Origin of the sequence: Algoriphagus resistens, assembly GCF_001442615.1 — a bacterium.
In the GTDB taxonomy this organism is placed as follows: domain Bacteria; phylum Bacteroidota; class Bacteroidia; order Cytophagales; family Cyclobacteriaceae; genus Algoriphagus; species Algoriphagus resistens.
This window is the reverse complement of the sequence record NZ_LMXN01000019.1, coordinates 1-57,671: the sequence shown is the minus strand read 5'-3', so window position 1 is coordinate 57,671 and position 57,671 is coordinate 1. Positions and strand designations below refer to the sequence as shown.

The 57,671-nt window shown below is 41.7% G+C and carries 52 protein-coding genes and 1 pseudogene (1 of these 53 running past the window's edge); 31 read left to right on the top strand and 22 right to left on the bottom strand.

Annotated features, from left to right (window positions below):
• The 6 genes in view from traJ to AS141_RS23660 are tightly spaced (at most 21 nt apart) and all read left to right on the top strand, a layout consistent with a single transcriptional unit that may run on beyond the window.
• Positions 1-532, top strand: partial view of a conjugative transposon protein TraJ gene (gene traJ / locus AS141_RS23685; RefSeq protein ID WP_082632412.1) — the 3' portion only. Its footprint begins 452 nt before the window's first position; 532 of the gene's 984 nt are visible here — the last part of the coding sequence; the start codon falls outside the window, past its left edge; the stop codon is at positions 530-532.
• Between the two features lie 6 nt (positions 533-538).
• Entirely contained in the window at positions 539-1,156 is a 618-nt protein-coding gene (traK, locus tag AS141_RS23680; RefSeq protein WP_057940194.1) for a conjugative transposon protein TraK, read from the top strand.
• A complete protein-coding gene (locus AS141_RS23675; protein WP_057940193.1) occupies positions 1,153-1,428 on the top strand; it encodes a hypothetical protein in 276 nt (91 codons plus the stop codon). The genes traK and AS141_RS23675 overlap by 4 nt, the downstream gene beginning before the upstream one ends.
• Before the next feature lies 1 nt (position 1,429).
• Entirely contained in the window at positions 1,430-2,668 is a 1,239-nt protein-coding gene (gene traM / locus AS141_RS23670; protein ID WP_082632411.1) for a conjugative transposon protein TraM, read from the top strand.
• Positions 2,669-2,689: 21 nt separating this feature from the next.
• Entirely contained in the window at positions 2,690-3,529 is an 840-nt protein-coding gene (locus tag AS141_RS23665; protein ID WP_057940191.1) for a DUF4138 domain-containing protein, read from the top strand.
• 7 nt (positions 3,530-3,536) lie between these two features.
• Positions 3,537-4,265: a hypothetical protein gene (locus tag AS141_RS23660; RefSeq protein ID WP_057940190.1), complete on the top strand. Its 729-nt coding sequence runs from the start codon at positions 3,537-3,539 to the stop codon at positions 4,263-4,265.
• Between the two features lie 370 nt (positions 4,266-4,635).
• On the opposite strand, the gene AS141_RS23655 is transcribed toward AS141_RS23660, so the two are convergent.
• The 4 genes from AS141_RS23655 to AS141_RS23640 form a co-directional block, all read right to left on the bottom strand.
• Positions 4,636-5,307, bottom strand: coding sequence for a DNA alkylation repair protein (locus tag AS141_RS23655; RefSeq protein WP_057940189.1), 672 nt, complete (start codon positions 5,305-5,307; stop codon positions 4,636-4,638).
• Between the two features lie 66 nt (positions 5,308-5,373).
• Positions 5,374-5,799: a VOC family protein gene (locus AS141_RS23650; protein WP_057940188.1), complete on the bottom strand. Its 426-nt coding sequence runs from the start codon at positions 5,797-5,799 to the stop codon at positions 5,374-5,376.
• A 95-nt stretch (positions 5,800-5,894) separates the two neighbouring features.
• Entirely contained in the window at positions 5,895-6,665 is a 771-nt protein-coding gene (locus tag AS141_RS23645; protein WP_057940187.1) for a helix-turn-helix domain-containing protein, read from the bottom strand.
• Positions 6,666-7,226: 561 nt separating this feature from the next.
• Positions 7,227-7,967, bottom strand: coding sequence for a hypothetical protein (locus AS141_RS23640; protein ID WP_157243565.1), 741 nt, complete (start codon positions 7,965-7,967; stop codon positions 7,227-7,229).
• A gap of 410 nt (positions 7,968-8,377) precedes the next feature.
• On the opposite strand from AS141_RS23640, the pseudogene AS141_RS23635 reads away from it, so the two are divergent.
• From AS141_RS23635 to AS141_RS23620, 4 genes and pseudogenes are all read left to right on the top strand, one after another.
• Positions 8,378-8,629 (top strand): annotated as a pseudogene (locus AS141_RS23635) (RteC domain-containing protein); the annotation flags it as partial.
• Positions 8,630-8,844: 215 nt separating this feature from the next.
• Positions 8,845-9,057 (top strand): type II toxin-antitoxin system Y4mF family antitoxin, encoded by a 213-nt coding sequence (locus tag AS141_RS23630; protein ID WP_057940184.1) that lies wholly within the window; start codon positions 8,845-8,847, stop codon positions 9,055-9,057.
• Complete coding sequence (locus AS141_RS23625) at positions 9,054-9,389, top strand: HipA N-terminal domain-containing protein (RefSeq protein ID WP_057940183.1); 336 nt, start codon at positions 9,054-9,056, stop codon at positions 9,387-9,389. The genes AS141_RS23630 and AS141_RS23625 overlap by 4 nt, the downstream gene beginning before the upstream one ends.
• Positions 9,379-10,317, top strand: a complete 939-nt coding sequence (locus AS141_RS23620; protein WP_057940182.1) for a HipA domain-containing protein — start codon at positions 9,379-9,381, stop codon at positions 10,315-10,317. The genes AS141_RS23625 and AS141_RS23620 overlap by 11 nt, the downstream gene beginning before the upstream one ends.
• Before the next feature lie 1,192 nt (positions 10,318-11,509).
• Here AS141_RS23620 and fabF read toward each other — a convergent pair.
• From fabF to AS141_RS23595, 5 genes are all read right to left on the bottom strand, one after another.
• Positions 11,510-12,754 (bottom strand): beta-ketoacyl-ACP synthase II, encoded by a 1,245-nt coding sequence (gene fabF, locus AS141_RS23615; protein WP_057940181.1) that lies wholly within the window; start codon positions 12,752-12,754, stop codon positions 11,510-11,512.
• 5 nt (positions 12,755-12,759) lie between these two features.
• Positions 12,760-13,311 (bottom strand): TetR/AcrR family transcriptional regulator, encoded by a 552-nt coding sequence (locus AS141_RS23610; protein ID WP_057940180.1) that lies wholly within the window; start codon positions 13,309-13,311, stop codon positions 12,760-12,762.
• An 826-nt stretch (positions 13,312-14,137) separates the two neighbouring features.
• On the bottom strand, positions 14,138-14,710 hold the full coding sequence (locus tag AS141_RS23605) for a hypothetical protein (RefSeq protein ID WP_057940179.1): 573 nt from the start codon (positions 14,708-14,710) through the stop codon (positions 14,138-14,140).
• A gap of 26 nt (positions 14,711-14,736) precedes the next feature.
• Positions 14,737-15,726 carry a ligand-binding sensor domain-containing protein gene (locus AS141_RS23600; RefSeq protein ID WP_082632410.1) on the bottom strand — a complete coding sequence of 330 codons (990 nt, stop codon included), beginning with the start codon at positions 15,724-15,726 and terminating at the stop codon, positions 14,737-14,739.
• Positions 15,727-15,834: 108 nt separating this feature from the next.
• Positions 15,835-16,974, bottom strand: a complete 1,140-nt coding sequence (locus tag AS141_RS23595; protein WP_087149462.1) for a WD40/YVTN/BNR-like repeat-containing protein — start codon at positions 16,972-16,974, stop codon at positions 15,835-15,837.
• Between the two features lie 189 nt (positions 16,975-17,163).
• On the opposite strand from AS141_RS23595, the gene AS141_RS23590 reads away from it, so the two are divergent.
• The 6 genes from AS141_RS23590 (at position 17,164) to AS141_RS23565 (ending at position 21,940) form a co-directional block, all read left to right on the top strand.
• A complete protein-coding gene (locus tag AS141_RS23590; protein WP_057940177.1) occupies positions 17,164-18,054 on the top strand; it encodes a winged helix-turn-helix domain-containing protein in 891 nt (296 codons plus the stop codon).
• A gap of 544 nt (positions 18,055-18,598) precedes the next feature.
• Positions 18,599-19,297 (top strand): hypothetical protein, encoded by a 699-nt coding sequence (locus AS141_RS23585; protein WP_057940176.1) that lies wholly within the window; start codon positions 18,599-18,601, stop codon positions 19,295-19,297.
• Positions 19,298-19,536: 239 nt separating this feature from the next.
• The gene (locus AS141_RS26710) at positions 19,537-19,809 is read left to right on the top strand and encodes a hypothetical protein (protein ID WP_057940175.1); all 273 of its coding nucleotides are present in this window, start codon (positions 19,537-19,539) and stop codon (positions 19,807-19,809) included.
• Complete coding sequence (locus tag AS141_RS23575; protein ID WP_082632409.1) at positions 19,767-20,321, top strand: PepSY domain-containing protein; 555 nt, start codon at positions 19,767-19,769, stop codon at positions 20,319-20,321. Before AS141_RS26710 ends, AS141_RS23575 begins: the two co-directional genes overlap by 43 nt.
• Before the next feature lie 610 nt (positions 20,322-20,931).
• On the top strand, positions 20,932-21,387 hold the full coding sequence (locus AS141_RS23570) for an excisionase family DNA-binding protein (RefSeq protein WP_057940173.1): 456 nt from the start codon (positions 20,932-20,934) through the stop codon (positions 21,385-21,387).
• The gene (locus AS141_RS23565) at positions 21,377-21,940 is read left to right on the top strand and encodes a PIN domain-containing protein (RefSeq protein ID WP_057940172.1); all 564 of its coding nucleotides are present in this window, start codon (positions 21,377-21,379) and stop codon (positions 21,938-21,940) included. The genes AS141_RS23570 and AS141_RS23565 overlap by 11 nt, the downstream gene beginning before the upstream one ends.
• Positions 21,941-22,174: 234 nt before the next feature.
• On the opposite strand, the gene AS141_RS26170 is transcribed toward AS141_RS23565, so the two are convergent.
• Together AS141_RS26170 and AS141_RS23560 are read right to left on the bottom strand one after the other, a co-directional pair.
• Positions 22,175-22,324: a helix-turn-helix domain-containing protein gene (locus AS141_RS26170; RefSeq protein WP_262481013.1), complete on the bottom strand. Its 150-nt coding sequence runs from the start codon at positions 22,322-22,324 to the stop codon at positions 22,175-22,177.
• Positions 22,325-22,471: 147 nt separating this feature from the next.
• Positions 22,472-22,780 carry an SDR family oxidoreductase gene (locus AS141_RS23560; protein ID WP_198293600.1) on the bottom strand — a complete coding sequence of 103 codons (309 nt, stop codon included), beginning with the start codon at positions 22,778-22,780 and terminating at the stop codon, positions 22,472-22,474.
• 300 nt (positions 22,781-23,080) lie between these two features.
• On the opposite strand from AS141_RS23560, the gene AS141_RS23555 reads away from it, so the two are divergent.
• From AS141_RS23555 to AS141_RS26165, 8 genes are all read left to right on the top strand, one after another.
• Positions 23,081-24,658, top strand: coding sequence for a DUF6377 domain-containing protein (locus AS141_RS23555; RefSeq protein WP_057940170.1), 1,578 nt, complete (start codon positions 23,081-23,083; stop codon positions 24,656-24,658).
• A 572-nt stretch (positions 24,659-25,230) separates the two neighbouring features.
• Positions 25,231-28,209, top strand: a complete 2,979-nt coding sequence (locus tag AS141_RS23550; RefSeq protein ID WP_057940169.1) for a SusC/RagA family TonB-linked outer membrane protein — start codon at positions 25,231-25,233, stop codon at positions 28,207-28,209.
• Between the two features lie 21 nt (positions 28,210-28,230).
• The gene (locus tag AS141_RS23545; RefSeq protein ID WP_198293599.1) at positions 28,231-29,736 is read left to right on the top strand and encodes a RagB/SusD family nutrient uptake outer membrane protein; all 1,506 of its coding nucleotides are present in this window, start codon (positions 28,231-28,233) and stop codon (positions 29,734-29,736) included.
• Between the two features lie 16 nt (positions 29,737-29,752).
• Positions 29,753-30,835, top strand: coding sequence for a SusE domain-containing protein (locus AS141_RS23540; RefSeq protein ID WP_082632407.1), 1,083 nt, complete (start codon positions 29,753-29,755; stop codon positions 30,833-30,835).
• Positions 30,836-30,946: 111 nt separating this feature from the next.
• Positions 30,947-32,335, top strand: a complete 1,389-nt coding sequence (locus AS141_RS23535; protein ID WP_198293598.1) for an alpha-amylase family glycosyl hydrolase — start codon at positions 30,947-30,949, stop codon at positions 32,333-32,335.
• A gap of 99 nt (positions 32,336-32,434) precedes the next feature.
• Entirely contained in the window at positions 32,435-34,591 is a 2,157-nt protein-coding gene (locus tag AS141_RS23530) for a TIM-barrel domain-containing protein (RefSeq protein ID WP_057940165.1), read from the top strand.
• A 189-nt stretch (positions 34,592-34,780) separates the two neighbouring features.
• Positions 34,781-36,346 (top strand): alpha-amylase family glycosyl hydrolase, encoded by a 1,566-nt coding sequence (locus AS141_RS23525; RefSeq protein ID WP_057940164.1) that lies wholly within the window; start codon positions 34,781-34,783, stop codon positions 36,344-36,346.
• 21 nt (positions 36,347-36,367) lie between these two features.
• The gene (locus tag AS141_RS26165) at positions 36,368-36,652 is read left to right on the top strand and encodes a hypothetical protein (RefSeq protein WP_082632406.1); all 285 of its coding nucleotides are present in this window, start codon (positions 36,368-36,370) and stop codon (positions 36,650-36,652) included.
• Positions 36,653-36,689: 37 nt separating this feature from the next.
• On the opposite strand, the gene AS141_RS23515 is transcribed toward AS141_RS26165, so the two are convergent.
• Together AS141_RS23515 and AS141_RS23510 are read right to left on the bottom strand one after the other, a co-directional pair.
• Positions 36,690-37,397 (bottom strand): LytR/AlgR family response regulator transcription factor, encoded by a 708-nt coding sequence (locus tag AS141_RS23515; protein WP_057940162.1) that lies wholly within the window; start codon positions 37,395-37,397, stop codon positions 36,690-36,692.
• A 2-nt stretch (positions 37,398-37,399) separates the two neighbouring features.
• A complete protein-coding gene (locus AS141_RS23510; protein WP_232424996.1) occupies positions 37,400-38,515 on the bottom strand; it encodes a sensor histidine kinase in 1,116 nt (371 codons plus the stop codon).
• 75 nt (positions 38,516-38,590) lie between these two features.
• Between AS141_RS23510 and AS141_RS23505 the strand changes: the two genes are divergently transcribed.
• The 7 genes from AS141_RS23505 to AS141_RS23475 all read left to right on the top strand — a co-directional run bounded on the left by AS141_RS23505 (position 38,591) and on the right by AS141_RS23475 (position 47,791).
• Entirely contained in the window at positions 38,591-40,993 is a 2,403-nt protein-coding gene (locus AS141_RS23505) for a TonB-dependent receptor (RefSeq protein WP_057940161.1), read from the top strand.
• Between the two features lie 16 nt (positions 40,994-41,009).
• Positions 41,010-42,230 (top strand): hypothetical protein, encoded by a 1,221-nt coding sequence (locus AS141_RS23500; protein WP_157243562.1) that lies wholly within the window; start codon positions 41,010-41,012, stop codon positions 42,228-42,230.
• A 32-nt stretch (positions 42,231-42,262) separates the two neighbouring features.
• Complete coding sequence (locus AS141_RS23495) at positions 42,263-42,598, top strand: hypothetical protein (protein ID WP_057940159.1); 336 nt, start codon at positions 42,263-42,265, stop codon at positions 42,596-42,598.
• Between the two features lie 8 nt (positions 42,599-42,606).
• On the top strand, positions 42,607-42,888 hold the full coding sequence (locus tag AS141_RS23490; protein ID WP_057940158.1) for a hypothetical protein: 282 nt from the start codon (positions 42,607-42,609) through the stop codon (positions 42,886-42,888).
• Between the two features lie 10 nt (positions 42,889-42,898).
• The gene (locus tag AS141_RS23485) at positions 42,899-44,554 is read left to right on the top strand and encodes a PepSY-associated TM helix domain-containing protein (protein WP_057940157.1); all 1,656 of its coding nucleotides are present in this window, start codon (positions 42,899-42,901) and stop codon (positions 44,552-44,554) included.
• 23 nt (positions 44,555-44,577) lie between these two features.
• Entirely contained in the window at positions 44,578-46,974 is a 2,397-nt protein-coding gene (locus AS141_RS23480) for a TonB-dependent receptor domain-containing protein (protein ID WP_057940156.1), read from the top strand.
• Between the two features lie 130 nt (positions 46,975-47,104).
• On the top strand, positions 47,105-47,791 hold the full coding sequence (locus tag AS141_RS23475) for a class I SAM-dependent methyltransferase (protein WP_057940155.1): 687 nt from the start codon (positions 47,105-47,107) through the stop codon (positions 47,789-47,791).
• A gap of 253 nt (positions 47,792-48,044) precedes the next feature.
• On the opposite strand, the gene AS141_RS23470 is transcribed toward AS141_RS23475, so the two are convergent.
• The 9 genes from AS141_RS23470 to AS141_RS23430 form a co-directional block, all read right to left on the bottom strand.
• Positions 48,045-49,607: a TonB-dependent siderophore receptor gene (locus AS141_RS23470; protein ID WP_157243561.1), complete on the bottom strand. Its 1,563-nt coding sequence runs from the start codon at positions 49,605-49,607 to the stop codon at positions 48,045-48,047.
• Positions 49,608-49,951: 344 nt separating this feature from the next.
• Positions 49,952-51,607, bottom strand: a complete 1,656-nt coding sequence (locus tag AS141_RS23465; RefSeq protein ID WP_057940153.1) for a S41 family peptidase — start codon at positions 51,605-51,607, stop codon at positions 49,952-49,954.
• Between the two features lie 340 nt (positions 51,608-51,947).
• Positions 51,948-52,799 (bottom strand): helix-turn-helix domain-containing protein, encoded by an 852-nt coding sequence (locus tag AS141_RS23460; protein ID WP_057940152.1) that lies wholly within the window; start codon positions 52,797-52,799, stop codon positions 51,948-51,950.
• A 43-nt stretch (positions 52,800-52,842) separates the two neighbouring features.
• Positions 52,843-53,265: a RidA family protein gene (locus tag AS141_RS23455; RefSeq protein WP_057940213.1), complete on the bottom strand. Its 423-nt coding sequence runs from the start codon at positions 53,263-53,265 to the stop codon at positions 52,843-52,845.
• A gap of 42 nt (positions 53,266-53,307) precedes the next feature.
• Positions 53,308-53,763, bottom strand: a complete 456-nt coding sequence (locus tag AS141_RS23450) for a carboxymuconolactone decarboxylase family protein (RefSeq protein WP_057940151.1) — start codon at positions 53,761-53,763, stop codon at positions 53,308-53,310.
• Between the two features lie 67 nt (positions 53,764-53,830).
• Positions 53,831-54,745 (bottom strand): EamA family transporter, encoded by a 915-nt coding sequence (locus tag AS141_RS23445; RefSeq protein ID WP_057940150.1) that lies wholly within the window; start codon positions 54,743-54,745, stop codon positions 53,831-53,833.
• Positions 54,738-55,571 (bottom strand): sigma-70 family RNA polymerase sigma factor, encoded by an 834-nt coding sequence (locus AS141_RS23440; protein ID WP_198293597.1) that lies wholly within the window; start codon positions 55,569-55,571, stop codon positions 54,738-54,740. The genes AS141_RS23445 and AS141_RS23440 overlap by 8 nt, the downstream gene beginning before the upstream one ends.
• Before the next feature lie 175 nt (positions 55,572-55,746).
• Positions 55,747-56,397, bottom strand: coding sequence for a hypothetical protein (locus AS141_RS23435; RefSeq protein WP_057940149.1), 651 nt, complete (start codon positions 56,395-56,397; stop codon positions 55,747-55,749).
• Positions 56,387-56,809, bottom strand: coding sequence for a DoxX family protein (locus AS141_RS23430; protein ID WP_057940148.1), 423 nt, complete (start codon positions 56,807-56,809; stop codon positions 56,387-56,389). Before AS141_RS23430 ends, AS141_RS23435 begins: the two co-directional genes overlap by 11 nt.
• Positions 56,810-57,671: the final 862 nt, after the last annotated feature.

Here is a 57,671-nt window from a genome sequence, read left to right as displayed (position 1 = left end):
ACACCATCCGGAAAATATAAAGGAGGTGGGTTTGTGGGAGCGGATGACCAATGAGCTTTTTGTGTTTAGTCTGAAAGCTATTATCAGCAAGCTGATTTCAGAGTTTTTGCAGATGCTGTTTTTTGCCGCTGCCCTCTGTATTAACACCGTCCGCACCTTTCAGCTGATTGTGCTTTCCATTCTTGGTCCGCTCGTCTTTGGTCTGTCTGTCTTTGACGGTTTCCAGCATACAATGACGGCCTGGTTTGCGCGCTACATCCATGTCTCTATGTGGCTTCCGGTTGCCAATATCTTTGGTGCCATCATCGCAAAAATCCAACTCAATATGATGGTACTGGATGGGGATTTTACTTCTTCGGTAGGCTACCTGGTCTTCATGGTCATTGCTATTATCGGTTATATGACGGTGCCCAATGTGGCGGGATTTATTGTACAGCCCGGAGGTCGGGATGGGCTTCTCAATAATGCCACAGGGGCAGCCAAGTCCGGTGCGTTGGGTGGAACCCGGGTTATTCAACAAGTCATCAAATAAGATCCTATGTTTCAAAATCTCAAAAATCTGGATACTGCTTTCCGCCATGTCAAATACCTATCCTTTGCAGTTACCCTGGGTTCACTGTGCCTGTCAGGATACCTGGGAATGAAGGCAATACAGGCAACCCAGGCAGCACAGGAGCGGATCTATATCCTGGCTGAAGGGAAAGCGCTGGAAGCTTTTTCGGCTACTAAAAAAGAAAATATACCGGTAGAGGCAAGGGATCATGTGAGCATGTTCCATCATTATTTCTTCTCCCTGAGTCCGGACGAAAACTTCATCCGGGAGCAAGTGTCCAAGAGCCTGTATCTGGCGGATGGTTCTGCCAAGAAAGTCTATGACAACCTGCGGGAAAGGGGCTATTACACAGAAATCGTATCAGCCAATATGAATCAGACCGTGGAGACGGACAGTGTGAGCATCTCGATGGATTCTTATCCTTTTGATTTCAGGTTTTACGGAAAGCAAAAGATCATCCGGCCTACTTCGGTGGTGACCAGAAGTCTGATTACCAAAGGAAGGCTGCGGCACATTGACCGCACGGATCAGAATCCCCACGGATTTCTGATTGAAAACTGGGAAACCCTTTCCAACGAAACGATAACGGTGCAGAAACGATGAGAATACTGGGGATTACTGTTTCGGCTGCAATTCAGGAAAGTGCCTTTCCCAAAAAATATACTTCTCTGCTTTCCAATAAGGTCAACCGGCTCCCGGAGCAGGCAAAAAAGCAATTGATACTTGCTTTTATACTGCTTTCTATTGTGGTGCTAGGAGGTAGTTTGATGCTGGGAATATCCACAGAAACTACCGATTCCCTGCGTATCCCTGCTTGGGAACCTCCGCTGATTTATTACGACTCACTGCTCCACAAACCAATAACCAATCCATAACATGCAACAGCTAACTGAAAAACAGAAAAAAGAACGCAAATTTTTACTTGCTCTTCCCATCCTTACCCTCCCATTCCTTTGCCTTGCTTTCTGGGCCATGGGCGGAGGTACGGGTGAACCAGGTATAGGCGAACAGCAGAAAGGACTGAACATGACGCTACCCGAAGCCCAGGTTGAATCGCTCGCTCTGAACAAACTGGAATCCTATGAACAGGCGGAAAAAAGGGCTTCGCAGGTACGGGAGCAAAGGAGGATGGATCCATTTGCCGGTAGTTCAACAGAGAAAGAGGATACTTCACATCGTTCTACTGCACACACAGGACAGGAAAGTACACTTCAGGAAACGGAAAACGAGGTGCAGGAAAAATTGTTTACCCTGGAAAATCTACTCAACCAACCGGATATACAGCATGAACCTGTCGGGCAAGAAATTGTCACGCTTGAATCCGAAGCACCAGGGCAGGGGAGTGCTTCTGGCGATCCTGATCTGCAAAGGCTGGAAGCTATGATGGCATCTGTTATCGCCCCTGAAATGGAAGACCCTGAGATGGAGCGGATTGATTCCATGCTGGATAAATTACTTGATGTGCAGCATCCACAACGGGTTCATGAACGCATGTCACAGACAAATGAATGGGAAGGGGAAGCTGTTTTTTCTGTCAGTCTGGATCGGGATAATCCTCAAACGGAGTATTTTAAGGAATTTGCCTATCCGCAAAGGGAACGAAATGGGTTCTATTCACTGGATAGCGATAAGCAGCAATCCTTTGCTGCCATTCGGCCTGCTATTGCTGCACAGGTGACCAAAGATCAGGAAGTGGTAACGGGTGCTTCCATCGAAATGGAATTGACCCAGTCCATATTCATTGATGGGGTGGAATTTTTAGCAGGCACACCTGTAACCGGAGTCTGTACCCTTAACGGTGAACGACTGAATATTGAAGTCCGGCGTATCCGTTCGGGTAACCTGATCATTCCTGTTGATCTAAACGTGGTGGATCTGGATGCACTCCCCGGAATAAAGATTCCAAATGCCATCACCCGTGATGCAGTCAAGCAGGGAGCAGGTGATGGGATCCAGTCTATGAATATGATGGGGATGTCATCCTCCTGGGAGGCGCAGGCTTCCATGGCCGGGATGGAAACAGTAAAAGGTATCCTGTCCAAAAAAGCAAAATTGGTTAAAGTAACCGTCAAAGCAGGCCACCCGCTACTCTTGACGGATCTTTCTGGCAATTGATTATCCACTAAAAAACCATACATGATGAAAATTTCAATGCTATTGATAGCGTTTGCGCTATCCCGGATTTGCTGTGCCCAACTGGTTCATGAGGCACAGATGGAAACGTATCCGATTCAGATCGGATGGGACAAAACCACTGTGCTGGTTTTTCCTTATGAAGTGGTCAGTGCGGATTTTGGAAGTCCGGCGGTGCTGTCTGAAAAGGACAAAGCTGCTCCCAACGTGCTGAAGCTGAAAGCTGGAGTAAGACATTTTGATTCCACGAGTATGTATGTCATTACAACAGAAGGCAAACTTTATCCTTTTACGGTGGGCTTCACAGAATATCCGGATGCCAGACCTATTGATATGGGAAAGCAACAGGAAGTCGAATATGCCAAAGCCCTGTTGGAAGGATCGGGTATGAATGCGGCTGATATTTCTGCTGTGATCAATGAGCTGTCCCAGCGGACTCCCGATAAATTATTCTGGGGTAAAAAGAGGGGTATGATCAGGTTGGGACTGGGGGAACTAGTTGAGAAGGACGGGGTGCTCTTCCTTCAACTTGCAGTTGAAAATGAAAGCCGGGTGGACTATCTGCCAAAAAAATGGCTATTCACTGTCCAGGACAAAAAGAAGGCGAGGCGAACTGCAATCAGGGAATTGACCTTGGAGCCAATTTCTTTCAGTCCATTTCAAGGCGTTGGCGGTAAGTCCGCAGGGTTGGCTGTCTTTGCATTTCCCCGGTTTACCATCTCTGATGCAAAGGAACTTTCCATTCAGGTTTTTGAAAGCAATGGTGACCGCAATCCGGTCGTGACGCTTTCAGGGAAGAAACTGCTTCAGGTTCAACCCATTTTAATTTCTAACCAAAAATAACCCAATCATGACGATAAAGGAAAATATACAGGAACTGCAGGACCGGCTGAAATATTCAGGATTCGGGGAGACACTGAACAAAGAACTGGAAAAACAGATCAAGGCCAAGAAAAGCGATTTTGAACTGAACTTGACCAAGGATCTTGGGGTCAAAAAACTCGGGTACGGCTTACATTTTAGAAAGTCGGATGAGGGCAGGTATTATTATAATGGCTTTGATGCCAGATTAAGTACGCCTGAGGGAAAAGAAGTATTTCAGCGCTTTTATCAAAACCAGGGCATTACGGCCAAGGAGGCATTGAATCTGTTGGAAGGTAGGTCAGTCTTCAAGAGCCTTTTTACTAAGGAGGGAGAGCGGTATAATGCCTGGCTGCAACTGGATCTTGGGATTAGGGATGAAAAGGGGAACTACCCGGTAATCCAATATCACCAGAATTATGGGTATAAACTGGAGGATGCGGTGAAGGGATTTCCATTGAAAGACCTGAAATACCCTGAGAGGCTTGACCTGTTACTTTACAGCCTTAAGAAAGGAAACCGCCACGAAGTAGAAATTGAAGGGAATGATTCCAAGTTTCTGCTTGAGGCCAATCCAAGGTATAAAACATTGAATATTTATGATGGAGAGGGAAAACGCATGAAATACAATGTCATGAAAGCAGCCCAGGACCTGGTAGAAGCTGAAGCCAAAAAAAATCCCCAGGCGAAGAGCAGATCAAAGGGAGTGAAGGTGTAAGTTTAATCGTTTTATACTGTGTGATTTTTAATCCAGAGCCCGGCCAAACAGCCGGGTTTTTTGTGGGCTGGCTTTTTTTAAGACTTCAGGCATCACCTGCTGGAAAATGAAGTAAGGAGTGGTTCTTATTATTTCGGTACAAAGTTAGGCGTCCCGGTCGGGGCGGTCAGCAGACTTCGGCATAAAGCCGCTTGCTTCACTGCGCTATTTATTCCGATTCCTACTTCCTTGCTCCCGGCACACCTGTGTATGGCATCCTAAAAAAATTCAAACTTAAACGTAGTTATCATGGAAGCTGTAAATCAATCAATTAATCAACCACAAAAGCGTCAAACGAAGCACGAAATCCCGCTTGACGCAAACCTAGTTGTTAGCGGCTTGCATTTTTCTTGTCCGAATTTAAATATTTTTGTTTTGATGCTTTGTCCAATTTTTCTATTGCGTAACGAAGACATTTTCTATTCATTATGGATGCATATTTGTCAAGAAACTTTATTAAGTATGTCGTGTCTTTTTTACCTGCTTCCCTTATCCAACTGCCAACAGCCATTTGCACATATTCGTCTTCGTCTTGGACAAGTAGCTCTGCTATTTTAAATGTATCATGAGTTTCGTTCTGTCTGATGAAATAATAGGTGCTTACAATTGCAGTCCTACGTTCCATTGAAAACTTAGACTTTGCCAAAATGTAAAGTGGTTTTCTGTCTTTGTCATATAAATAGCCACCAACTACATAAGGTGCTGATCTGTCAACAAGTCCCCAATCATCAATCCATTTATGGTTTTCAATATAGGCATTGAATATTTCTGCTTTTTCTTGTTCTGTTATTTTTGTATTTCTTGCTTTCCAATCTAAAATAGAAACTGCACCCAACCTTTGATCGTAATCACTATTTCTCAATAGTTTAATTACTTCTTTTGTTGGCATATTTATATACTGCTTTGCTAAATCAAAAATTTGCTTTTTAGCAATAAGGGAGTTTCTGCTTTTTAAAACTTTTAGTTCGCCTATGAATTTTACACTGGTCATAATTACATTCATCTATCTTGCTTTCCATAGCAATATAAATAGTGTTGGCGAAAAAATTTTCGCCAACACTCTTGGGGATCAAGCATTTTCAAGTGCCTTTATGTCAAATTTTTTCATTCCCATATACACTTCCATTACTTTTTGTGATCTTGACGGGTCACTCAAAAGTTTTGGAAGAACTGTTGGAACAATTTGCCAAGAAACACCAAACTTGTCTTTCAACCAACCGCAATTACTTTCTTGTCCACCATCTTCGGTTAAACCGTTCCAAAGACGGTCAATTTCTTCTTGTGTTTCACAATCAACCACAAACGAAACGGCTTCGTTGAATTTGAAGTTTGGACCGCCATTCAGTCCCATAAACTTTTTACCATCCAATTCAAAGGTTACAACCATTTGATTGTCCGCTGTAATTTTTGAATTCTTAAAGATTGTGCAGTAGAACTTTGCGGCTGCTTGGGCTTGTCCGTCAAACCACAAGCAAGGATAAATTTTATTTGTCATTGCTTTGTTTTTTTATGTTAACCCTGAATTGAATTAACGATACAAAACTATTGTCGTTGGGTGCCCTAAAATAGAACGAAACCGACAAAATCAGTTTACTCATTTTTGCCCAATTTCAGATATTCCCTTGGTGTCATATTGGTAAACTCTTTAAATGCTCTAATGAAATGGCTTTGGTCTGCATAGTCATTTTTAAAGGCTATGTCTGAAAAAAGCTTGAACTGCTGCTGGTTGAGTTGTTGAAAGGCAGAATTAAATTGTGCAATGCGTCTGTATTGATTAGGTGAAATCCCAACTTTATCTTCAAACATTCTTTGGAATGTTCGTTCTGTTACAAAGAGTGCGTCTTGGGCTTTTTTCAGAATTTCTTTTGATGGATTTTCAGCAATTAGTTTGGTCGCATACTTTATCAGTTTGTTGTCTGTCTGAATTTTTGTTATCAAATTGAATATGAAGGTATCCAAAATACCAACCATTTCGTCAACAGTATTGGCGTTAAGAAGTTCTTCTTGTAGAAAGGTGGCGTTTTGTGAATGAATAAGATTTAGGTTTATTGGATTGTCGGTAAGCTCCTGTGCAGAAAAACCGAATAGCGATGTCAAAGCAAAGGGCTTAAAGAAAAATGCAATGAGAGTGAAGTTTTCTGCAAAGGTTATTTGCTCTGGAAGAATTGTCTGCCCGAAAACTGTCAGATAATTGGAATTACTTTTAATTGTTCCTTTGGTCGTTTGAAAAAGCAAGGTGGGTTTACCGTTTGCAAAAAGTGGAAGGGAAAATGACGTCTTTACATCGTTGTTCTTCACAACAAGAATACTGTCCACGAAGTCAGCAATCTTTTCTGTTGGTATGTAATGGTTTCCTGTCATTACGCTGTGTCTGTCTATGCTTGCCGCTAACACCTGTGGTTACAACACTCCGGCTACCCTATTGCATCTATTTCGCCATTGTCCATAGGTCTTCGGGGTTCTGCTGTGACTAAATTAAGAATTTCGTCGATCCCTCCAAGCGGGCTTTGAATATTTTTATTTAAAATAAAAAGACCACCTGCAGTGACAGAGAATAAAATGACAGGAAACCAGCGCTCAGGCTGGCTCTTTAGCTAAAAATGTCCACAGGACATTTTCTTAACAGTCGATCCTAGGGAATTGCAGAGCTTGAGGGAGATTGGTAGTCGGACTGCTGTGGATAGTTATTTGGGATTATGGTTTTTCTCAAACTCGGTTCTGGTCTATGATTCACTTCAGAGCAAAGAATGCTAGGGGAATTTTAGTGTTCAAGTGAATCAGAACATATAAGAAACCTAATCAACTTTGCTTTACACGTAGTACGCTAGCCTAATAGTTACTCTTCAAGCAGTTAGAGCCTTTAAATCAAGGATACCCACCAGATTACGTTTCTAGTGGGCATTCTTGATGTAGCTCCTTAATTCAACGGCCTAACTTATGCTGATATGCTAAAGATATTATAGTTGTTGTCAAGGAGGTTGTGTGAAGGGCATTATAGTTTTCACCTTCAAATATTACTTCAGTAATATTCCGTCGGACTATGTCCTTTTTCATTGAAATGCGGGCTTCAAAATTTATTGAAAGGCTTGATACTTCATTTAAGCTATACTGAATATCACACCTAGGATTAAGTTGAAGGAAAATATGGCTTTCAATAGTCTGTGCTCCGCTGAAAGTCAGGTCATATAGAGGGACTGAAATAATGTTACCATCCGGATCTTTTATATCCTTTCGTCTTATCTGGAATGTTTTATCATTATCATAAACCTTATCCTTTAAAGGAGTATAAGCTATATTAATGCCTAGGTTTGGAATTATAGCTATCCGTGTATTCGGTATACTCAGATTGTAGCCAACCGAAGGAGAAATATCGAAATAATAAATAGGTGCAATATCATATCTCATATTCCCAAATTGAAACCCATTCCCAAATCTACTCACTCCAGCTTCCACTCCATAGATCAGGTTATTTGCAGATTTCCACGAAATGCCGACACCCAAGTTCCACCCATTTCTGTAGATTGTACGGAGGCCATCAAAATCCCCTTCATAGTCCCAGTAAATCTTAGGCAGACCAAACTTGACACTTAAATAATCTTGTCCTTCTGAGCGTAACGTGGTAGCTAAGAGAGAGAGGCCAAGTAAAAGAAGCTTTAATTTCATTTTGTTCAGGATTTCGCTATTCGGTGTCATTTTACAACCACTGGTAACACTTGTATTTATCGAACTCCCACTACTCAAATGCATCTATATCGCCAATATCCACAGGTCTTCTGGGGTCTCCTGTGACCAAATTAAGGATTTCGTCGATCCCATCAAGCGGGCTTTGAATATTTTTATTCGAAATCAAAAGCCTCACTACAGGAAAAAAGCATATTTGACTATGCTCCCGAATCAAACAGAGTTAAAGACTATGAAATGCTAGTCGAGGAAATTATCCCCAAACTAAACTGAGCACAAAATAGCAAAGAAGCTAAACGACCCAAGCAATGGAAATAACCTGTGTATATTACAAAGTGGTGCACTCCTGTTGCCATTTTTGATGCAAAAAGAAGAAGTTTCCAGTAAACCATGAATGGACAGATTCAAAATCCGGGTTGATCGAGTTGGCTTATGCACTGCATTCCAGAGGAGCGATAAACCACGGCAAGAGTGATGTGAAGGCAATCATCACGCTGATGGAGACATTGTTCAACATACAGGTCGGGAATTTCTACCGCACCTTTCAGAGCATGCGTGGCAGAAAGAAAAACAGGACCATTTTTCTGGACCGTCTCAAGGAAAGCCTGGTGAAGCGGATGGATGATACGGATATGGGATATTGATGAGCTTGAAACTCTGATAGTATGACGTTAGAGGATTTAGCAGTTTCTGAAACTTCAGTCATAAGGGGTGGAAGTGAGCGTTTTTGTGAATACTTGTAGCCTATTTAATGTTATTTCTATATGTTTTTAAATATAATATTCGATTTATTATTACTTTTATATGTAAATACATATATTCAATTATTGAATTGAGCGTTTATATCTAAAAACATATAATGAAACGATTGTCCCTTTTTGTCAAAGAGAGAAGAAAACAATTGGGTATGACCCAGGAAGAGTTTGCCGAGCGGAGCGGGGTGGCATTGACCGTAGTCAGGAAGATAGAGCAGGGCAAGACAAATATGAATCTGGATAAGGTGAATACTGTTTTGGGGATGTTTGGCCATGAGTTGGCTCCTGTAAACAACAAAGAATTGAATGGACTATGAGAAAGGCGACCATCTTTTATAAAAATAGAGTTGCCGGTTTTCTGACAGAGACTGAGGAAGGAGTGTATCACTTCCAATACACGGAAGAATACCGGGAAAATCACCCGCATGATTTTATCACCTTTACCATGCCTGTAAGAGAAGCTCCCTTTACCGACAAACGGTTGTTCCCTTTTTTTGAGGGCCTGATTCCTGAAGGATGGCTGTTGGATATAGCAAGTAAAAGCTGGAAGCTAAATCCAAATGACCGGATGGGCTTGCTTTTGGCATGTTGTCAGAACTGCATCGGTGCAGTACATGTAGAACCGGTTGTTGGAACAAATGAAACATAGGTGTCTATATTGCTATGAGCCCTTGGATGAAGGGAGAGACTTTCATGAAAAGTGCAGTCTTAAATTCTTTGGTGTAAAAGTAGCCCCAATCATTCCTTACTCATTAGACCAGATGGGTGAACTTGCCATGCAGGTAATAGAGTGTAGTGTTTCTGTTCCTGGCGTTCAGCCAAAATTACCCATGTCATTTTTGAAAGGAGTTGGAGAAAGTGCAGAGAACAGACTTACAGTGGTGGGAGCATTGGGAGGGAATTACATCTTTAAACCTCCTTCTTCAACCTTTCCTGAGTTACCGGCAAATGAACATCTGACTATGCGGATAGCGGAATTTTTCGGAATTCGGGTAGTGCCTTCTTCTCTGATCAAACTTTCTTCAGGTGAGCTTTCTTACATCACCAAACGGATTGATAGGGAGGTAAATGGGGATAAAATCCATATACTTGATATGTTTCAGATCACTGAGGCATTTGACAAATATAGAAGTTCAATGGAGCGGGTAGGGAAGGCATTGGCCATGCACTCTGACCAATCCGGTATAGATTTGCTTTTTTTGTTTGAAATCGCGGTGTTTTCCTTTTTGACTGGGAATAACGATATGCATCTCAAAAACTTTTCAATGGTCCAGTCTTCCGCAGGATGGGTTCTGGCACCTTCCTATGATTTATTGAATGTGAAAATTGTCAATCCCGAAGATCAGGAAGAGCTTGCTTTGACCATGGGAGGAAGAAAGAGGAAATTCTCAAAAACTGATTTTTGGGAGTTTGGAGCCGGCATGGGGTTGACAGATAAGCAGATTGCCCGGGTGTTCACACGTTTTGAAAAACAAAGGGGCAAAGCGATGGAATGGATTAAGCGTTCATTTCTTTCAATGGATATGCAAAATGCCTATTTAGTTTTACTCAATGAACGGTATGATAGACTCAAATAAGATTTCTTACCCTTAATATTCCACAGCCCACTTCCTTGTTCCGGCGGAACGGGGCTTCGGCAGAAAGAAAATCTGCCTCATCCCAACCAATCGTTACCTTACGTCCAAAATTTTTTGGGATAAGGCAGATTTGATCACCGGAATGGTACTTAGCCTGTCAGTAGTTTTTTAGCTTTAAGCTAGGATGGACTGACGCTGCCACCCAAAAAGTCCGCTGTTTCATTTTCTTATAAATGCTGTTTCAGCTCAGCGGATGCCCTTTTTTTGGCATTTCGTTTCTTTCTGACAGTTGGGATTCCCTCCGGTTTCTCATATTCTTTTTGAAGGGTTGAATAGCAGGCACTTCCTTTAGTTGCGAGAGATACTGTCACTTTTTTTTTACAGATGACTTTTATGAGCTCTTCTGTAAAATCATCGCCCAGTCCAAAGGAGGATAAGGGATTTGCATCCGGGTCTATCCTTTCTTCTTACTTTGATTTTTCTCTTTCTTCAAGTTCCAACTGGTGAAATGTCTGTACTGAAGAACAGGAACTCTATATTGAGGCTATGAGGCTGGATGGGGTAACACATCATGCCGAAATCCTAAGCTCTGATTTCCAGAGATAAGCCAAAATAGTAGATAGAGCAGCGATAGGCACAAGGATATTCTTAAAAGTATCAGCTGTGTACTAGGGAGGCGAGCGCAAGCGAACTATCGATGCAGCGTCGAAAGCTCATTAGATGATGTCGAAACCAAGGTCTTGGATTTACCTTGGGACAAACCGAAGGGAAACCTGATTACTGCTTCGGTGGCATCCGGCGTATAGGTGGCGTGAACCTAGTACAGGCATTTAAGCGAAACGTTAGAACGTTTCGTCCCGATGTTAAGAGAAACCTTCAAGTGGTTAACCCACAAGAGCAAAAGTACCGATGCGGAGCACGCGGGCGGAATATCCCGTAGTAGTGATGAAATCTCTGTAATGGAGATGGAGCAAAAGGGATGTATTATCCAGTTTTATCACAAAGAACTATGGTCACGCCACAGGAGGTACTGAAATGATCAAAACAAAACCATTTAGTATTTCAAAGGACGTCATTCAGAAGGCTTATGTGCGGGTAAAACAAAACCGGGGCAGTGCTGGCTCTGATGAGGTGAGTCGCACCTCGCTAACTTAAAGGTTGGTCAGGCCGTCTACTCAATTAGCGGTAGCCATTATTCCATATATTTTTTGAAAATACTTGTCGCAATATGTCCACCAAAACCGAAAGTATTGCTCATTGCGTGGTTCACTTGTTTTTGTTTCGGCTGGTGTAAAGTCAAGTTAAATATATTTTTGAATTCGGGTTCAATATCCACTGAATTGATTGTTGGCGGAACAATATTACTCTGAATAGCTTTAATACATGCAATCGCTTCAACAGCTCCCGCTGCACCTAACAAATGTCCTGTCATTGATTTTGTTGCACTAATGTTTAATTTGCTTTGTCTGCCGAAAACCCGTTCTACTGCTATTAATTCGCTTGTGTCGCCTTGTGGTGTTGATGTGGCGTGTGTATTCAAATAATCAATTTCATTTGCAGAGATATTTGCATCTTCCAATGCAGCAAGCATTCCCAAGTATGCACCTTCGCCTTCGGGGTGCGTTCCCGTAAGATGATAGGCATCTGCCGCCATTCCACCGCCAATAATTTCCGCAATGATTGGTGCATTCCGTTTTATGGCGTGTTCGTGGCTTTCCAAAATGATTGCTCCTGCTCCTTCGCCCATTACAAAACCGTCCCTGTTTATATCGAACGGACGTGAGGCAATTTGCGGATTTTCGTTAAGTGTTGATAATGCTTTTGAAGCATTGAACCCGCCAACAGAACTTTCGTTGATAGGTGCTTCCGAACCACCTGTTATTATCATATCTGCTTTTCCCCAACGGATATAATTAAATGCGTCAATGATTGCCGTGTTTGAAGTAGCGCAAGCTGAAACGGTTGTGAAATTTATTCCCCGAAGTCCGTATTTTATGGAAATGATACCCGAAGCAATATCCACAATCATTTTCGGAATAAAGAAGGGATTGAAACGTGGTGTGCCGTTCCCTTGTGCAAATTCAGTTACCTGTTGTTGAAATGTACCGATACCACCATTTCCCGAACCCCAAATAACGCCAATCCTGTTCTTGTTCAATATCTCAAAATTGATGTTCGCATTTTTAATTGCTTCTTCGACTGAAATTACAGCGTATTGCGTAAACAAGTCATATTTTCTTGCCTCCGCTTTTTCGATATGGTCTAATGGGTCAAAGTCTTTGAGTTCACAAGCAAATTTTGTCTTGAATTTACTGGTATCAAATTTTGTAATGGGTGCTGCACCGCTTTTTCCATTAACTAATGATTTCCAAAAATCATTTACATTATTTCCGATTGGCGTTAGTGCTCCCAATCCCGTTATGACTACTCTTTTCATTTTTACTATTTTGTTAAATCGTCTATGACGTTCTCTTTAATTTTATGAAAATCGTGTTGATAAGTAACCCGGGATAATTGCTCTGCACCAAGTATATTGGTAATAATCATAAGTGCTTTGTTCCTGTCTGTCATTTTGTATTGAAAAATCCCATCTCTCTTACCTTCTTTCAAAGTATGTGTAAGCCAATTGAGCGTGTTGTCTGTTAATATCTTCAATTCTGTTTGCACTTCGGGTTCAAATGTGAAATAATCATTTGCCAATGAGCCTAAAACACTGATTTTTCCTTCGGATTTTGCAATGGTATAAACAGAGAGAAATTTTATAATTTTCTGAATTGCATTTTCGTCTGTAACATTTTGTTTGAATTTTTCCAAAAGCATAAGATGTTTCTGAATAACAGCTATTACCAAAGTGGTTTTGGTGGGGAAATGATAATGAATAGATGCATTCTTTATATTTAGTTCTTTGGATATGTCGCTGAAACTAAATGCATTATATCCCCTTTTTCTAATTAAGGTATCTCCAATCAAAATAATTTTGTCTCTCGTATTCATTATGCAAATATATATACCTACTAGTAGGTAGGCAAATTTTTCATTGAATAATTTTATTTGTTTGGTTTAAAGCTAAACAAGTTTTAATGAGGTGCTTGCTTGTAGTTTACAGCTTACACCTGTAGTTACATCACTCTCACGACCTTATTGCGTCTATATAGCCATTGTACACAGGAATTCGGGGTTATGCTGTGATCAAATTAAGGATTTCGTCGGTCCCATCAAGCGGGCTATGAATATTTTATGGAAAATCGAAAGCCTGGTTGTAGGAAAAAAGCATATTATGCACCTGAACCTAAAGGAGCTAAGGATTATGAAATGTTACTCGAGGAATATCACCAAACTAAACTAATCACAAAATGGCTTAGAAGCTAAACGACCCCAGCAAAGGCAATTAAAAACCTGGGAGCCAAACAAAGAGTTATGGGAATGGTGATAAACTCAGAACCTAAACAGCAGCAAAAATAAAAAGTACTAGTAAAGATTTTGACACCGAGGATGTGAAATCTATTCCTTCTGGATTCCAACTGAAATATCCGATAAGCTGAATTATGAGATTGGCAGGGTAACTAAGGCTTCTATGAGGGCTATGATTCTGACTGTAATAGCTAAGCATTATGGGATTTAGCCAAAAGATAACATTCAGCCATTATAACATTCAGACCATTAAAGTGTTTATGCAGTTGCACCATTTGAAAAACATTAGTCCCAATTAACTACAAAAGTAAAATAGTTGATTGTGGATAAATGATTACAAACACCTAGAAACAAGCAGGTTTAAAAAAGCCCGAACTGCGTCGGGCTTGCACAAATACGTCGTTGAATACTAATTGGCCTTATCGAATACGGTTGTCCAGGAACGCTCGTTTTCTTCAGAATTTGCTTTTGCTTTGGCCTGAACAATAATAGACTTGCCATCATTGCTCAACTTCCAAACTTCTGTTACGGAAACAAGCATTTGTTCCCGAGGATTTTCCTTATAAGGACTATGGATCATCAGGTGTACAAGTGAGTTAACAGTCATAGTTTGTCCATCAGCTGACCACTTTACGGTAAACTTCTTCCCTCTTTCCGGGCCATGATCAATTTGGCTTTCTTTACCGTCGAAGACCAATTTCTCTTTGCTTGTAGCCAGGGCTACGTCAGGAGATGGGTTTGGTACTTCTATAGTTAGAAAATCTGCCTGCTCTGCTATTTTCATCGTTTTGGAGCGCATACGATCATCCGAGTCATATATGCAAACAATATTTCCGTCCATACTTATCGATTCATTGGATTTCCATTCACCGGAAAAGTTGGCGCGATGAGTGTCATTTTTTTGTTGAGCCTGAACGGCAAAATAACTTACTCCTGTTAAAAGGATCATCAGGCAGGACAAAAGGTTTCTTTTATTTTTCATATTCTATTAGAATTAAGTTATCGGATTTACTTTGACGGTGTGAGGGTCTTTCCATCATAACTATAACGTGCAGATCTAATCCAAATACTTCCATCATCAGCCCCTAACATTCCAAAAGGCATACTACGCCCTTCATATTTTGTTTTTATTACTGTTACATCTGGCTTTTTATCAGACAATGACTGTTCATCATAACGATAAATGGGGCCACCTATGCTTGTCAGGACGTTTCCCTTTTTATCATTGATTATAACACCAGCACCCATCTGATCAATTTGGGTAAAGGCATTGCCGTCATAGCGCCAAAGAGCATCGGCACCGAACCAGATATTATCATTTTTGTCTTTGATCATAGCCCAAACGTTTCTGAAAGTTTTGCCGTCTTTATCGGTAAGAGTGGTAAATGTTTTTCCATCATAAATGGTCATATCACCTCGTGTTCCAAACCAAATTCTCCCCATTTTGTCCTGAACGATAGCATGAACATCATTATTGGTCAGTCCATCCGAGGTTGTAAAATTTTGAAACGATTTCCCATCATAACGGCTCACTCCACCTTCGGTTCCAAGCCAAATAATACCATCTTTATCTTCATAAATGGGCCTTACCGAATTATGTGCAAGCCCATCCTGGGTTGTAAAATTTTGAAAGGATTTTCCATCGTAATAATAAGCACCTGAGCCATAGGTGCCGAACCAAAAATTTCCTTTGCTATCTTCCAAAATAGAAAAAATGTAAACTGAGATCAGTTTACCTGTGATATTAATAAACGATTTCCCATTGTATCGATAAACGCCATCACTTGCTGCAAACCAAATGTTCCCATTTCTATCTTGCTTGATATCCCAAACGTATGATGTGATTGAGTCTTTGATTTCGGGCTTGATGACTATAGGGTTGATAATTTCTTTTACTATAGGGTTAGTAGTTTCTTTTGTTTCCTTCGTTTGGTTTTGTCTACAGGAGGTGAGCAAAACAAACATTAAGAATAAAGTATGGACGTATGTGTACTTCATAATTATATTTTTTGAATGTCTTTATTTTAAAGTCCGTGATGGTCTTTCCATCATAATGATTCACCACACCTTAAGCGCCAAACAAAATATTCTTCCTGTTGATAATTCTTAGCATCCAGCACTCCCCGCCAAAGCATACAATGCATTACCGGAAACATATATCCTAAATACATTTCTAGGTTCACTATTCAATGTTGCTACAAATTTAAACCCGGTTTTATCTGCCTTATCAACACTCGGATGAACACTATTCCAGGTTTTCCCCATGTCAGATGACCGGAATATGCCATCCGGGTGACCGACTATTAAATAGTTGTCCATTTGTTTGATCGATGAAATGAACATAGAAGGCCTAAGTCCTTCATCAATGGCTTGCCAGGTTTTTCCGCGATCCAATGAAATGCGTATCCTTCTTGATTTGGTTTTGGTGTTGTAGGATATAGCAGCAAATCCTCCTTTTATTCGTTCAACCGCTATTCCCACGCCACCCTCGCTGATTACCCATTGCCAGTGTTCACCATTATCTGTCGAACGCATGATACCTTTTTGACCTGTCGCAATGAGCACTCCTTCTGATTCCTCGATATTCATTACCCAGCCTTCATTTTGTACTTGTCTCCAGTTTTTTCCTTTGTCGGTAGATTTGTAAAGACCGTGGTCGTAACCGAGGAATATGTTTCCTTCAGATGTTTCAAAAATAGTTCGCATTGAATGTTTAGCGAAATTTGTATGTATCGGTAGCCAGGTTTCTGCAGCGGGCATCTTTTGATAAATCTGTCCTTCATAATTGAAGGCCATGACGCCGGAATGATTGAAAGCTATCGAAGCACTTTGCAGATCAGGAACATTCTCTTTTTCCCAAACAGGGATTTTAAGATTACTCTTACTGCGATACATTACATTTTTTGCGCGTAAATAGAGATCTGACTCTCCTGCAAAAAAGGTTACAGGCTGTTCAACTTCAGGCAGTCCTTCGCTAATGTCCTGCCAGGTTTGTCCGCCATCAGTTGATTTGAAAACGATGTTGGCAAGTGCCGATTTATTTCTATTTGGGTTAAATATTGAATCTTTTGCGGATGGATCGATCAACGACTTCTCACGAAGTGACTCTCCTGTAAATGATTTAACCCATGTGGTTGTTTCCGTTCCTGCTTTCTTTTCTTTTAGTACAAAAGAATTTAGTAGAAATAATACCAGGAGAATGGTCGGAATAATCAGACCTCCTAAGATGTTTTTTTTATTTTTCATCTCTATAGTTTTTATGTTTAATGGTGATGAAGATCATGATCTAATAGTCATGCCTGCGGGTTTCGGCAAACTCATGATGGTTTCATATCCTGTCAAAATTGATTTAGCGAATCTACTTTGATATATTTCAGGGCGGAGAATCCTGATTGTAAATAAAAATGTAACTTTTGTAAATAAATCGTAAATAGTATGTCCAACAGCAGAAATCTCTTCTCGGGGAAACGCAACTACCTGTTGGGATCGGTACTACTTATCTTTATCTCTTTGATCTTTCTGGGTTTCGGCATGTTGGGCAGTGATGACTTTGATCTTGCCAGGCAGGAGGTTTTACTTCGCAGAATCGGGCATGAACTGCTCTTACAGTCAGGCGACAGTACATCACGGGTGCTTCCGGTAAAAAAGATCGCCGAAAATGAATATCAGATCAGTTTTGAGAATGAGCTTAGTTTTGAACCCGACTCCCTGGTAAATACGATCCAACGTTTGTTAGCCAAAGGTCCGTTTGCACGTGATTATGTTGTAAACGTAGTGAGCCCTGATAATGCCAGTGTGATGTTTGGATATGCTATTTCAAAAAACAAGAAAGATGACATTATAGCCTGCAAAGGAAGAAGGCAACCTATGGGATGTTACACGGTCAACATCCAATTTAAGCCTGCGGGTATCATTACGGCAAAGAATCAATATTTTTTGGGTGGCCTGTTAGTTGCAGGATTTGTTGGCTTCATTTTTTTGAGCTATGTCCAGCCTGGGAAGGCCTCACCCGACAGTCAAAATAAGGATTTGTTTAGGTTTGGATCCATGTCATTCGATGCAGAGACCCGCAAGCTCATGATAAATGGAAAGACCATCGACCTGACCAGAACTGAAACACGTGTACTCCACATTTTTGCATTGTCTCCTAACCAGGCAATAGAGCGGAGCCAAATACAAAAAGAGATATGGGAAGACGATGGTGTTATAGTGGGCCGCAGCCTTGATATGTTTATATCCAAACTCAGGAAAAAACTGGAATTAGATCCGAACATAAATATTGTTGTTATACGAGGCAAAGGATATAAGCTTGAAATCAGTTCTTAAGAAGATCTTTCCAATCCGAACTGATATTGTTAGAATTCAATTTGGCATTTGTAAAATTCTTACCATGTATTTCAACACATGTAATTACAGCATTCTCGCTAACTTAAAGCATTTTAACGCTAAGGCCACAAGTCTTCGGGGCTCCGAAGTGTATAAATTAAGGATTTCGTCGATCCCATCAGGCAGTAGAGGTGGCTGCAGGGATGTACTCTTTTATGGCCAGCTGCAAAAAGAACAACATCAATGAATTTGAATGGCTGATAGCTGACAAATTTGTCCATAATAGTCCCTACGCATTTAGTAAAATTATAAAGTAACTTCTCATATTGAATTAGAAGGATTAGAAACACATCCTCTTCACCCGGACTATGGATTATATAATATTACCGAATCTTTTCGAAGAGTGGGTGTAGATACTGGCTGGGGTTTAGATGTGAATGTTGTGTAATTTTCCTCAAATGATTTAGGAAATTGCGATATTTCCACTGGGTGGGAACTTAAAATTGGGAAAAGTAATTTTTCAAAATTCTTTAAAGAAGAGAAAATGGAGATCAAACTACAGTGTCAGAAGGTTTTAAAGTTGTTTTTGAATTTAACCTGCCTTCTTTTGGATTTGGAGTTGAAGTTGAAGCAGGTCAAAATTAGGAAAAGTAATTTCGCAGTTCTTTTTGTTCTAATTTCAATATCATGCAGTCAAAATGACTCTAATGTCAGTTGTATTGGGGAAAAGCAAGATCTTAGTGTTTGTTTTCCAAATGATTGGAAGTTGACTGATAATGATGACTATTATAGATATGTAAAAATTGATAGTTTTGGGAATTATTTAATGATTAATAGGGTGTATGGAACTTCTTCAAATAATTTTTATAACTATATTGATAAAACAAATTCTCTGTTTAGTCATAAGAATGTCATCTTAAATGACTATTCTACTTATGATTTTAAACTGAATGATTGTACCTATCTATATAGTATTTATGATTATAAATCCCTAAATGTTAATAAGAAGTTTGTGTCTGTAATTGTGTCTATTGATAATGAGGTGATTGATATTTCTTTATCTGTTGATTCAGTTTTTTATGACGATTATAAAGCTATTTTTGACAAAACTATTTTACCAAGTGTTTCAATTTATGGTGAAAAATACTTTTCAACCAATATACTTCCACTTGAGATAAATGAGGTTAAATTTGATTACCTTGATAGTTTAATAAATCATTATGTATATCCGCAAGTGCAGTAGCCAAATAAGTTCTAACTGGCAGTTGATACCAATTTGTCTTTGAAGAGGTTATAACAAACGGTTTTGGCTCTGAATATTATCTGTTTCATTATTCGGTTTATAGGCGAGGCTGACCGCGGTGATTTTATTAAGAGTAGCCCTTTAGGTGAGGTTTGACCAAAGGCATAAGTGTGAATTGTATCTACACCTTTTTATAAAATAGAATTTGCAATTCGGATAGCTTAGGATATCATGATTTATTGAAAATCGCAGAAAGCGCTCTTGGAAACACATCCCCTGTCAGCAGTATCGTGGTGTATAACGACAAAGCTCGTTCTTATATGTTTCGGTCTTATGCAGTTAAGACGATGGAACCTAAACTTTGGTACTGGGAAGGCATAGAGGGCCGTCAGGATGCTTTTGTAAATCAATATTCAGGAGAGGTACTCAGGATAAAGAAAAGCGAATTTGAGTTTTTTCGGGTAGTCATGTGGCTTCATTGGAGCTTGCTGCTGAAGACCGAGATCGGTTAACCCATTGTAGGAATCGCCACTTTAATTTTTATACTATCCCTGGTCACCGGGCTGATACTTTGGTGGCCAAAAACAAGAGTGCTGCGAAACAGCGTTTTTGGTTCAGATGGAAATCAACTACCAAATGGAGGTGTAAAAACTACGATTTGCATAATATTCTTGGCTACTACCTGATGATTTTTGCACGACTGATTTCACTTACCGGATTGATATGGGCTTTTGACTGGTTGTACAATAGTGTCTCATGGATAGCAAATGGGGGCAAAACCATTGAATCTGTGCAGGAAATCAGCACTTCTGACCCGGTTAATCGCATTACGGACAGACCTGATGATCTGGTATATGAACAAGCACAGGAACATTTCCCAAATGCCGTCCGATATCTGCTAACCATACCGACGGATTCAATTTCGCCACTAACGGTATTTGTAAATTATAAATCCCGCTTTGACGATAGCTATGTACTTCGATCAATACACAGGAAAGCACTTAAAGCCGACCACCTGGAATGACAAAAACAATGGGGAAAAAATAAGTTCATAAACTATGATATTCATATAGGAAGTATTTTAGGTCTTCCTGGCAAAATTTTAGCTTTTTTTGCCAGTTTGGTTTTTGCCGGTTACGGGTTTTCTGATTTGGAGGGGCAGGAAAAAGAAAGTGAAGAAATGATTTTGACAATTGTATTCAGCAGACTTGCAGGTGCCGTCGGTTATTAGCGCTGTGTTCTTTGTTTGCAAATCGCGAACAGCGAATGGGGAGTAAGTTAGATTTATAATTGTTTGTGATTTAGATTAGTGATAGGATTTTTGAGGCTTAAAAGTGAGGCTTATGATGTATTAAATCACCAATCTTTTTGGATGGCCACGGCGGGAAGTCCTGTCCGTTCAGTTGCTTGGTTAAGGATGGTTATACTTCGTTCTTTTGATAAGTTAAGCCAATGGGTGTTCATTCTATGGTTTGCATTAGCATGTTATAAATCCAAGCCGGGGCACTAGACAGCATGTGGATTAGTCTAAAAAAGAACTATCGGAAGGTGATAAAGTTTCCATTGAAATAAATTCGAAACAAACGAAAATAGTTTCGATTGTTTCGTATATTTACACTGTAAAGTGAATCGACATGAACAACATTGATAACATAGAAAGACCTTCTAAAGAAGAGCAAAAAACAGCCATGGAATCTTATGATGCCTTAGCCGCAGCATTGGATCAAATTCATTCTGATTACCCTGAAATTGAAATCGAAGAGACTAACCAGAGAATCAAGATTCCTTTGAAAGCACTGCAACTTCTAGCTAAAATTCTGAAGGAAACCAGCCAGGGTAAACCGATATCTATAGTTCCAATTGCAACTGAAATTACTACCCAGGCAGCTGCGGAGCATATAGGGTGCTCAAGACCACATTTGATAAAATTACTTGAAACCGGAGAAATCAGCTATACAAAAATTGGTAAGCACAGAAGAATCAAATATCAAGACATAATTGATTATAAAAGAAAAATGAAAGCCAAACAACGCAAGTTGCTTATAGAGCTCATGAAGGCTGACGAAGAAACAGGGTTATATGATTCATAGTGTTAGATTCACTTGTGTTCTTGATACCAATGTTATTTATCCTATTGATATCAGGGATCTTCTATTTTGGTTTGCCTCATATGACCTTTTCACTCCAAAATGGAGTAAGCACATATTTTGTGAATGGGAGAACGTGATGAAACGAAAGGGCATTCCTGACGAGGAGATTAAAAAGAGATTGAGCAAAGCTCAACTTGCTTTCCCAGATGCATTGGTTGATAATTATGAGCCACTTGTCAACTCGTTAGAATTGCCTGATGATAAAGATAGACATGTATTAGCAGCAGCAATTAAAACCAATGCGAACATCATCGTTACAAATAATATGAAGGATTTTCCTAAAGAATATCTGGCAAGCTTCGGGTTAACAGCAAAGACAGCAGATGACTTTATTACGGACACCATTGACCTAAATACTGATCTTGCATTGGAAGCTTTTAGAGCATTGGTGTTGAATAGAACCAATCCCAATTTAGATGAATTTGAGATATTGGATCGATTTCGTAAAAATGGATTAATTGATTCGGCTAATTATTTGCACGCTCTGATTTGAAAAAGAAAAACGAAAGCATAATCGAATAGCAAGACCTGCTAGCAAGCACGACCCTTCTCAAATCTGCCTGTAAACAGTTCCCAATTGACCCTTTTGGGGCTGCATTTTTTTTTGATGGTTCCACATGAAGAGGAACTAATGTGAAGGGAGGCAAATGGAGATGATAAAAATGATTCCTTGCAGAACTTACTACAATCAACTTATAGCTTTTTAAATAGGATCATTTTTCCTGATTCAACTATACATGCCAAACTCACGGGGTGTGAGGGGTGTCCACTTCTTAAATGCTTTGGTGAAGTGGGATACATCCTGATAACCGAGCTGATAGGAGACTTCCTTTATAGGAAATTTAGAATAGCTCAGCATAGACTTGGCTTCTGTGATTAAATGATATTCAATTCATTTTTTTGCCGTCCAACCGGTTTCTTCCAAAAGAATTTCGCTCAGGTACTTTGTGGTGATGTTCATGGCTGATGAGTAAAAGGAAACTGTGTCTCGTCCTGAAAAAAGTTGACACAATTTAGTCACCATCTATCTGTTCCTGGCTAAATCCGTATTGTTAAAGCCATTGGTGCTGATATACCCCGGGCTGATCCCGTTAACCCGAATCCCTTTATCAGTACATTCAGCTGCGAAAGTTTTGATATAGGATTGCACAGCCGATTTTGCAGCGGTATAGACTGAGAAATTTGACACTGCCATATCAGTTACAACAGAGGTATTAAGAACGATAGCACTTCCTTTTTTCATCAAGGACAACGATTGTTGTACTGTAAAAAAATTGCCTTTAACCAGCATCTTGAAGAGTTTAGTAAATCTTCTATTATATTGATTAATCAACTTTTCATTCAAGGCTACATTAAGGGGTCATCGGAGCAAAGTTATTGGGGCCGTTTCAAAAAATGATTTCGGGGTTATTGTGGAAAAAAGATACTTAGCTCCATAGAATGTGGGGGATTTGCAGAAGTAAATGGGGGCAATATGAAAATGGAAATTAGGTTTATTTTCGAAAGTGGTACTTTTTAGGTGGTAATTGACTGATAAATTCCCCCTTAATAAGCAGAAAGGACTTCTGATGCTTTTATATTGCAGCTTGTATTCAGCATGAATTAACCCACAATAACTTACGGTATACTAAGGATGCGCTATCTTTTTATAGTTTTCTTTTTACTCCCTTTATTAGGCTTTTCTCAGAAATCTAACCAAGCATTATTTTTAGAACTAGACGAGGCTATAGCCGGTAAGGAAGAGTATGAGTCAATCAGAAGGCAGGAGATTCAGGATTTGAAAGATAAAATAGGTGCCATTCCAGAGGAGAATCACCTAGAGCTGTTTACCGAATTTGAGCACTTGCACGAAGCCGTTTTTACCTTGGATTTTGAAGAGGCTATGAACTCTTCTTTAGCAATGTTGGATCAGGCGAAGCTCTTGCAGGATCCCGAATTGATAGCTCAGGCTAGAATAAAAATCAGTTCAACGTTATTGGCTGCTGGGATTTTCAGTGAAACCAAGGATACCCTTCGGACTATTGACAGCAGGCAGTTGGACCAAAGAACCCAATCTGAATATTTTTTCATTTTTTCCAGGCTATATATAGACATGGCAGATTACTATCAGCGGGCCATTTACTATGATTCCTTTAGGGATTTGGGAATCAGTTATCTGGATTCTGCGGTAGCTGTAGTGGATAAAAACTCATCCAAATACTATTCTTATAAAGGCTTAAAGAACATACGACTGGGAGAGTTTGATGAGGCAGTCCAAAACTATGACCTACTGTTTGATAACCATACGCTAAAGGGAAGGCAATATGCCATTGATGCAAGTACATACTCCTATGCACTGGAGCAGGTGGGGCGCGCAGATGAGGCAATGGCCTGGCTCATCCGTGCGGCTATTATGGATATAAAATTGGCAAATAAGGAGAATTTTGCATTGATAAAGTTGGCTGATATTCTTTATCAACAAGGCGATATAAAGCTTTCCAGTAAATACCTAAATGTGACCTTGGATGATGCTACCAAATATGGGGCATTGCAACGCAAATTTCAGATTTCCCAGCTTCGCCCCATTATAGAAACTGAGAAACTCAATATAGCGGAAAAGCAAAAATCAATATTTCAGCAATATGCCATTGCGGTCACCGTACTTTCCCTAGTTGTACTGATGTCACTAGTTGTGCTTTTTACCCAGTATAAAAAATTAAAGGCCGCAAAAGATCAAATCAACGAGAGAAATATTAAACTGAGGGAGGTGAACCTGATCAAGGAGGAATACATCGGGTTTTTCTTTAATACGAATTCCGATTACATAGACCAAATGGAGCTTTTCCGCCAAAAAATAGACAATAAAATCACCCAAAATAAGGTGCATGAAATCCGCCCTATTCTGAATAGCTTCAATGTCAAAAATGACCGGGAGAAAATGTACCAGACCTTTGATCAGGCATTTTTGAAGATATTTCCTGATTTTATTTCCAAATACAATTTACTTTTTGAACCGGAGCATCAGGTGCAATTGGAAGACTCTAATACCCTGAATACAGAGTTGAGAATTTATGCACTGGTTAGGTTAGGGATCCATAGCACAGATAAGATTGCACATATTCTGAACTATTCTGTCAATACCATTAACACCTATAAGACGCGTGTGAAGAATAAGTCAAAAATCCCCAACGAAGACTTCGAAAAGGAGATCAAGAAAATTCAATTTACCTAAAGTGACTTTTAAAGCTCTCCTCTTGTCTTATACCTTCATTTCCTTTGAACTCCTCCATCCTGGATTTTTTTGACCAGAGATTAGCAAAAATTCCATTATATTTTTCTTTAACGGATTTTAAAAATCTATTTTATAAGACATTGTTTATAAGCTATTTATAAAAATTTGATTTAAATAGTTGCTATATACGGATTAGATTTTTTGTGATTTTCTGGGTGTAACTGAAAATTAGTCCTACCGAATGTCTCGAAAGGATTCGGTAAGAATAGTTAAATAATAACCCAAAACAACACCCAAAATGAAACCTGTACTTCCATCTCTAAGGCAGATTCCGCCTTACTCCATTTTTACACTTGCACTGATTAAGTTGTTTGTGGTAGACCATCGAAAGAGGTCTTCGGCCACTCTTCTTTACTCTTTAGTTTAAGCGGCTACCTGCTCTTTTCTTCTGTTTACCTGCAATCGATTCCGGGTATAGGCTTTTGCATGATTGGTCCCATCACCAGGATTGCTCTAAACCTGTGAAAAATCCGTAGCGGAGCTATTTCCCAAAATATTCTAAAAAACATGGTATGAACAAAAACTACATTTTAAAAACCAGATTGGCTGTTAGGTGTTTGTCAGTCTTTCTGATGATCGTCTTCAGCACCAATTTCTCTGAGGCTTTGGCACAGAGTAAAACAATATCCGGAACTGTTTCGGATAATTATGGAATGACCCTTCCGGGTGTGAGTGTCTTGATTAAGGGCAGTACGCAGGGTACTGTGACTGATTTGGACGGTAAATATGTCTTGACCTCCGATGGAGATATGGGCACTTTGGTCTTTTCTTACATTGGCTACACTACAAAGGAAGTGGTAGTGGGCAATCAAAACGTTCTTGACATCACTTTGGAAGAGGACTTACTCGGACTTGATGAAGTGGTGGTGGTAGGCTATGGCGTGCAGCAGAAAAAGGATGTAACCGGGGCCACTTCGAGTATCAGCAAAGAAGACATGAACCAAGGGGCCATCACCAATCCGCTTCAGCAAATCTCTGGACGTGCCGCTGGGGTGAACATCACCCAGATTGGCAGTGAGCCTGGTAGCCGTCCTACGGTCAGGATTCGTGGGATTACTTCACTCATAGGAGGTAGTGATCCATTGGTGGTGATAGATGGAGTACAGGGCAATCTCGATTTACTTAATCAGATTCCTCCTTCTGAAATAGAGTCTATCGATGTGTTGAAAGATGCTTCTGCAACGGCAATCTATGGCTCAAGAGGTGCCCCTGGGGTTATTATCGTCAGTACCAAAAGATCTAAATCGGGGCAGGCTACTATAGAATATACGGGTTCGGTCTCAGTGGATCAAATTGCCAATGAGCTCGATGTACTTGATGCTGAAGGCTGGAGGGAACAGGCTAGAATCTGGAATGTTCCTTTCTCTGAAGATCATGGATCAGATACAGATTGGTACGATGTCCTGACCCAAACAGGTATGACCCAAAACCACACGGTCGCGCTGGGAGGTGGATCGCAAAAATTTAACTATAGAGCATCTGTTTCAGCTATTCTTCAGGATGGTGTGGTGATTAACTCAAGTAATAAAAATTACATCGCCAGTATATCCGCTACCCAAAAAGCCGTTGACGATCGGTTGACAATGACTTTCACGATGAACAACAGTATCAGAAAGAATATCGGCAGTCCAGGTAGTGTAGGAAGAGCTCAATTTACTTCCAACCTGATTTCAAACGCGTATGTGTCCAAACCAACGGACCCGGTATTGTTTGAAAACGGGGAATACTTCTTTGATCCGAATGTATTTCAATACATCAATCCTTACGCAGTAGCAGAAACGGTCATCAATGAACGTGAATCCCGCAGTCAGTTTACCACATTCAGAACTGATTTTGAAATAATTGACGGATTGAAAGCCGGATGGTTTGGTAGCTGGAGAAAAGTGGATGTAAACTCTGGGTATTATGCGCCAGTAGCTTCTACGCTGGCTGGTGCTATTGATCAGCAGGGAATTGCAAATGTCAATACCAACCTCACTGACGAGAAATTGATGGATATTAGTTTGTCCTATGACAAGGAATTTGGGAAACATAAAATCAATGCGATTGGGGTGTACGAGTGGCAAAGGCAAACCTATCAAGGTCATTTTGCACAGACTAAAGGTTTTATCAATGATTTAACCGAGTATCATGCGCTGCAATTAGGCTCAGTGAGTAGGTATTTGCCAGGTGATATTTCATCCTATAAAAATGACCGTACGCTGGTTTCATTTTTGGGCCGGGTCAACTATTCTTTTGCTGATAAATACATTCTTACTGCCAGTATGAGAAGGGATGGTTCTTCTGTGTTTGGAGAGGAACATAAGTGGGGTCATTTTCCATCAGTTTCTGCAGCATGGAGACTTGGGGATGAAGGCTTTATGCAGGGACAAAATTTGGTCAGCACCCTAAAGCTTAGAGCAGGATACGGAATCACAGGCAACCAGCAGGGGCTTTCCCCCCAGCAATCCCTACAGCTAGTGGGAGCTTCTGGGAGTACCTATTTTAATGGTGGTTTGATCACAAACTTTCAGGTAACTCAAAATGCCAATAAGGATTTACAGTGGGAGACGAGACGTCAAACCAATGTGGGTATAGATTTCGGTTTTGCACAGGATAAGATAAATGGAACAATAGATCTCTACACTGCTACTACAGATAATCTCTTGTTTAATTATGCTGTTCCGCAACCCCCATATCCTTACGGATCTATAGCGGCAAACGTGGGTAGTTTAAGAAATGATGGTCTTGAACTGGCCTTGAATTACCATCTGCTAGACAACAGTAACTGGAGTATCACACTGGCTGGGAATGTGACATTTATGCGGAATGAGGTGGAAAAGTTAAGCGGTGATATCGGAGGGGTGGAAGTCAATACAAACTATGTGAGTTGGGGATTCAATTCATACCTGATAGAAGGTCAGCCAATTGGCACATTTTACATTTTGCAAAATGACGGCAAAGAATCTGGAACCAATGAGGAGCTGGTGCTGGACAGGAATGGTGATGGCGTGATAGACCAAGGCAATGAAAGTCCGGATCGGTACATCGCCGGTACAGCTCTGCCCACATTCACCTACGCATTTACACCCACTGTCAAATTCAAAAACTTTGATCTCTCGATGGTGTGGAGAGGTTCTGGTGGAAATATGATTTTCAATAAAATCAGAAGAGACTTTAGCCTGTATGAAAGTCTAGGCAAATCGAATATGCTGGTGAGCGCTGAGAATTTAGGACTTTTTACCTCCCAGTATGCCTCTGATCTGTGGTTGGAAAAAGGTGATTATGTCCGCTTCGAAAACTTGGCGATAGGATACACCTTCAACACAGCCAAGATTAGAAACATCAGCTCCATGAGACTCTCTGTAGTCGGGAACAACCTGGCATTGTTTACCAAATATTCAGGACTGGATCCTGAACTGAACTTATCTGGTGGAAATGGGTCCGGCTTCGATGCAGGGATTTATCCAAGAACCCGCAGTATAGCGGTAGGACTGCATGTATCATTTTAATCACCTCTAAAAGACTTAATGATGAAAAATATAGTAATACGATCGATTTTAGCACTTTTGACATTGGCTAGTTGTACCGATGTAGGGGAGAATGTGTATGATAAATATGCGGCAGAAGATTTTTACGGTTCTGCTGAAGGTTCTGATGCTGCATTGGCTTCTGTATATGCTCAGCTTCCGGGAAACTGGGGAGGTGTAGGCTATGCAGGTGCGGATAACGGTTGGTATGATCTCAACTCAATGTCTTCTGACGAGCAAGTAATTCCCCACCGGAATACCGGCGACTGGCAATTGGACTTTGCAAGATTGTATCAGCGGGAATGGTTGCCTAATGATGGCATCAATAGCAATGCCTGGAATTGGCTGTATAGGTCAGTATTTCTTGCCAATCTTGCGATTGAGCAGTTGGAGCTTGCAAATGCTGAGCAATCCAAAATTGCAGAAGCACGGGTACTTCGCGCGTTCTTCTATTACCTCTTGATGGATGATTATGGCAATATTCCTTTTTTTACTGAGAATAACCTTCCTGCAGATCAGATCCAACAGGTTTCAAGACCGGAGGTTTTCGCTTTTATAGAGTCTGAATTGAAAGCTAATCTGGAAGATTTGCCCACGACAAAGGGTGGTAACCTTTATGGAAGGTTTAATAAGTGGGCAGGCTATACCTTATTGGCAAAATTATACCTAAACGCGGAAGTTTATACCGGTACGCCGATGTGGCAGGAGTGTCTTGATGCAATCAGCGTGGTCGATCAAGGTGGATTTTCACTTCATACCAGTGCAAATGATTCGAGCTTGCCTTTAGGTTCCAAATACTATGAATTGTTTGGTGATGTGCTTCCTGATGATGAAACGATTCTGGCAATATTCACTACGGTGGATGTGGTGGGAAGAAATATTTTTATGATAAGAAGTCTGGGTGGTACTGATGGGACTCTATTGGCTGGTGCCGGTGCCTGGAATGGATCTGTGGTTCCTCAGGAGTATGTGGAGAAATTTGCTGACAATGATATCCGTAAAAGACAGTTTCGGTATGGACCAGACCCCTCAGGTCCACAGCCAGCAGGATTTATAGAATATGCCATAGAGCTGGACAACCTGGACAACCCAGGTGCAGACAGAAATGCAGGTGCCAGAAATACGAAGTTCTGGACTGCACTGCCGGCAAATGGCGGAGGGGCATCAAATGACTTTCCTATCTATCGCTATGCAGACGTATTGCTTATGAAAGCAGAGTGTCTGGTAAGACTTGGGGATGCTGAATCAGCAAAACCTTTCATTGATCAGGTGAGACAGAGAGCAGGTCTTTCAGGTCTTGCTTCTGCCCCAACCTTAGAGCAGATATATGACGAGCGAGGCTTTGAACTCACCTGGGAAGCACACCGAAGACAGGATATGATCCGTTTTGGAACCTTTACTCAGGAAAGATACCTGGTGCCCGCAGTGGGTGACCACTTCAACTTGTTCCCAATTCCTACTTCGGCATTAAACACCAATCCAAATTTGACCCAAAATCCAGGCTGGTAATCTCAAACGAAAAATTATGAACAGAATAATCAATTTATATACTGGTCTATTGCTGCTCCTCGCTCTGGCGGTTGGATGCAATGATGACCCCACACTGACAGTGCTGAGAAATGTGGCATTTACTGAGACTCCTATGGCCTCAAATGACCAGATATTGCTCAGCCCAGATAGTATGTCCGATTTAGCACTCACTTTGACCTGGGCTCCTGTGGACTATTATATCGAGGCTCCTGTGACCTATTCAGTTCAGTTTGCTGCGGTAGGCGATACGACTAATTGGGGTAATGCAGTTACTGTGCTGGCAGGAGATGATATCCTGACAAAGTCATTTACCCAGCAGGAATTGAATACCATTTCCCAGGAACTGGAATTTGAGGCAGAAGTTGCTAGCCCATTAGTGATTAGAGTTAAATCCTATGTAGATAGAGATGCATTTTCTACACCTGTTGTTGTTCAGCTGACACCCTACAAATTATTCACTGGTTTTCCATCCCTTTGGGTGCCTGGAGAATATCAAGGGTGGGACCCTTCAACAGCTCCGCGCATCGCCTCACCTTCAGACAACAATGTCTATGAAGGTTACATCAATATTGCTGAGGGAGGAGAGACCAATCAATTCAAATTTACCGCTCAGCCAGCTTGGGAGCCTATGGCTTACGGTGACGGGGGAGACGGTGTTTTGATTGAGGCAAATTTTGCCGGGGGCAACTTTGTCGCCCCTTCTGCAGGGTACTATTACTTAACGGCTGACTTGAATGAGATGACCTACACGGTGACCAAAACAACCTGGGGAATTCTTGGGGACGCTACTCCGGGAGGATGGGATACAGATACCCAGTTGACATTTGATCCTGCAGAAAATGTTTGGAAAGTAACAGCCGAATTAAGCAATGCTGGCTCATTCAAGTTTAGGGCAAATAATGCCTGGGCATTGGATTTTGGGGTGGATGCTGAAGGAAATATTCAGTATGCCAACCATCCGGTCTTTGGATACAATCCTGACCTGAGCAACTTGACAGTGTCTGAATCAGGAACTTACACCATTACACTGGACCTCAGTGAGCCTGGTGTTTACAACTATAGTCTGGTGAAAAACTAGCCCACCTAAAGGAGAGGTCAAGCCGAATTTTCTTGGCCTCTTTATTTATTTTCCTTTAAACCTAATGAATATTTCATGCTTACAATTCCAGAAGTAAACCTCTACAAACTAATGCATCGAATACTGAGAAGCGCAGTGATTGGATTGCTTTTTATCACCTCATTCTCACTGAATGCCTGCCAATCTGATGAAATAATATTCGATACAATTCAGCCCACCACAGAGAAAGATCCAGTTCAGTTTGGGGTTCCTTTCGACAATGTTCCCCTTACAAAGGATATTGCCATGTATGAGGTTAATATTTTTGGCTTTAGCGCTGGCCAAGACTTGCAGGGAGTAACCCAGAGGTTGGATGATATTCAGGCTTTAGGTGTGAATGTGGTCTGGTTGATGCCCATACATCCCATCGGCGTAGAAAGAGGAATAGGGTCACCTTACGCGATCAGTGATTTTGAGAAAGTAAACCCTTCATTTGGCACCCTTGAAGACCTTCGGGAATTGGTACAAGGTGCTCATGACCGGGGTATGGCAGTCATCCTGGATTGGGTAGGCAACCACACTTCCTGGGACAATGTCTGGATGAAAAATTCAGATTGGTACACCAAGGATGCGACAGGTACAATCGTCAGTCCTGAAACCTGGACTGACGTTGCAGATCTCAATTATGACAATCAGGATATGCGGGAAGCGATGCTTAAGGCCATGAAATATTGGGTTCTTGAAGCAAATGTGGATGGGTTCAGGTGTGATTATGCAGGTGGAGTGCCTACGGATTTCTGGAAAACAGCAATCACCGAGTTGAGAAGTATTCCAAATCGGGATATTATCATGTTTGCTGAATCAACAAAAAAGGAGCTTTATTCGGCAGGTTTTGATTTGACTTTTGGATGGGATTTTTATGGCGAATTGAAGAGGGTCTTCCGAGATGGTACAGATGTACGCGGTCTGTACCCTGTAAATCTTTCAGATAACAATTCCACCCCGGATCAGACAGATATTCTTCGGTTCACCACCAATCATGATGATACAGCTTGGGATGATACGCCTATCGCACTTTTTGATGGGCTTCGTGGATCAATGGCAGCCTTTGTAGTCACGGCTTATATGGGAGGAGTTCCCCTGATCTATAGTGGTCAGGAGGTAGGGGTGACAGAAAAGCTTCCCTTTTTCAGCTCCAATCAAACGATCATAGACTGGAGTAGAAATCCCCAATTGGCATCCGAATATGCATCCCTTGTCAATTTCAGACTTTTCAGTGATGCCATAAAAAGAGGAGGGATCGAGAGTTTTGGAAATGATCCCGATGTGCTGATGTTCAAGCGTAACTATGAAGATCAGGAGGTATTGGTAATTGTAAATACCCGAAACGGGCAAAAAGAAGTAAGTGTCCCTACTGAACTGGTAAACTCCGAATGGCAAAACGCAATGGAAAATGTATCCTATCCAATAGGCCAGACCATTGAGTTACCTGCTTACGGGTATTTGATCCTTTCAAACTAACCAGACCGGATTTTTAAATTTAGTATTCAAAATCAATTAAACTCAATGCCAGTGGCAGTTGTGGAGTTGGGACCTTGGGGTCTATAAAGAAGTGTTAAAATGAATAGATTTTATTTAAAATATACCTGGGTTGCTTTTGCCATTCTATTAATGGCCAGCTCCTGTACAGATTCACGGAGTCAGGAAATAGGTAAAGAGATCATGATTTTCTATCCGGAGAATTTTGTGCCCGAAAGAATGCTTCCTTCCATGATGCTTTTGGAAGAACCTAAAGAATTGGGAGCAGTGCCTGCCAATTGGAGTATTGTTCCTGAGTTTTCGGAAAAAGACGGGAAAAACATAGCCAAGATCGCTATTGAAGAGGGAACTGACCTTTATGGTACAGGTGAAGTGCTCGGAGGATTAAGTAACAACGGAAAAACCGTACAGCTTTGGAATACCGATAACTATGCTTACAAAAGAGAGGACGGACGTCAACTCTATCAGTCTCACCCTTGGATCATGGCTGTGCGAAAAGACGGATCTGCTTATGGGATATTGATAGATAATACCTGGAAGCAGAAGATTACACTCACCAATCCAATCGTTATAGAATCAGATGGACCGGCTTCGAGAATTATCGTCATTGAGCGTGAAAGTCCACAGGAGGTAGTAATGGCATTGGCCGAACTGACAGGAACAATGGAGATGCCTCCGCTTTGGGCATTAGGCTTTCAGCAAAGTAGGTATTCTTATACTCCAGATTCTAGAGTGAAGGAAATTGCCAGTGAATTTCGTAAGCGCAAATTGCCCATAGATGTGATCTGGATGGACATTAACTACATGCAGAATTACAAGGTATTCACCTTTGATTCTCTTGCATTTCCAGATCCTGCCCAATTAAATGACTTTTTACATGCACATGATTTCAAATCCGTTTGGATGATAGATCCCGGGATCAAAAAGGAGCCAGGGTATTTTGTATATGACCAAGGTACAGCTGGTGATCATTGGATAAAGACTAGCAGTGGAACTGAATATAATGGAGAGGTTTGGCCGGGAATATGCGCCTTTCCTGATTTCACCAGGCCAGCCACGAGAACCTGGTGGAGCGGGTTATACAAGGATTTTATGGCTACAGGCATTGATGGGGTGTGGAATGACATGAACGAGCCAGCCGTCTTCAATACTCCAGAAGCCACTATGCCAGAAGATAACCTCCATAGGGGAGGAGATGGCCTGCCGGCAGATATTCACCGCAGGTACCACAATGTGTATGGCATGCTCATGGTGAAAGCCAGTCGCCAGGGGATTCTTGCTGCCAACCCAGACAAGCGTCCATTTGTGCTTTCCAGAGCAAATTTCATGGGAGGACAACGCTATGCTGCTACCTGGACGGGAGATAATTCCTCTACCTGGGAGCATTTCAAAATGGCAACCCCAATGGTTTTGAATCTTGGCCTTTCTGGACAGCCTTTCAGTGGGCCGGATCTGGGTGGCTACAGTGGAAGTCCAGACGAAGAGTTATTGGCGCATTGGACTACAGTCGGGGTGTTTTATCCATTTAGCAGAAATCACACTGAAGCCAATACCAACGATCAAGAGCCATGGGCACTTGGCAAAAAAGTAGAAAATATCTCACGGGTTGCGTTGGAAAGAAGGTACCGTTTGATGCCTTACCTATATTCTCTTTTCTATGAGGCTGCACAATCGGGTCTTCCGATTATGCGGCCAGTGTATTTTGCGGACGTGAAGGATACCACCTTGAGAAAAGAGGATGAGGCATTTCTTTGGGGAGATGATTTGGTGATCGTACCCAAATGGTCCGAGAACCCTTCCTTACCGAAAGGTAGTTGGAGGTCAGTTTCCATCGTCGGGGAGGATAGTGAAAATGATCCTTACCAGCCGGATATCAAATTGCGGGCAGGAGCTATTGTGCCAATGGGGCAAGTAATTCAATCGACTGTGGAGTATACACTTGATTCACTGACACTGCTGGTAAGTCTGGATGAGGATATGCAGGCCAATGGGGAATTGTACAGTGATGAAGGAGATGGCTTTGGATACAAAGACGGCAAGTTTACGATGACTGAATTTGATGCGTCTGTCACAGGTCAAAGCACGCTTAAAATAAACGTTGCCAAGTCGGATGGTGATTTGCCAGTAGCAGATCGGTATTATAGAATCGCATTGGTGGGTGAAGAAGGGATGCGTTATTCCGGTTGGATATATGGAAAGAACTTGGAAATCCCCCTTGATAATCTGAAGAAAGAATAAAGTTATTCGTTTAAGGCAGTCTTAATTATTGAAAACCGTTTTGATTTTAGTAATGTATTTATTTTGAAATCCTGAAATGCGATGGATTTGCTCTAAGTTATTTGTTGATCAGGTGTGTTTTTGTTTGCTTTAAAGTTGTTTTAGGGGATTTATAAAGAGAATTAATTGTATTTAATTAATTAAGAAATAATGAAAAATCATTTTGTTAAGTATGTGTTAATACTGATTCTTTTAATTGTAGGAATCGACATTGAAATATTAACTGCTCAAACACCTTCTAATGTTAGTAAATGGCCAAGAGGTGTAACATATGAGATCTTTGTACAGTCCTTTGCTGATTCTGATGGAGATGGAATTGGAGACATAATAGGGATGACTTCAAAACTAGACTATCTGGAAGATCTTGGAGTGGAGGGCGTATGGTTGATGCCGATGAATCCCTCTCCTTCTTATCATAAATATGATGTATCGGATTATTATGACATCCATCCAGATTATGGAACCTTGGATGATTTCAAAACCTTTGTTAATGAGGCACATAAAAGGAATATTAAGGTGGTAATGGATATGGTGTTGAATCATTCAGGTAGCAGACATCCTTGGTTCGTAGATGCCATAGCAAATGAGAATAGTCCATATAGAGATTATTATGTATGGACACATAAGGATGATCCGCAAACCCAAGTTTCTGGAAAAATCATTTCCGGAGATTCTAACAACCGTACCCGTTGGAATAAAGTAGAAGGGAGTGATTACCTGTATTATTCCTATTTTAGTCGTAATATGCCTGATTTGAATTATGATAATCCAAAACTTAGAGAAGAGGTTTTTAAAATCGGAAAATTTTGGTTATCTGAGATTAAAGTAGATGGTTTTAGACTCGACGCAGCAAGGCATATATTCCCTGATGATAGACCGACCGATAATCATAATTGGTGGGTCTATTTTCAGAACGAAATGAAAAAGGCAAATAAGGAGGTTTATTTAATAGGAGAGGTTTGGGCATCATCGGAAATAGTAGCTCCGTATTTAAAAGGACTTCCCGCTTTATTTAACTTTGACATGGGCAATGCTATCACCACAGCTGTTAATGAAGAGAAAGAAGGGGGACTTACAACAGACCACAAAAAAATAATTGATTACTATAAAACTGTAAACCCAGATTATATTGATGCTACTTTCCTGACCAATCATGATCAAGTTCGGATTATGAGCGCAGTTAACAATAATATGGATAAAGCAAAGATGGCTGCTGCACTGTTACTCACTCTTCCCGGCTCGCCTTATCTTTATTATGGAGAAGAAATCGGAATGCAGGGGAAAAAGCCAGACCCCAATATACGAGAACCTTTTCTTTGGCAAGTTAAAGCTAATGATCAATACAGGGCTTCATGGATAGATCCTAAGTATAGCACAGATCAATCTGTTATTCCAGTCGAGGAACAAATGAAAGATGAAAATTCTATCTACAATCACTACAAGAATTTCATAAAATTAAGGAACGAAAGTAATGCCCTTACCTATGGAGATATTGAGCCTATATCTATGAATAATCCTGCTCTTTCCGTATTTAAAAGATCTACAGAAGAAGAGTCCGTGCTAGTTATTCATAATCTTTCTGACAAAGAAGTTAATTTAAATTTCCCTGACTCCCTAAAGGAATTTAATAACGAACTATTTAAGAACAAAGACTCTGATTTGAGAAATAATGAATTACACCTTCCTGCCTATAGTACCTATATTTTAGGTAAATAATTATGGGTTTATGGCAAAGCGTTGAAAAACAAAGAGAAAAACATAAACAGGATATATGATGCCACTACCTGTCCCTGGGATATTGCCTATCCAACCGATGTGGGATGGCTGAACAGATCCCGGGAGTTTACAGAAGTAATCATCGATAGACTGCCTGCGCCAAACTCACGGGGTGTGAGTTGTGTCCACTTCTTAAAATCATCCGTGTACATAAATTTCCAGACTCCTTCCTCACTAAGAAGCTTTCCGATCACAACCTTATCAATTTTCAGTTCAAATATTGCTTTGGCATTTGCAGGCAAGTGAATCTCAATTTTGTTGTGCGGAGACCATACAATGCTACTTACTTCCTGCGTTCAATCGCGTCCATTAAGCGCTTTTTAAACACCCGGCCAATCGGGATTACATGATCTTTGGACAGGTGTATCTTGTTTTTGGAGGTTTTTATCAAGTGGTTTAGGTTGATAATAAATGATTTATGCGCCTGGATAAAATCCCCGTCCAGCTTTGCGGACCATTCCCTCAAGGGATCCAGTGTCAGATACTTCTGTGAAGCGGTGATCACTTCGGTATAGTCGCTGTCGCTGGTAATGAAAATAATGTCTTTACAATCCACTTTCACAAGATCATGGCTGCTTCGAAAGTATACCTGACCGCTTGTGACTGAGGCCTTTTCCTCACTGAAATGCTGTAGGGTGCGTGTCAGATTCAGCACTTTTTCTATCGCCTGGGTAAAGCGTTCAAAGGAAAATGGTTTGAGCAGGTAATCCACTACATTGTACTGATAGCATTCCAGTGCAAATTCGGAGTAGGCAGTGGTAAGTATGGTAAGCGGCTGATTGGCAGAGGTACGCAAAAAATCCATGCCGGACAGTAAGGGCAGGTTGATATCCAGAAAGACCAGATCCACGGGGTGGGATTCCAGATATCCCCGGGCTTCTACCGCATCGGAGAATGTTTTCTCCAGTTTCAGGAATTCGGTGTCCCCAATAAATTTCTCCAGAATGAACTGGGCAGGTGCCTGGTCTTCTATAATGATGCTTTTGAGCATGGTTACATTTTTTTCAGAGGGATCATTAAGTTGACAGTATAGAGGTTTCCATCATTTTTAATCACTAGATGATACGTTTTTTGGAATAGTAAATCCAGCCGTTTGATGACATTCTGTAACCCTATTCCCCTTGCGGTATCAGTAGACTGGTAATGGGGAGAATAGTTGTTGCAGCAATTAAAGGTTAGCGTCCCATCTTCTGTTACATGGATGGCTATGTCAATTTCGATATTTCCGGCCTGACTTCCTGTACTGTGTTTGAATGCATTTTCTACAAACACAATCAGAATCAAGGGCGGAATGAAAAATCTATCATTGGGGATTTCTTCCCTGAAGTTAATCCGCCCCCGTTTGTTCAGTTGAAGCTCAAAGAGGGCAGTGTATTTTTTTAAGTGATCAACTTCTTTGGTCAATGCCACCTGATCTTCCCTGCAGTCATACAGCATATAACGTAGCACCGTGGAAAGATCCAGGATAATGGATGGGGTTTTGGGCGAATAATCAATGGCATAGGCATAAATGCTGTTCAGGTTATTGAACAAAAAATGGGGATTGATCTGGGATTTCAAAAACTGGATCTCACTTTCCTTCATTAGGCTTTTCAGTTCTTCCACTTCGCGTTGTTTTCTGTTGAAGTCCCATGCGATCTTGAAAGCTACCATAATGATAATGATGGGCAGTGTTTCCACAATCGTGAAGGAAAGTCCCGGAAAATAGGTGCCTCTTGTGTCCGGGAAATAGATTTTTTCCAACACATATTCATCCATCAGCACAACCATTGTGATCAAAAGAGAGACAGCAAGCAGAAACAAGAACATCCGCTTTTTGTAATACAAGACTGGCAGGAGTACATAATTGATGATCATGGCTGCCACCAGGTAATTGGCAAAAAATGCAAGCTTATAGGGGGCAAACAGGTCCTGGAAATGAAATACCTCCGTCTGGTCCATGTTGAACGAAAAAAATACCAGCAACACAGCCATGACAGCAAACTGGTAGGCAAATTCCAGGGCATACACTTTTAGCGGACTTTTTCGATCATCTTTTCTTACTGGTGAAATAGTTTCAGAAAAGTTGTCAGCTTTCTTGTCGTTTGGGGGGATAAGTGAGTCGTTCACAGAATGGGTTTTGTCAACTAGCACAATATTAACAAATTTGTCATTTAGAATTAGTCTTAATAATAATAGTTCATCTTGAAACTTCTCCTGCTAATTTGTATAGGTCAGCTCTACATCTATTCAGCCTATTCCCAAGTGTCCAAATCCACACTACTGGGAACAGTTGAAAATGATCGAAACCAGTCCCTGAAGGATGTTGTAATTCATCTCAACCCTTCCAATCAGGTGGTGTTTTCTGATGAGCGCGGGAATTTTAAGTTCTCTGATCTGGAGCCGGGAAGCTATGAGCTCAATGCGACAATGTTGGGTTACCTGCCGTCCACGCAGGTAGTGACCCTGACCTCCGGAGAAAATGGACACATCAGAATACAGCTACAGGAAAGAGACGGACAACTGGATGAGGTGGTCATTACCGGGGAAAGTGAATCGACGATTATAGAGAAAAGAGGGTTTAACGTTGCTGCCATAGAAACCCAGAAAATCAAAGCCCAAAGCCTTGAATTGAATAATGTCCTGGGAAGGACAGCAGGGGTGAGGGTAAGAAAATCGGGAGGTACAGGCTCGGATTTTAATTATTCCCTTGATGGGATGTCAGGGAATGCTATCCGTTTTTTCATCGATGGAATCCCGATGGATTATTTCGGTTCATCCTATTCGATCAACAATATGCCGATTGCCCTGATAGAGCGGGTGGATATTTATAAAGGGGTTGTTCCGGTTGAGTTGGGATCCGATGCCTTGGGTGGGGCTATCAATCTGGTGACCAATCAGGACATTTCGAATTATGCCGCAGCCTCTTATTCTTTTGGCTCATTCAATACGCATCAGACCGCTTTGCACGGACAATGGAGATTTGCCTCCGGACTTACCACCCGTCTCTCTGCATTCTACACCTATTCAGACAACAACTATAAAGTATGGGGTAAGGGTGTCCACTATGCGGATGCTTCCACAGGCTATAAAGCGGTGGAGTTTACCGAAGAAAACCCTGCAGAACGCTTCAATGACGACTTTCAGACTGCCAGTGTGAAAGTGGACGTTGGGGTTACCGATAAAAAATGGGCGGATCAATTGTTCTTTTCCATGCTGGCTTCCGATCAGAAAAGGGGGGTGCAGACCGGGCAGACTATGGCTTATGTGTATGGTGAAATGCGTAACAACGAGAAGGTTATGATGCCCAGCTTATCCTATCAGAAAAATGACCTGATTGTAAAGGGTTTGGATGTCACGGGATTTGCAGCCTATTCCAAGACCGAAGGCACCTTGGTAGATACCACTACTGCCCGCTATGACTGGAGAGGAATCCAGATAGGCACGAATAGCTCAGGCGGAGAAATGGGACGTAACGGGAAATCCCACTATACCCAAAACGATCAGTCGCAGATTTATAGGTTCAATGGCACCTACCAATTGCCATCCGATTTCCGATTGGGTCTTAATTACCTTTATACAAGCACCAGTCGCACGGGTGAAGATCCTTTCACCCTGGTTTACAGGATACCTTACCTGGAGCCCCAGTCGGTTGCTTCCCATTTTGCAGGTTTGTCAATTGAAACGGTGAAATTTGACGATAGGCTGCATGCCAATGCTTTTCTAAAACACTATTCCTACATCTCATCCATCAACGATGTGGTCTATTCCACGGATTATGAAGTGGTCAATTATCAGAACGAGGTAGCCAACTGGGGAGGTGGCTTTGCTGCTTCTTACAGGATTCTGTCCAAGCTTTTGCTCAAGGCCTCGGTTGAACAGGCTACCCGGATGCCCAGCCCGACTGAAGCACTGGGAGATGGGGTAACCATTGTCAACAATCCCCTGATCAAACCGGAGCAAAGTTTCAACACCAATATAGGAGCCGTGCTGGGAAGGTACGATCTTGGAGTCCGTCATGGAATCAAAGTTGCCCTGAACACTTTTTACCGGGATATCAAAGACCAATTGTTGTTCACCATCATCAACGGTCAGGGTGAAGGCATGTACCAAAACATCAACAAGGTTACAGGTACAGGTGCCGAATTGGATATAGTCTATGACTATGACCAAAAACTGAAGGTAAACCTAAACGGTACTTACCTGGATCTGAGAAACGACCTGAGAATAGATGAAAACGGAAGAGAGAATATCCTCTACGGTGACCGACTGAGAAATACCCCTTATTTCATGGCCAATGCGGGAATGGAATACAGTATGGGGGATGTGATCCAAAATGAATCCAGACTGTTTACCTATCTGAATGCAGGTTATGTACATCAGTTCTTTTTGGGCTGGCCCAGTCTAGGAAACCAGGACAACAAGAATTTTATCCCCTCTCAACTGGTATTCGATGCAGGGATAGGGTACACATTCCCTTCACAAAATCTTACACTTGCCCTTGATGTTTCCAACATGTTCAATGAGCAGGTTTATGACAATTACCTGCTTCAAAAGCCGGGAAGAGCATTTTTCTTTAAAATTAATTACCAACTAATACAAAAATAAATTCAAGACTATGAAAATGAAGTATTTACTCAATAGGGCCATGTCTCTTATGATTTTGGTATTTGGAGGAGTTTTGGTGTCCTGCGATAGCGATGATCCTACACCGGTAGAACCGGACCCGTTAAATTCCAAATACACGGTGGGTGCCAGTGTGGATGGAGAGGGATATTACCTAACTACAGATGATATTCAGGTGGGTGATATATCTGTTGTCGGAAATGGCTTTGAAGGATGGGCCAATCTGTCGGCAAGTGTGGATGGTTTTATCTATATCCTCAATAATACAGAGGGATTGACGGAGAAATTTGAACTGACTGACAATGGTCCGGTGAAGGTTGATGCGATTTCCAATTCAGCCTTGGCACCAGAAGGTTTTTTCCGCTATATCATCAATACGGGAAATGGTGATCTGTTTTTGACTGACTTTCCCAACGAGGAAGGAAAAGCACCTTATGCCATAATTGACCTTGAGGGGTTCACTGTCGAAAGTTTTGGCTTCATGGATGTCCCTGATGTAAATGGCAAGAACGCTTTGTGGACCAATGCTGTAATTGAAGGGGATAAAATCTATGTGGGGTCCTTGTACGGAGATAGAGAAAACTGGACACAGTTAGCAGATAGCCTCATTACGCTAAAGTATGATTATCCTTCTTTGACAAATCCTGAAGTCTTGGTTTCCACAGCATCTGCTGGCACTACAGCCGGGTATAGAACCAATGGAACGTTCAAAGTGGAAAACGGAGACATCTATCAGTATAACCTGAACAGTTTTCAGTGGAACGGAAACAATGAACTGGCCGGTAAGCCTACTGTTTTTGTACGGATCAAAGACGGGGAATACGATGATTCCTATGTACTGGATGTTTCTGCTGAGTACGATGAACCCATCGCAATTTGGAATGCATGGTATGCAGGTAATAACATCGTATATGCCAACGTAGTGAAAGAGGCGGATATCCCCGCCTGGGGTGACCTGTTACAGAACACAGGAACCTTGGTCGAGATCAACCTGGCCAGCAAATCTGTAACTGAATTGAATCTTCCTAATGCAAGCTACCGTGACATCTTCTCTTTGAACTGCGTGGAAGACGGCAAATTCTATGTGCCTGTAAGTGTCACAGGAGGAGACGCCCATATCTATGAGATCACTATAGGCGGCGGACCTGATGGATTCAGAAAAGGCTCCAAACTGGATGGCAGCAATGTGTTTGTCAACGCGTTGTTTAGAAACTTCTGACATTTTTCCTTTTACCGTTTGAATTCAATAGCATGATTACCCTAGCCATCTGCCTGTCATTTATATCCATTTTCTGCCTGTATGCGATAGCACAGAAGGTGGAGATTGAGCCAAATGGCCTCATGTTGTTTTTGAAAACCAGAAAAATGCTGGCCCGTTCGCTAAGCGGGTCGGCGCTTTTATTGAGCACCCTGATTTATATCGGGCAAATGGGGTTTGCGGTCGGAATAGTTACCGGGATGATCATCTGGATGCTTCTGGCCTCTTTAATGGTTCTTTTTATACCATTCGGGAAAGTAACTTGGGCGCATTTGTCTATAGGCTTGCTGATGATTTCCGGTATAGAAATAGGCGCTCATTATTTATAATCCTATAGATGCCTGCAAACAAAAAATATCTTTCACAGTCCCCCTGGATTAAATTCGGCAAGCTATCGGCAGCTATAGTTGGCGGATTGCTTGCTTCAGTCAGTTTCCATATGGCATTGGCCATTTGGACAGACAGGACGGTAATCTTACCTACCGCTGTATATACCGCATTTATTATTTGGGTAGGCTTGATGCTAGTCTCTTATTGGGTTCCCAGAGTCTGGCAGGCCTGGGGTCTGATGGCCTTGATTGCTTTGATCAGTGCATTGGCCATTTATTTAGGCCGCTAAAATTTCGTCCATGAGCAAGCGTAATTACAATGTGTTTTTTAACACCCACACCGTAAGCGGAATAGTGATAAGTATTGGCCTGTATGTGATTTTCTTTGCTGGGGCTTTTTCACTGTTTATGGAAAGCATTGACCGGTGGGAGTCCAATGGAAAAGCCGAAGGGGTATCGGTGATGGACTATGACCAAGCCATTGTCCAGGCTACAGCTGCCGGATTTGATATGCATGGGCGATCCTTGAGTATGTATTACCATGACAACCAGGTTAATATCTATTCAGCTGCTTTGACGGACACTACCCTTAAGAAAAGCGGTCTTGATTTACTTCAGGATTCAGAGGCAAGCGGGGTTTTATACCTGCAGCTGGATGAGGCAACCTATCTCAATACAGGCACAACAAGAAGTGAGGCATCACATCATACGCTGGGAAACTTCCTTTATGAGCTTCACTTTTTCGATCAGATTCCTACTGTTGGAATCTATCTGGCAGGTATAGTATCTGTTTTCTTCCTATTTGCCACCATCACAGGAGTGATCGTTCATTGGAGAAAAATCGGATCCAACTTTTTTACGTTCCGGATTAAAGGTTCCCTTAAAAACCTCTGGACGGATGCCCATGCTGCACTGGGTGTGATAGGACTTCCTTTTCAGATCATGTACGCCATTACAGGTGCCATCTTTTGCCTGCTAATCCTATTCGCAGGTCCCTTTTCGGAAATTGTCTATCAGGGTGATGAGGCGGCTTTGTCCAATGACATCTACCCGGCTTTTATGGATGGTAACATCCCTATTGAAGGCTATATGGCAGAAGAGGTTTCCATCAATGACCTGATGAGAAAGTCTTTGGAGGAATTTGAAGAAGGGGAGGTTAAAGATGTGTATGCTGAAGTGCACAATTACCATGACCGGAATGCCCATGTGGAAATTTCAATCGGTACACACAGGAAGGACGGTTTTTTCAACTATGCCAAATTCATCTATCGGCTTGCAGACGGGGAGCTGGTAGAATATAAGCCAACCGATACTTCCCCACCTTATGCGACAGCATCCTGGGATTTTATCCATATCATCCACTTTGGGAATTTCGGGGGAGTCCTCGTGAAGATTCTCTACTTTCTTCTGGCTCTTCTGACCTGCTTTGTCATTGTCTCGGGAGTGATGGTTTGGATTACTGCACGGAGCAGTAAGGCCTATGCCCATCGGGCCCGTTTTACCCAGAATGTAGGAGCTATCTATCTGGGTTCCTGTCTGGGACTATACCCGGCTGTTGCCTTGATGTTTCTGCTGACCAAAACCTTTCCTGCAGAAATGGAACACCGGTTTGAATGGATCAGCTGGCTGTTTCTTGTTTTCTGGGTAGCCTATACTGTCTATTCATTTCTGATCAAGGATAAGTTTAAAATCAACCGTGATTCCCTGTTGATTGCTGGTTCTTTTGGTATTTTGATTCCGGTTTTTAACGGGTTTCATTCCGGCCTATGGCTCTGGAAATCCCTTTCCCTAGGGTATTCCGATTCATTTTTTGTGGATGTTACCTGGTTGCTTTGTGGCGGTCTTACTATGTTGATCGGATTGAGAGGTAGAAAGAAAGGGGATATAAAGGGTGTGTGTACTTCTCAGGTAGTAAAGCCTGCCAAATTAGCTGCAAAGGTTGAAGCTGGTTCTTAATTAGCGTTTATTGATTTTCTTTTATGACACTTAGGTTATTGACTTTTATTACGCTGTTTGTTTTCTTTCATGAAAGAGCATGTCTGGCTCAAACTACAGCCAAAACCCATCGGGGAAGAGTACTTATCAAAGGTTCGGAGGCACCATTGGAATTCGCGACAATTAAGTTTCTTTCCGCAGCTACAGGTCTTATGGAAACTGGAACCACCTCAACTAGCGAGGGCTATTTTGAGTTACAGAGCGCTTTGGATTCTGTGGTTGTGGAAATCAGTTTTATAGGTTTTACAACAGTGAAAAAGCCAATGTCATTGGTAAACGGGGGATCAGATCTCGGTATTTTTTACCTGGAGGAAGAAAGCCAGGGTTTGGATGAGGTGGTCATCCGGGCGGAAAAGTCACAAACCCAATATGAGCTTGATAAACGTATTTTCAATGTGGGGAATGATCTGGTAAGTACAGGGGCAAGTGCCTTGGATGTATTGAACAATGTGCCCTCGGTGTATGTCAACATCAAAGGTGAAATCAGCCTGAGAGGGAGTTCAGGTGTCCGTGTACTGATCAACGGGAAGCCTTCAGTACTTGCCCAAGGGAATACACTGGGGACGTTGACAGCGGATATGATAGAGCGGATAGAGGTAATTACCAATCCTTCTGCCAAATATGAAGCTGAGGGAACTTCCGGAATCATCAACATCGTCATCAAAAAAGACCAGAGACAGGGAGTCAACGGATCGGTAACCCTTAACACAGGGGTGCCAAATAACCACAGTCTTGGTTTCAGTCTGAACCGCAGGACGGAAAGACTGAATCTCTTCACGCAGATTGGAATAGGTCACAGGACTTTCCCGGAAGAATATAAGTCTGAAAACAAAGATCTGGCACAAATGACCTCCGTACTCAGTTCCGGCAAAAGTGAAATGCATGAGCGGTATTATACCATCAATCTGGGAGGGGATTACAGGGTTTCGGAGAGTGGGACACTTTCAGTTTCCGGGCGATATGCTTTCGAAGCAGAAGAGGGTGATTCCAAAACCCGTTTTAAGTCCTTAAATCCGGATGGACAACCCCTGTCCGAATGGGAGAGAACTGAGCTCACTGAGGCTCCAAATCCCAAGTGGCAGTATGAAGCTGTTTACAAGAATCTGTTCAAAAGCAAAATCTTTTCGGATTCGGATTCCAAATCCAAAGAACACAGCCTGATCGTCAGTGCCACCAGTGATTACTTTGCAAAGGACCAGGTTTCAAACTATTCCAATGATTTCATTTCAGGCGAAACGGTAACCACACAACAGGAAACACTTTCTGACAATACACAGCAGGAATACACATTTAAAGCAGACTACACCAATCCACTTTCTTCCAAAACAACCCTGGAGTCCGGTGCCCAGTATGTTCTGACTTCGGTATCCAATGATTATGCTGTAAATGATCTTATAGGCGGGGAATGGATAACTGACCTTGATCTCAGTAATTTATTTGACTACAGACAAAACGTGCTGGGAGTATATACCACGGTGTCGTATGAAGTGGATAAGGTGGGAATCAAGGGAGGACTAAGAGTGGAAAATACGACTGTGGATACTGAACTGACCACTACAGGACAGAAAAACTCCCAGGCATATACTGATTTATTTCCAAGTATTCACGGGGCATATAAGTTTCACCCGGATCTATCCCTTCAGCTGGGCTATTCACGCAGAATATTACGCCCTTCTGTCTGGGATCTGAATCCTTTTTTCAGCATTCAGAACAACTTCAATATCTATTCCGGCAATCCCGATTTACAGCCTGAATATACCGATGCGCTGGAACTGACAAGTATTTATGATTTTGGGGCATTTTCTGTGAACGGATCACTCTATTATAGATATACTACCAACGCGGTAGAAAATATAACCACGTTCAGTGAGAATGTTGCAACCACTATGCCTGCAAATATCGGAACCAGCAAGTCCGGTGGGTTGGAGTTCAATGCCAAATACATGCCCAATGACTGGCTTTCGGTCAACGGGGATTTCAATTTTGGATGGGTCCGGAAGTTCGGGACTTTTGAAGAATCAGCCTTTGATTTCAATGCCGACCAATGGACATCACGGATTACCTCAAAGTTTAACCTGCCTGCTGACTTCAGTCTTGAGCTCATCGGCCATTTTAATTCCAGACAGCAGACGCTACAGGGGACGGTTTCCCAAAATGTGTTTGCAGACCTGGGAATACGGAAGAAACTGATGAAGGGCAGGGCCATTGTAAATTTAAGTGTGCGGGATGTGTTTGCTTCCAGGATTTATGAAGTGAATACCCTGCAGCCCGGGTTCACCAATTATGCTTGGGAGAAAGATGGGAGATTTGTTACGCTGGGAGTAAGCTTCGGATTTGGCAAAGGGGAGGCAATGGAGTTTTCCGGACAGAAAGCATTTTAAATTTAGCTACTTAAAAATTTGAGATCGTGCCTGCCTGAGGAAGAAAGGCATAACTGGAAGCGTCACACACAGGGATGATTATCTACCATGCAAGATTCCATGTGACCTATAAAAATCAAATTATAAACACATGAAAAGCAGGTATACAAGGGAAATGAAAATGATCGCTTCCCAACTGAGCCATCCATCCGGTAAAAGGGGAGTGGAGCTAGGGGAGGAAATGCATGAAAAGAATTTCTTCATGATCCGAAGCACAATTGATTTGATGCAAGCCGGGGATAGGGATAGTATTTTGGAACTTGGCCATGGGAGCGGTGCACACGTACCATACCTGATGGATCAGGCAGCAGATATTCATTATATAGGTCTGGAAATATCCGGGACAATGAAGGATATGGCTGAGCAAAACAACAGCCAGACGCTGGGAGCCGCAACCAAATTTGAAATCTATGATGGATTGAATATTCTTATGGATTCGGGAACGTTCGATAAAGTGCTCACCGTGAATACCGTCTATTTTTGGTCTCATCCGGCAAGGCTGGCTGGGGAAATTTTTCGGGTTTTAAGGCCAGGTGGGAGATTGGTGATCGCATTTGCAGACAGGGCGTTCATGAAAAAACTGCCCTTTACAGACTTTGGATTTAATCTTTACGATTGTTCTGAAGTGGTCCGCCTAATGGAAACCGCGGGTTTTTCACTTGAAAGAATTACTGATCAGGAAGAGCAGGTAACTTCAGCTTTAGGAGAATCGTTGACCAGACCTTTCAGCGTTATTTCTTTCTTGAAAACCTGGCAGAATATAGAAAAAGTGGATTGAAACCAAGACAGTGGTTTATTCCGGAATGTTAAAAATCAATCCTCTGGCCGATGAATTACTTATCCCTGATTCAGTCTATATCTGTAATATGGAAAATGAATCAGCTGTAAATGAGGCCATTTTATCATTTTTATAAGAAGAGAATGCTAACCGGATGAAGATAATTGAATAAAGATCAGACTTTTTCCTCCACATAAAAAAGCTGTCCTGCTTATGTGAGCGGACAGCTTTTTTTTATTAGCCTAATTCATTCCTAAAATTTATAGGCTATACTCAGGCGTGCATTTCTGGGAGGATCAGTCTGCCAATTGTATGCATTTAGCCATGAATAATAGGATCCACTGTAAAGGTATTCGTCAAGGAGGTTGAAGACGTTCAGGTTTACTTTGAAGTTGTCTTTAGCCCAGAACAGGCCTGCGTCTAACTTGGTATAGGTTGGAAGCACTTCATTGGGGTCCGGAGAAGGATCCCAATAGGTTTCCCTTCCACCCAGTATAGTAAGCCCTGCTGAAAACCCCAATCCCTCCAAAGCCCCGCTTTGGATACTGTATCCCAGCCAGGTATTGAATGTGTTTCTGGCGTAGCCTGGAACAATGTCACCTTCCTGGACTACAGTTACATTTTCAGTTACTTTGGTCACACGCGAATCCGTAAAGGCATAATTCAAGTTCATGTTCAGCCCAGGCAGTAAACTCCCTTTAAGGTCAAACTCTATCCCTTTGGCGGTTTTCTCGCCTAATTCCACACTAAGTCCTGAATTTGGCGGACTGTTGGGGTCAGCAGTGAGTTCATTTCTCTTCAGAATTTGATAGGCTGTAAGGGTAGTGCTCCATCTGCCATTTGCCCATTGACGCTTGAGCCCGATTTCCATGTTGTTTCCCGTAATAGGTTTCACTTCCCTGCCACTGGACAACCTCCCGGACTGAGGCATAAAGGCTTGATCATATAGGGCGTAAACGGAAGTAATTGGATTTACAGATACACTCAGGCCTACTCTTGGGGTAATCTTGTTATCTGTAATGGCGGTTCCTCCATAGGCAGCTTGGGAGATTTCTGTATATCTGGCTGCCAATGTCAATCTCAATCTGTCTTCCAAAAATGCCAGCTCATCCTGGAGATAAAATGCACTGAACCTTTGATCGATTGTACCTCCTGCCGCTTGGGCACGCTGTTCAATAGGGGTGCTGAAATCGAAACTCGGATAACCGTTTACAGGGATACCATAATAGGGATTATGTACATCAAATTCTGCTCCTACAGAATCCAGTTGATGGGACTGCCCCCAGTCAGCCCAGTAGGATTTATTGGACATGTCCAGTCCAGACAATATCTTATGTCGCAATTTTCCGGTATGGAATTCCCCGTTTACAAAAACCTGTGCCATGGTCATCTTACTCAATGCATCCCAACTGGAGACTGCGCGAAGCATCGTGCCGTCAGGATTTACGGCTGCAGGCCACAAGGAAGTGCCCTGTTGCTTGAAAATCATATGGGTAGCCTGTGCGGTCAACTTCCAGTCTGGCGAAAATTCATGCTGTATGCTGCCGATCAGGGAATGGTCGTTGATTTTTGTGGCAGGCATGCCAGGGGATAAAGCAGTGAACTCAAGGGGTAAGGTGGCGAATCCCTCCGGTGAAAATACGTAATAGGATCCCACATCACTCATGTCCGCCCGTTGGTAATCATATTCAACAGTCAGCAGGGTATTGGGACGTACCCGGTAACTGATCACAGGAGCAATAACATACCTGTTATTGTATTCAAAATCCCGGTGTGATTTTTTCTGCTGGCCTGATACATTGAGCCTGTATAGCAATCTGCCGTCTTTGCTGAGTTTTCCGTCCAGGTCTACTGTAGTCCTGTAGAGATCAAAACTCCCAACAGTGAATGAAACTTCTGTGTTAGCTCTTTAATGTCCTCCTTTGATTCATTTACTCTTTTTAACCATATATTTCACGTGCCCTATTCCGGTTTTACCTAATTGTATGCACAAAGGTCGGACAGCCTGTCAGTTTCAAAAAATTGAGGCATTAAGCAGAATTTTCTAAAATCAGGATTTCCTACGGACTACCTCCCGGTTTTTGAATTCTAATATTCCATCGACTTTAACCTCGAAATCGTGCAGTAGATACTAAGGTGAGAGGGGATTTAATAGGAAACCTAGAGATTGAGATTAATAAAATCAATCGCCTTCTCAAGTATTTCATCCTTGCCAGCCGCGATTCCTTCAATAGTTGGATTTGCTTCGATGTCAATTTTTACCCCTTTTCTTTGCGTTTCAGTTCCATCAGGATAAAAAATTCCAATACCGCTGATTCCCGTTCTGTATCCATCCACCATTTTAAAGTCACTAACATTTCCATCAGCTCCTGAAGTCTGACTTCCGATGGTAGTTACATTATCCCCAGCTTGAAGGCACATGATCGTAAATTCTGCATGACTGATTGCCTTTTCGTTGGTCAGTAAGACGACTTTACCTTTATACTGTAATTGCTTACTGGAAAAACTTTTGGTTCCTTCTTTCCAAATGAATTTTCCAGGATAATTCAAATCAGGATAAGTCGATTTATAGAAAGAATTGCCAGTCGAATTAATGTATTTTGATAAAGTTTGGTAAAACGATGCACTGGGATACGTTCTGATATCGAAGATGATCGCATCGGTGTTTTTGAATTCCTCCATTATAATTTCAACATCCTTTCTGTCTATCAAGCCCGTATTTACATAGCCGATATTCCCCCCAAGAGTTTTGAATTTTTCATCTTTTTTAGGGTCAATTTTAAAGTCTGCCAGTAAATACCGTCTTATGGTTTTTGTAGAAGTCTCGTTATTACGAACATACTCGATCTCCACAGCATCTGATGCTCCATTAAAAATGGTAGAACGCCAACTGGCCTTTTTCTTTGCCAAGTTGGAGCCTGTGATATATTTCTCCTGTTCATCGAAAATGGCTTTCACCGCACGTCCATCGATTTTTGAAATCGCATCACCAATTTGCAGATTATCTACCCTAGCTAAAGAGTCATTGTAAAAATTAGTAAAAACTGCTTTATCGTCGATAATCATAAACTCCGCCGGAATTATGTAGCTCCCGATAAAATTGATCGTTTTGACATTGTAAAAGGAAGCATGACCATCATTGAGACTCACCACCAGTTCCATTGAGGCCTTGTAGAAATCCCGCTCAGTTTTAGGATGGAGAAACTTCGGGATCATCTTGTGCAAAACCCCATCCCAATCCATTTCGGTTTGGTATTTATAAGGAGAAAAGTATTCCACATAATTCCAATACCGAAAAAGTGACAACAATCTTAAGTTCTCATTACTCCAGTCAAAGTCTTTATATTCATTTTCATTGGTGATAATAATGTTTTTTGCTCTTTTGCCAGCAGTCACATAATACTTTTTGCCTTGATGGCGATTTTGCTCGATGTATCGCAGCTTTAAGGATAGGTCCGCTGTGAAAACCTGATCATTATCTATCCAGCTCAGATCGAAATTTTTATCGAAATATTCAACGTTTTGATCTGAATTACACCTTTTGCAAGCTCCAATTTGCCCCAAGCTTTCCACCCAAGTCAAATAGACCTGGGATAATTCTTCTTTAGTCTTCGAAGCTTTGACACTTGGTAATAGGGTAAAAAGCTCCTCATCCCAATTGAATTTTCCTTTTGCCACATGAGGGTGGTAATATTTTAGAAATCCCCAAATTCTGGCGGTAGAAGCGAGTTTTTCAGTTTCAGACAACGTTGATTGGGCAAAAGCTACTTGGAAACTTAGAAGTAGTGTGCAAAAAATCAGAAGAGGTTTTTTCATAGTAATTTTCTATTTCTGAAATATAGATCGGTATATTCATTCTCCTAAATTCATAGATTGATCTTAATATTTTTTAATGTTAAAGAACTCTAATTCAGGATCAAGGATGAGCTGAGCGTGAGTATGCAACAGACCCGCTAGCAAGCACGACCCTTCTCAAATCGGCCTGTAAACAGTTCTCAATTGACCCTTTTGGGGCTGCATTCTTTTTTGATGCTCCCACATGAAGAGGAACTACTGTGAAATGATGTAAATGGAGAAGTAACTGATTAAAATGATCCCCTTGCAGAACTTCCTACAATCCACTTATAGCTTTTTAAATAGGATCACTTTTCCTGATTCAACTATGCATGCCAAACTCACGGGGTGTGAGCTGTGTCCACTTCTTAAATGCTTTGGTGAAGTGGGATACATCCTGATAACCGAGCTGATAGGAGACTTCCTTTATAGGAAGTTTAGAATAGCTCAGCATAGTCTTGGCTTCTGTGATTAAATGAAATTCAATCCATTTTTTTGCCGTCCAACCGGTTTCTTCCAAAAGAATTTCGCTCAGGTACTTTGGGGTGATGTTCATGGCTGATGAGTAAAAGGAGACAGTTTTGTGGTCCGTGAAATGCTCAGCGAGCAGCGCCCTGAATGTACTGACAAATTCCGCCTTGCTAGATCGGGAAGCAGGTCTGTTTTGGTGTAGAACATGATAATATTCCTGCACCAGCATTAAGACTGAATGCAACACCCCGGGTACTGCGGCATGGTTGTATCCAACTGTCTTGAGCGTGGTAAAGAGCATGGACAAACTGAAACGCTGATCCTCATCCATCCCCATTACCTTATTGGCATCAGGGCAGAAATAATCCAGCATAGTAATTAATGAAGTGTCAAAGCCTTTCTTAAACACATCGTTGTTGAAGATAAGGGCATCAAAGGCTAGGTCTTTTGTGTTGAGCCACTGATAAGGTAGCCCAGGCCCAACGATGGCGACGCTCCCGGCTTTAATACAATAACTCTCAGAGCCTACTTTAAACGTCCCCTTTCCGCGCTGCACATAGAAGATACTTCTAAAATAGCTCCGATAAATACTTTCTGGATTTCTTAAAAATGGATTTTGATCTGTAATCAATAAAGAAGGGAATTCCTTTGTTGACCGGTTATTTTGAAAATGTTTGATTGGATCTAGGATGAAAGTGGACATATAAGTGCGTTGCTAGTGGGATGGACCTGATCGGACCTTAAACTTATTTTTGTACTGCTACTGCATCAATTTCTATCAGCATGCCTTCTAATGCAAGTCTGGGAACAGGAATCAGTGTGTTAACGGGAAAATGTGCATCTGGCCACGCCTTTTTAAATTCATCTACAATTATTCCTAGCTTTTCATGGTCGTGATCCACTACCAATGTTGTCACTTTTACTACATCCTTAAGGGAAAGCCCCTGGGGCTCTAGGGCGAGTTTAATGTTCAGCAATACCTGTTGCACCTGTGCTCTAAAATCCTCGCCTAAGGTTCCCTCCTTATCCGTTTCCCCACCCTGTCCAGCGACAAAAACAAGGGACATTCCTTCCGGAACTGTTGCTACATGGGAAAAACCATACGGGGCGGGATCAAAAAGCGTAGTGGGATTGGATAAAGTTTGGGCTGCTGTTGATTGGATTGTCATGATTAGAAAGATTAAAATGATGTATTTCATTATGGCTTAGTTTTAAAATTGTCCTATTTTATACTTACCGGGCTCAGGGCGGAACACCTGGTTGATTCTGTTCCAGCTATTGATGTGAACGACCACCGCTGTGATGGCCATAATTTCTTCTTTGTCAAAATGGGCAGCAAGTCCATCATATATTTTATCGTCCAACCCATATTTTGAAGGCTCCGTAAGTGCTTCGGCAAATGCCAAGGCGGCTCTTTCGCCTTCGGTATAATATGGACAGTCTCTCCAGCCTGGCAACGTATGGAGCCTGAGTTCCTTCTCTCCGGCGTGAGCTGCCTCCTTGTAGTGCATATCCAGGCAGAACGGGCAGCAGTTTATTTGAGATATTCTGTATTTAATCAGTTCAATAAGCTTGGGCTCTAATAGCGATTTGGCGTAATCCCCGATTGTGGATAATCCCTCATAGAATTTTGGACTTATTTCCCGAAAAAGAATTCTTGTTTGCATAACGTTTTAGTTTTATTTGATACAACTCCTGCTATGACAGCTGAAAGGGAAAAAGCGTGACAAAAATCTATTTTTCTTTAGCTGAGAAGTTAAACCGGGGCATCAGGTTTAGTAAAATAATTGCTGTAATAATCAGCATCACCCCTGCCCACTGCAACTGATCCACATTTTCATCCAATACTATGGCAGCCATACTGACCGACACCGGGATTTCTGCTGAGGTAAGTACAGCTCCGACCCCCAGACCGGTTTTTGGCATCCCCGAACTATAAAGAACTGGAGGTAAGACTGAACCAAAGAGTCCCAATACAATTCCCCAGGACGTAAAAATTCCAAAATTGAAATCCGTAATTAGCGAAGAAAAAGCAACGATTGTAATTGCTGAAAGAGATCCAATGATGATATAGAAACTTCGCGTTGGAACAGGAAGTTCAAGTGCTGTCTGATTGAATACCAGCAGAGAAATTGTCAGCAGTAGGGCGGCAAATACTCCATAAAACAGTCCCAATGGCTGAAGAGAAGTAGCTGTTTCCAACGCTCCGGTGGCCAGAACAGTCCCGAGCAGGACCAGTATACAGGAAATAATCTTCTGGTGTTCCAGCCTTCTCCTATTCTTGATGCTTTCCAGTACCACCCCCATCCAAATGCTCTGCATAAGCAACACTACACAGATGGAAACAGGGAGGTACAGGACCGACAGGTAATAAAAGAACCCGGTCAGACCCAATGTGCTTCCACCAAGAATCAGTTTCCAAAAAGAGCCTGGGTTTTGAATATATTCCAAATTGGAAGGACGGCGGTTCACTGATTTTAACAAATAAACCGTGCCCAAAACCACAAAACCAAAGAAGTACTGCGCAAAGGTAACTTCCACAGTGGTAAATCCTTCATTATAAGCAATCCGTACAAAAGTTGCCAGCAACCCATAACTTATGGCACCCAGAAGTACCTGAACCACACCAATAATCAGTTTCTTATCCATGGGGCTCCAAATGGGTGAGTTTGTCGGGATCCACAACAGTACTGATCCCTTGAATACGGTGGTCTGATCCTATCTGGAACACCTGACAGGTGGTGATCTTGTTTTTATAACAATAAACCAGCGCAGGCTGGTGATTAATCAGGGTTGCACGTACGTTGGTCTTGGCCTGGAATCTGTGATAAACCAGAATCAGGAGCTCTGCCACCTCATTTCTTCCAGTGCAGTACTTTTTCACGACATTTACTTTTTCACCGCCATCAGCGGTAAAGGCGATATTTTCTGACAATAAAGAATGCAGCCTGTCCAGGTCTTTTGTTCTTACCGCTGCAACAAAACTCTCCAGTAGCTCTGAATGCTGTTTGTTTTTGGGTGGTGTTTTTCTAGGATGATTTAACTGTTGGTGTGCTCTGCTCAGTAATTTCCGGGAGGATTCCACTCCGATTCCCAGCACTTCAGCAATGTCAGCATGTCTGTAATCAAATGCTTCTTTGAGGATAAAAACAGCTCTTTCTTTGGGATTGAGCTGTTCCAATAAGATCAGCATGGAATAGGAGACGAGTTCATTCAGTTCCAGCCCCAGATCAGACCTTTCGGTCGCAACCGGTTCGGGAAGCCAATTATCAGGTAACTGTGTGCGTCCTTTTTTCTTCTTGAGATTGATTGCCTCATTTATTACACTTCGGATGAGGTAGCTTTTCTCATTTTCAGGGTTAAATTTACCCGCAACAAACTTATAAACCACCTCCTGGACGGTGTCCTTCGCATCTTCGGCGGAACCCAGGATATTGTAGGCATAGGGGAAAAGAAACTGCTGGTAATTTATCATAATAGTACTATAAGGTAGTTTCAGTATACAGACAAACCCGATTGAAAAAGCGTGACAACAATCCGCTGTCGAAATTAACAACTGTTCCGTTATGGGCTCAAACCAGATTCCAATTGGTGGAGAGAAAACAGCCAGTATTCCATTCGATCACTTGGTTGTCATTGCTTTTGGTAGTTCACCTCTTTTCAGGAGGTATATTTTTTAGTTCTTTTCGGATAAACAGCCCATAATTCTGATAGGTAGAAAACCCGGTACCGTATTCTTCCAGTACCACTGCAAGCCCAAATTGAATACTCCCTTTATCCAGCCCTAACCGAAGATGCTGACTGCTTTTTAGATGACTGTATTTATTCCAAATGGTCTGCAGCTGGATGCGTGAATATAGGGCAAGCGTTGAGGCGATTTTGGGACGGTACTCCATTATGGTCATCAGTTCCATAGAAGGGTTTTTCCACAGGTCCACCCTAGGGAAGATAACCAAAGAGAACTCCTTATAGGCCCTCACGAACTGCCCCATGGCTGTGGGTCTCATTCCTGCAGCTGTCACATAAATCATCCCTGCACCCACACTTAAATACTTCCATACCTGATGGGTAAGGTAGATCTGAGTCATCAACTCCGGTGGAAGGCTGTTAGAATACCGTGCTGATGCCGATGAGATATTCAGCACCCCAAACCCGGTATGGTTGTCCAGGGGAGTGCCCAAAATATGTTGGTAATAGAAGCCTGCATGACCTGCCATGGGTTCAAGTTGCAACCCTTGGGGATACATCTGATGTGCGAGCAATAGTAGCGTGACTAATCCCCAGGCGTACTTAGTTTTCATTGCGTACCTTAAAGAATTTATTGTCCAATGACATACCTCCCGATCCTGCAAGTACAAAGTAGGCTGAAATCACCAAGTAGCACGATGCCAGTTCCTTTACTTCAAAAGGATCTGCCTGATGGAAAATAAAAAATGCAATAGCAAAGGTTACCAGCACTGCAGTGGAAGCTAAGCGGGTAACTAATCCTAAAAGAATCAGTAGCCCACCAAAAAATTCTGATCCCACCACCAGGCTGAGGGATAAATCGCTGCCAATCCCTAACGGGTCAGGAAAATCAATCCTGTATTCGGAGAATTTTCTTAATTTATCCTGTCCGTGATTTAGTAAAACCATTCCGAAAAAGACTCTTAGCATAGTATGGGCCAGTCTGGAATACATAGGGTTATCAATGAAAACCATCTTTTTAAACATAGTATTTGAAGTATTTCCTGCAAAGCTAATGTGGCAGTTAGTAGCTCATGTGGTAAAAAAATCGCTGATTTTGGTACATTCTTCGGTTTCACGCTAATAAAGCAATGCCCACTTGTGCATTTTGGTAAACTTTATCATTCATTGCCACTTTGGTCTGCCCCCTGTGCTCCAACTAGGTATGCAAGGAAAACAGATAGGCTTACTGCCGCTGACCCCGCTAAAAACGTTAACAGAAGAAATTTCTATTTCTATGCGCTCGGTCCTCTGCCGGTAAACTACCTTACTGCTTGTTTGCCTCCGGGTAACCACTCCAGCACTTAAGGGGTTTTATTCACGAAATGTTTGAATCCATTCGAAAACAAGAGGAGATTAGTTGAATGACCTGACTTGCTGAACTAGCCAATCGTCATATACCATTCAGTCCAAAATCTTCTTTTCTTCTGCTATACACTCACACTAGCCCCTTACTGTTCTTTTTTGATTTAGGAACGGGATTTACCGCTCCGATCTTCTCAGATCTTCCTCTAGAAAGTCCGCCAGTTGATCAATTTTGGGGTTTCTTCGTAGTATATGGACTGGAAAGTGGATTTTTAGGCTTTTAAAATGGCTGATTTACAGTGTGGAATCACTTTATTGCTGAATTGATCCTATCGGTTCGATAGCTATCGTCTTCATAAACCAGTTTTCGGGAAATATCGAACTTATGAATTACCTGCTTCTCCGGAAAACAGAACTTTGGAAACCGTGGAAGATGCCAAGATGGTATTTGAAAGGACATAAGATATTTTTCCTGGCGTTTCGAATAAAGTCAAGCGATTAGATCTAGAGATAGGTCTAAATAATTAAAGTATTGATTGTTGTG

Bases quoted from the DNA above. Each gene is read 5' to 3' on its own strand.
- traK (WP_057940194.1), top strand. From the start codon at position 539: ATGTTTCAAAATCTCAAAAATCTGGATACTGCTTTCCGCCATGTCAAA.
- AS141_RS23675 (WP_057940193.1), top strand. From the start codon at position 1,153: ATGAGAATACTGGGGATTACTGTTTCGGCTGCAATTCAGGAAAGTGCC.
- traM (WP_082632411.1), top strand. From the start codon at position 1,430: ATGCAACAGCTAACTGAAAAACAGAAAAAAGAACGCAAATTTTTACTT.
- AS141_RS23665 (WP_057940191.1), top strand. From the start codon at position 2,690: ATGATGAAAATTTCAATGCTATTGATAGCGTTTGCGCTATCCCGGATT.
- AS141_RS23660 (WP_057940190.1), top strand. From the start codon at position 3,537: ATGACGATAAAGGAAAATATACAGGAACTGCAGGACCGGCTGAAATAT.
- AS141_RS23655 (WP_057940189.1), bottom strand. From the start codon at position 5,307: ATGAATGTAATTATGACCAGTGTAAAATTCATAGGCGAACTAAAAGTT.
- AS141_RS23650 (WP_057940188.1), bottom strand. From the start codon at position 5,799: ATGACAAATAAAATTTATCCTTGCTTGTGGTTTGACGGACAAGCCCAA.
- AS141_RS23645 (WP_057940187.1), bottom strand. From the start codon at position 6,665: ATGACAGGAAACCATTACATACCAACAGAAAAGATTGCTGACTTCGTG.
- AS141_RS23640 (WP_157243565.1), bottom strand. From the start codon at position 7,967: ATGAAATTAAAGCTTCTTTTACTTGGCCTCTCTCTCTTAGCTACCACG.
- AS141_RS23630 (WP_057940184.1), top strand. From the start codon at position 8,845: ATGAAACGATTGTCCCTTTTTGTCAAAGAGAGAAGAAAACAATTGGGT.
- AS141_RS23625 (WP_057940183.1), top strand. From the start codon at position 9,054: ATGAGAAAGGCGACCATCTTTTATAAAAATAGAGTTGCCGGTTTTCTG.
- AS141_RS23620 (WP_057940182.1), top strand. From the start codon at position 9,379: ATGAAACATAGGTGTCTATATTGCTATGAGCCCTTGGATGAAGGGAGA.
- fabF (WP_057940181.1), bottom strand. From the start codon at position 12,754: ATGAAAAGAGTAGTCATAACGGGATTGGGAGCACTAACGCCAATCGGA.
- AS141_RS23610 (WP_057940180.1), bottom strand. From the start codon at position 13,311: ATGAATACGAGAGACAAAATTATTTTGATTGGAGATACCTTAATTAGA.
- AS141_RS23605 (WP_057940179.1), bottom strand. From the start codon at position 14,710: ATGAAAAATAAAAGAAACCTTTTGTCCTGCCTGATGATCCTTTTAACA.
- AS141_RS23600 (WP_082632410.1), bottom strand. From the start codon at position 15,726: ATGAAGTACACATACGTCCATACTTTATTCTTAATGTTTGTTTTGCTC.
- AS141_RS23595 (WP_087149462.1), bottom strand. From the start codon at position 16,974: ATGAAAAATAAAAAAAACATCTTAGGAGGTCTGATTATTCCGACCATT.
- AS141_RS23590 (WP_057940177.1), top strand. From the start codon at position 17,164: ATGTCCAACAGCAGAAATCTCTTCTCGGGGAAACGCAACTACCTGTTG.
- AS141_RS23585 (WP_057940176.1), top strand. From the start codon at position 18,599: ATGGAGATCAAACTACAGTGTCAGAAGGTTTTAAAGTTGTTTTTGAAT.
- AS141_RS23570 (WP_057940173.1), top strand. From the start codon at position 20,932: ATGAACAACATTGATAACATAGAAAGACCTTCTAAAGAAGAGCAAAAA.
- AS141_RS23565 (WP_057940172.1), top strand. From the start codon at position 21,377: ATGATTCATAGTGTTAGATTCACTTGTGTTCTTGATACCAATGTTATT.
- AS141_RS23555 (WP_057940170.1), top strand. From the start codon at position 23,081: ATGCGCTATCTTTTTATAGTTTTCTTTTTACTCCCTTTATTAGGCTTT.
- AS141_RS23550 (WP_057940169.1), top strand. From the start codon at position 25,231: ATGAACAAAAACTACATTTTAAAAACCAGATTGGCTGTTAGGTGTTTG.
- AS141_RS23545 (WP_198293599.1), top strand. From the start codon at position 28,231: ATGAAAAATATAGTAATACGATCGATTTTAGCACTTTTGACATTGGCT.
- AS141_RS23540 (WP_082632407.1), top strand. From the start codon at position 29,753: ATGAACAGAATAATCAATTTATATACTGGTCTATTGCTGCTCCTCGCT.
- AS141_RS23535 (WP_198293598.1), top strand. From the start codon at position 30,947: ATGCATCGAATACTGAGAAGCGCAGTGATTGGATTGCTTTTTATCACC.
- AS141_RS23530 (WP_057940165.1), top strand. From the start codon at position 32,435: ATGAATAGATTTTATTTAAAATATACCTGGGTTGCTTTTGCCATTCTA.
- AS141_RS23525 (WP_057940164.1), top strand. From the start codon at position 34,781: ATGAAAAATCATTTTGTTAAGTATGTGTTAATACTGATTCTTTTAATT.
- AS141_RS23515 (WP_057940162.1), bottom strand. From the start codon at position 37,397: ATGCTCAAAAGCATCATTATAGAAGACCAGGCACCTGCCCAGTTCATT.
- AS141_RS23500 (WP_157243562.1), top strand. From the start codon at position 41,010: ATGAAGTATTTACTCAATAGGGCCATGTCTCTTATGATTTTGGTATTT.
- AS141_RS23495 (WP_057940159.1), top strand. From the start codon at position 42,263: ATGATTACCCTAGCCATCTGCCTGTCATTTATATCCATTTTCTGCCTG.
- AS141_RS23490 (WP_057940158.1), top strand. From the start codon at position 42,607: ATGCCTGCAAACAAAAAATATCTTTCACAGTCCCCCTGGATTAAATTC.
- AS141_RS23485 (WP_057940157.1), top strand. From the start codon at position 42,899: ATGAGCAAGCGTAATTACAATGTGTTTTTTAACACCCACACCGTAAGC.
- AS141_RS23480 (WP_057940156.1), top strand. From the start codon at position 44,578: ATGACACTTAGGTTATTGACTTTTATTACGCTGTTTGTTTTCTTTCAT.
- AS141_RS23475 (WP_057940155.1), top strand. From the start codon at position 47,105: ATGAAAAGCAGGTATACAAGGGAAATGAAAATGATCGCTTCCCAACTG.
- AS141_RS23465 (WP_057940153.1), bottom strand. From the start codon at position 51,607: ATGAAAAAACCTCTTCTGATTTTTTGCACACTACTTCTAAGTTTCCAA.
- AS141_RS23460 (WP_057940152.1), bottom strand. From the start codon at position 52,799: ATGTCCACTTTCATCCTAGATCCAATCAAACATTTTCAAAATAACCGG.
- AS141_RS23455 (WP_057940213.1), bottom strand. From the start codon at position 53,265: ATGACAATCCAATCAACAGCAGCCCAAACTTTATCCAATCCCACTACG.
- AS141_RS23450 (WP_057940151.1), bottom strand. From the start codon at position 53,763: ATGCAAACAAGAATTCTTTTTCGGGAAATAAGTCCAAAATTCTATGAG.
- AS141_RS23445 (WP_057940150.1), bottom strand. From the start codon at position 54,745: ATGGATAAGAAACTGATTATTGGTGTGGTTCAGGTACTTCTGGGTGCC.
- AS141_RS23440 (WP_198293597.1), bottom strand. From the start codon at position 55,571: ATGATAAATTACCAGCAGTTTCTTTTCCCCTATGCCTACAATATCCTG.
- AS141_RS23435 (WP_057940149.1), bottom strand. From the start codon at position 56,397: ATGAAAACTAAGTACGCCTGGGGATTAGTCACGCTACTATTGCTCGCA.
- AS141_RS23430 (WP_057940148.1), bottom strand. From the start codon at position 56,809: ATGTTTAAAAAGATGGTTTTCATTGATAACCCTATGTATTCCAGACTG.